Below are 42,913 nucleotides of genomic sequence, written 5' to 3'. Positions count from 1 at the left end.
AGGAGCTCGGCCTCCCCGAGGTCCTCGACCCGCCCGACGAGGAACGCCAGGACCCGGCGTACCGGCGCCGCCGCCCGGCGCCGGGGGCGGCCACGGGGGCGGGGGCGGCCTCGGTCCCCGGGGCGGGGGCGGTCGTGCCGCGGCCCGCCGCCGGGCCGGACGCCGCCGGGCCGGACGCCGACGGGCAGGAGGGGCTGCGGGACGGCTGCCGGGTGCCGATCCCCTGGTGCGGCACCGAGCCCCCGTACGGCTTCGGGCCGGCCGGCACCTGGCTCCCGCAGCCCGCCGGCTGGGGCGGCCTCAGCGTTGCCGCGCAGACCGGCGACCCGCACTCCACCCTGGAGCTCTACCGGGCCGCCCTGGAGCTGCGCCGCGCCCTGCCGGGCCTGGGCGCGCCGGAGGCCGGCCGGTCACGGCCCCCCGCGGACGAGGCCGCCGACGCGTGGGACTCCCCGGCGGCCGGGGACGCCGGGGACGCCGGGGACGCGACCGGCGGCGGCATGCGCTGGCTGCCCGCCCCCGACGGGGTGCTCCTGTTCACCCGGCCCGGCTTCGCCTGCACCCTCAACAGCCGCCCGGAACCCGTCGGACTGCCCGCGCCCGGACGTCCCGTACTCTCCAGCTCGCCCGTGGAGACCGACGGCCGTACCGTGCTGCTCCCGCCGGATTCCTGCACGTGGTGGGCAATCTGAACGTGCGACCGGTACAGTCCAATCCCGTGACCGCACGGCTAGCCGACATCGCAGCCCAGGCGGGGGTCAGCGAAGCCACAGTCAGCCGCGTGCTCAACGGCAAGCCCGGTGTGGCCGCGGGCACCCGTGAGTCCGTGCTGGCCGCGCTCGACGTGCTCGGCTACGAACGGCCCGTGCGGCTGCGCCAGCGCAGCGCCGGCCTCGTCGGGCTGATAACCCCCGAGCTGGACAACCCCATCTTCCCCGCGCTCGCCCAGGTCATCGGCCAGGCGCTGACCCGGCAGGGGTACACCCCGGTGCTGGCCACGCAGACCCCGGGCGGGTCCACCGAGGACGAGCTGACCGAGATGCTCGTCGACCGGGGCGTCTCCGGGATCATCTTCGTCTCCGGCCTGCACGCCGACACCACCGCCGACATGGGCCGCTACGACCAACTGCGCGGACAGGGCGTCCCGTACGTCCTCATCAACGGCTTCTCCGACAAGGTGCAGGCCCCCTTCGTCTCCCCGGACGACCGGGCCGCGATGCAGCTCGCCGTCACGCACCTCGCCGCCCTCGGGCACACCCGGATCGGGCTCGCGGTCGGCCCGAAGCGGTTCGTCCCGGTGCTGCGCAAGATCGAGGGCTTCCGGCTCGGCATGAAGGAGCGGCTCGGGCTCGGTGACGCCGAGGTCGAGGAACTCGTCCAGCACTCCCTGTACACGCTGGAGGGCGGCCAGGCGGCCGCTGCCGCACTGATCTCGCGCGGCTGCACGGCGGTCGTCTGCGCGAGCGACATGATGGCGCTCGGGGCGATCCGGGCCGCCCGGCAGCAGGGGCTGCGGGTGCCGCAGGACGTGTCGGTCGTCGGCTTCGACGACTCGCCGCTCATAGCGTTCACGGACCCGCCGCTGACCACCATCAGGCAGCCCGTGCTGGCCATGGGGCAGGCGGCCGTACGGACCCTGCTGGAGGAGATCGGCGGTACGCCCGCCCCGCACAGCGAGTTCGTCTTCCTGCCCGAGCTCGTGGTGCGCGGCTCCACGGCCGCGGGACCGGGACAGCGCCGCCGCTCCTGAGCGCTCGCACCCCCGGCACCCCCGGGCCGCCCCTCCTCCGCAGGACCTACGGGCTGCGCCGAAGACCGTCCCAAGGGATGATCGGAGGCGAGTACGCATCTGGCAGACTCTCTCCCCATGGGTGAAGCGAGCGTGAAGACACTGGAAACCCGGACGGACCTCTCGTCACCCACCGTGACCGAGAGTGAGCCCCGCCCGGCACGCCCGCGCACCCTCCTGGAACGGCTGCGCGCCCCGCGCCGACCGCGTATCTGGTTCGAGATCGCCCTCATCGCGATCAGCTACTGGACCTACTCGCTCATCCGCAACGCGGTACCCGAGCAGAAGGCCGCCGCCCTCGCGAACGCCGACTGGATCTGGGACGTCGAGCGGTCCCTGGGGATCGCCGTGGAGCAGTCGGTCAACCACGCCGTGAACTCGGTGACCTGGCTGATCGTGGGCATGAACTACTACTACGCCACGCTGCACTTCGTGGTGACCATCGGCGTCCTGGTGTGGATCTACCGTTTCCATCCCGGCCGTTACGCGGCCACCCGGCTCGTCCTGTTCGCCACCACGGGCGTGGCGCTGGTCGGCTACTACCTCTACCCGCTCGCGCCGCCCCGGCTGATGAACGGGCAGGACTTCATCGACACCGTGCTGGTCCACCACACCTGGGGCTCCATGGCCTCCGGGAACCTCAAGCACATGTCCAACCAGTACGCGGCGATGCCCTCGATGCACATAGGGTGGTCGCTCTGGTGCGGGCTGACGATCTTCGCGGTCGCCTCCGCCCCCTGGGCCCGGATCCTGGGCCTGCTCTACCCGACGCTGACCCTCGTCGTGATCGTGGCCACGGCCAACCACTTCTGGCTCGACGCCGTGGGCGGCATGCTCTGCCTGACCTTCGGCTACGCCGTGTCGCGCGGCTGGTACGGGTCCCTGCCGCACCGGCTGCCGCGCCATCCCGAGCACACCGGCCCGCATCCGGCGGCGGCCGTGCTGAACCGCTTCCGCCGCGCCTGAGGCCGGCCGGGGCGCCGGTGCCGGTTCGGCCTACGCCCCGTAGAACAGCTCCTCCACCACCGCCCGCGCCCGCCGTGTGATGCGCCGGTAGTCGTCGAGCATCTCGCCGACCGTGCCCTCCGCGTAGCCGAGGTAGCGGCCCACCGCCCCCAGTTCGCGGGCCTCGGACGGGAAGGTGTCCCCCGCCCGGCCCCGGACCAGCATGACGGCGTTGCGGACCCGGGTGGCCAGGACCCAGGCCTCGTCCAGGATCTGCGCCTCCTCGGTCGGGATCAGCCCGGCCGCGTGCGCGGCGGCCAGGGCCCTCCGGGTCCGGGTGGTGCGCAGGCCCGGCTCGGCCCAGGCGTGCCGCATCTGCATCAGCTGGACCGTCCACTCGACGTCGCTGAGGCCGCCCCGGCCGAGTTTGGTGTGCAGGGTCGGGTCGGCGCCGCGCGGCATCCGCTCCGTCTCCATGCGCGCCTTGAGCCGGCGGATCTCCCGCACGGCGTCCTCGCCGAGGCCTTCGGCCGGGTAGCGCAGCGGGTCGACCAGGTCGATGAACCGGCGGCCCAGGTCCTCGTCGCCGGCCACCGGTTCGGCGCGCAGCAGGGCCTGGCTCTCCCAGGTGAGGGACCAGCGCCGGTAGTACGCCGCATAGGACGGCAGCGTGCGGACCAGCGGGCCGGAACGGCCCTCGGGGCGCAGGTCGGCGTCGATGAGCAGCGGCGGGTCCGTCGAGGGCAGCTGCAGCAGCCTGCGCATCTCGGTGATGACGCTCTGGGCGGCCTTCGCGGCCTCCTGCTCGCCGACGCCCTCGCGCGGCTCGTGCACGAACAGGACGTCGGCGTCGGAGCCGTAGGCGAGCTCGTGCCCGCCGAAGCGGCCCACGCCGATGACGGCGAAACGGGTCGGCAGGGTGTCGCCGTAGCTGCTCTGGACGGCGGCGCGCAGGGCTCCGGCGATGGTCGCGGCGGTCAGGTCGGAGACCGCGCCGCCGACCCGGTCGACGAGGGCCCCGTGGTCCTCCTCGGCGGGATTCTCCTCGGTGCCGTACGAGCCGATGATGTCGGCGGCGGTCGTGCGGAAGAGCTCGCGGCGGCGCACCCCCCGGGCGGCGGCGACGGCGGCCTCCGGGTTCCCGGCGCGCCCGACGGCGGCGAGTACCTCCTGCTCCAGGGCCTCGTGCGTACGGGGCTGGAGGCCTTCGGGATCGCCGAGCAGGGCGACGGCCTCGGGGGCCCGCATCAGCAGGTCGGGGGCGAGGCGGCCGGCGGACAGGACACGGGCGAGGTTCTCGGCGGCGGCGCCCTCGTCGCGCAGCAGCCGCAGGTACCAGGGGGTCTTGCCGAGGGCGTCGGAGACCTTGCGGAAGTTGAGCAGCCCGGCGTCCGGGTCGGCGGAGTCGGCGAACCAGCCGAGGAGCACCGGCAGCAGGGTGCGCTGGATGGCGGCCTTGCGGGTGACGCCGGAGGCGAGGGCTTCGAGGTGGCGCAGGGCCGCGACGGGGTCGGCGTACCCGAGGGCCTCCAGGCGCTGGCCGGCGGCGCGCGGCGAGAGCCGGGTCTCTCCGGGGGTGAGCTGGGCGACGGCGTCGAGCAGCGGCCGGTAGAACAGCTTCTCGTGCAGCCGGCGGACCACGGAGGCGTGCCGGCGCCAGGCCTTGTTGAGCTCGGCGACGGGTTCGGTGCGCAGGCCCATGGAGCGGCCGAGGCGGCGCAGGTCGGCCTCGTCCTCGGGGACGAGGTGCGTGCGGCGCAGCCGGTAGAGCTGGATGCGGTGCTCCATGGCGCGCAGGAAGCGGTACGCGTCGTGCAGCTGGGCGGCGTCGGCGCGGCCGACGTAGCCGCCGGCGGCGAGGGCGTGCAGGGCGTCGAGGGTGGTGCCGGAGTGCAGGGTGGCGTCGCTGCGGCCGTGGACGAGCTGGAGCAGTTGGACGGCGAACTCCACGTCGCGCAGGCCGCCGGGGCCGAGTTTCAGCTCGCGGTCGACCTGGGCGGCGGGGATGTTGTCGACGACGCGGCGCCGCATCTTCTGCACGTCGGGGACGAAGTTGTCGCGTTCGGCGGCCTGCCAGACCAGGGGGCTTATGGCGTCGATGTACTGCGCGCCGAGCTCGGGGTCGCCGGCCACGGCGCGGGCTTTGAGCAGGGCCTGGAACTCCCAGGTCTTGGCCCAGCGCTGGTAGTAGGCGAGGTGTGAGGCGAGGGTGCGGACCAGGGGGCCGTTCCTGCCCTCGGGGCGGAGGTTGGCGTCGACGGGCCAGATGGTGCCCTCGACGGTGGTCTCGGAGCAGATCCGCATCAGGTGGGAGGCGAGGCGGGTGGCGGCCTGGAGCGCCTTGCCCTCGTCGGCGCCGGGGGGCGCGTCGCCGACGAAGATGACGTCGACGTCCGAGACGTAGTTCAGTTCGTTGCCGCCGCACTTGCCCATGGCGATGACGGCGAGGCGGCAGCGGGCGGCGTCCTCGGGGGCGGCGGCGGAGGCGATGCGCAGCGCGGCGCGCAGGGTGGCGGTGGCGAGGTCCGCGAGCTCGGCGGCGGTCTGGGCGACGTCTATCGTGCCGCAGACGTCGCGGGCGGCGATCGAGAGCAGGCAGCGGCGGTAGGCGACGCGCAGGGCCACGGGGTCGTGGGCGTCGGCGAGCCCGCGTTCGAACTCCGGCAGGCCGGGGTGCAGGTCGGCGGCCTCGTAGGTGACGAGGGTCTGCCAGTCGCGGGGGTGGCGGGCGAGGTGGTCGCCCAGGGCCTCGGAGGCGCCGAGCACGCCGAGCAGCCGGTCGCGGAGCGGCTTGGCACTGACCAGGGTGCCGAGGAGCAGCGGCCGCTCCTCGTCCTCCTGCGCCTCGGCGAGCCGGACGAGGCCGAACAGGGCGAGGTCCGGATCGGCGGTGGCGCCGAGCGCGTCGAGGAGCACCGGGTCGGTACGGACGGCGGCCAGCGCCTCGGACTCCAGCAGCCGGGCGGCGGTCGAGGGATCGGTGAAGCCGCTGCGGAGCAGCCTGCTGAACGTGCTGCTCCTGCGTCCCGGGACTGTCATCCCGCCGCCTCCCGCGGTTGTCGCTTCCAGTGCGTGACGTGCCTGGTCCGAGCCTAGCCGGAGCAGGCGTTCGACTCACCGGCGCGGGGCGGTGCGTACCATGAGGGCGCTTGTGTGATCATCAGATTGCTCGGTGAGCCCGTACCGATGACGTGACGCGTGAGGGCATGACGGGGCCGGCCCGCTCCCCGCCCACCGGCCACGAGGAGCCACCCCATGTCCGACGCCCACCCCGGCACCCGCACGCCCGGCCCGGCGGGCGGCCGGCCCCGGATCCCGTACCCGACCGACTCCCCCGGGGGTTGGGCCGAGCACCCGGATGCGGTTGACCCGGCGGGGAGTTGGGCCCCAGCCCCGGACCTGGCCCCGGATGCGGCTGACCCGGCCCGGACGGGGGCGGGCCACGGTACGGGCGGCGCCCGCCGCTCACGGCTCGTCGCGGTCGTCGCCGTCGCCGCCGCCACGGTCGCCGCCGGCATGCTCCTGCTCCGCGGCAACGAGGCCCTCGGCCGGCTCGCCGCCCCGGCCGCCCCCGACAGCGCGGCCGGCGCCCTCGCGGCGCCCGCCGCCGTCCCCGATCCCGGCCGGGTGCTCCAGATCGTGGCGCACCCCGACGACGACCTGTACTTCATGAACCCCGACCTGCGGTACTCCATAGCCGCCGGCCACCCCGTGACCTCGGTCTACCTCACCTCCGGCGAGGCCGACGGCGTGAACGCCGTCGCGGCGAAGGAGGCCGGCACCCGGCCCGACAAACCCGCCTACGCCGAGGCCCGCCAGAACGGCATACGCGCCGCCTACGCGAGGATGGCCACCGGCGACCGCGGCAGCGCCTGGCAGCGCACCGTCGTCCCGACCAGGGGCGGCGGCCGGGCCGAGGTCGACGTACTCGTCGCCAAGCCCCACATCAACCTGGTCTGGCTCCAGCTCCGCGAGGCCGGCAACGTCCACGCCGACGTCCCCGACAGCCTGCGCGGCCTCTGGGACGGCAAGGTCGCGCGCCTGGAGTCGATGCTCGCCTCCGGCAGCCCCGTCACGCAGCGGTTCGCGTACACGAAGGACCAGGTCGTCCAGACCCTGGTGGGCATCCTGGAGCAGTACGCACCCACCACCGTCCGCTCCCAGGACCCGACCCCCGGCCGCCGCCCCGACACCGGGCACTACGCCGACCACCAGGACCACTTCTACGGCGCCCGCTTCGTCCAGGCCGCGACCGCCGCCTACGCGGCGGACGTCGGGGTCGGGAAGCGCCCGCACTTCGCGGTGCAGAACTACCTCGGCTACGCCAACGGCTCCCTCCCCAGCGCCCTGGACCCCGAGGAGGCCAAGGAGAAGCTGGACATCATGGGCACGTACGCCTGGATCGACCAGCAGAACCACTGCGGCAGCGCCGCCGGCTGCGGCGACCTCAAGGTCGCCGACCACCCGGCCGGCAACCGCTGGACGGACTCCATCAACTACGCGCGCGGCACCAGCACCTCCTGGCTCGCCTCCGACCGGCAGCGCGGCCTGTGGGCGTTCAAGGTGCTCGACGGGCAGGTCGCGGTCTGGCACCGGGCGGGCCTGATCGGCCGCTGGAGCGGGCCGAAGCTCCTTCCCGGCACCGGCATGGACCCGGGCGTCGCGACCGTGACCCTGAAGGACGGCCGGATCGCCGCCTTCGGCACCCGCACCACCTTCGGCGCCAAGCCCTCGGACTACCGGCGCGAGGTCGTCCACACCGTCCAGCAGGGCCCCGGGTCGGAGGAGTTCGGCCCCTGGCAGTCGCTGGGCACGCCCGAGACGGCGGACGAGAACTGGACCTCCGACATCAGCGCGCCCGCCGTCTCGGTCGACGGCAGCGGGCAGTTGGCGGCGTACGTCCGCGACGGGGCGTACACCCTGCGCGGCAGGGTCCAGCGGCCGGACGGCGACTGGGGGCCCTGGGAGGCGTACGGCGGCGCCGACCTGCACGGCACGCCGGCGACCGCCACCGACGGCTCCGGGCGGCGCATGGTCTTCGTCACCACCCGGACCACGGTGCTGGGCTGGGCGCAGCCGGAGCCGGGCGCCGCGCTGGGGCCGGCCACCCCCACCGGGCTGCCGGACACCACGCTCCCGCTGACGGCGGACGGCCGCGAGGGCGGTGTGCGGCTGTGGTTCCGCAAGCCGGGATCGGGCAATGTGCGTACCGCCCTGGTGACGGCGGACGGCGGGCTGAGGGTGAACAACCTGACCGACCTCGGCGGGCTCCAGGGCTTCGGCTCCGTGACGGCGAGCGGACACGTCCTGGCCGGCCGGTCGGCGGGCGGGCAGCTGGGCTCCGGCGTCGGGGGGCGGCCGTGGGAGCGGTCGCCGCTGATGTTCGTCGGCGCGCCGTCCTCCGCGATGACCGGCCCGAACATCGTCAGCCTGGCGGTCGTGGGGCTGGACGCGCGGCTGTACGTGACCTCGTCGCAGGACGCCCCGGACGCCCACCTGGCGCCGTGGCAGCCGGTGGGCCCGCGCAACACGGCCCCGTAGGCCCGTACCGCACCGAGGCAGGGCGGCTGCTCGGCGGGAGCGACCGCCTCCGCCTCCACATGGCGCTCACATATCCGGACCAAGCCCTCCACAGGGTGCGCTGCCGTCCGATCCTTTCCGGAAAGTCGCGGTCATCGGCGGAATCGGTGAACCAAGTACCCGCGATGCGCCTCTTTCTGACTGCTCGGGGAATTCTCCCGCCCGGAACGAACCAAGGCGTGACGATGCCACTCACCCGCCGCCGCTTCGCGGCTCTGCTCACCGCGCTGACCGCCGGCACGACCGGCGTGCTCGCCGTGGCCTCCGGCCAGCAGACGGCGGCCGAGGCCACCCAGGAGAAGAACCCGGGCCTCGTCCTGCCCGCGAGCACCACGGCCGGATCCGTCGTCCAGGTCGTGGCCCATCCCGACGACGACCTGTTCTTCATGAACCCCGATCTCAGCCGCTCCCTCCTCGCCGGGACCCCCGTCGCCACCGTCTACCTCACCTCCGGCGAGTCCGACGGCCGCAACCAGGCGCACGGGGCGCGGCTCAAGGACCCCGAGCAGCCCGCCGACCGCGCGCACTACGCGGAGGCGCGGCAGAACGGCATCCGCTCCGCCTACGCCCAGATGGCCACCGGGGACCGGACCGGGGCGTGGCGGCGCACGGTCATACCCACCGCCGGCGGCGGCCGGGCCGAGCTCGACATCCTCATAGCGAAGCCCCAGGTCAGCCTGGTGTGGATGCAGCTGCGCGAGGCCCGCACCACCGGTGAGGAGACCCCGCACAGCCTCCGCGGCCTGTGGAACGGCCGGATACCGGCGCTGGGCTCCCAGCTGACCTCCGGCACCCCCGTCAAGCAGCCGTACACGTACACCAAGGACCAGGCGATACAGGCGATAGCGGGGGTCCTGGAACGGTTCCGGCCGACGACGATACGGATGCAGGACCCGACTCCTGGCCGGTACGAGTCCGGCCGCTTCACCGACCACCAGGACCACATGTACGGCGCGCGCTTCGCGCAGGCCGCGGCGGCCGCGTACGCCGAGCGCGTCACGGACCGGCCGCGGTTCACGGTCCAGAACTACCTCGGCTACCACAACAGCACCCTGCCGCACACGCTGGACCCGCAGACCGCCGAGACCAAGACCGGGTTCCTCCGGACGTACGCCTGGCAGGACCGGCAGGACTACTGCGGCTCCCCCTCCGGCTGCGGGGACCGCAAGGTCGCCGGGAACCCGACGGGGCGCAACTGGGCCCAATCGATGCGCTACACGCGCGCCGACCACAGTTCCTGGCTGACGTGGGGCACGCCCGGCCGGCTCTGGGCCTTCGCCACCCTGGACGGCCGCACCGCGTACTGGACCCGCTCCCCCGGCGGCGAGTGGGCCGGGCCCGTCCTCCTCCCCGGCACGGGCATCGACCCGGGCGCGACCACCGCCCGCTACCCCGACGGCCGTATCGCCGTCCTCGCCACCCGCACCGTGTTCGGCGAGCGTCCCGAGCAGTACCGGCGCGAGGTCGTCTACGCGGTCCAGTCGGCGCCCGACGGCCCGTTCGGTCCCTGGCAGTCGCTCGGCACCCCCGAGCCGGCCGACGAGACGGGGACCTCGGCGATCAGCGCGCCCGCGGCCGCCGTCGACGCGCAGGGCCGGCTCACCGTCCACCTCCGCGACTCCCGCCGCACGCTGCGCGCCGCCGTCCAGCGGCCCGACGGCGGTTTCTCCGCCTGGCAGCGGCTGGGGGGCGAGGACCTCCAGAGCGACCCGGTGACGGCCGTCGACTCCGCCGGGCGGCGCCACGTGTACGCCACCACGACGGACTCCGTCCTGGCCTGGACCCAGGCCGCCCCGGACGCGCCGCTGACCGGTCCCCAGCGGACCGGCCTGCCCGCCACGACGGTCCCCCTCTCGGCCGTCGCGGAGGGCGCGGGCGTCCGCCTGTACTTCCGCCGCCCCGACTCGGGGGTCGTCCGCACGGCCCTGGTGACGGCGGGCCCCGGCCGGCCGCTGGTCTCCAGCGTCGCGGAGGCGGGCGGCCGGGCCGGCTACGGCGCGGTCGGGGCCGCGGGCCGCGTCGTGGCGGGCCGCGCGGACAACGGCACCGCCGCCACCACGACCCTCGGCGGCCCCCCGGCCTGGACCGAGTCCCGCATGCTCTACGCGGGCGCCCCGGCAGCCACCGCCGACCCGGCCACCGGGACCGTCACCACGGCGGTCCTGGGCCTGGACGCGAACCTCCACACCACCACCACCCCCGCACCCCCCACCCGCCCCACCTGGCACAAGGCGGTCCGCTGACTCCCGCGCCCGGAACCACATCTGACATATCGTGAGGTCGACCCCTCCGGTTCACCTATCCTGATCGCGCGTTCATGGACAGCGGAGGGGCCAGTGTTCGATGTCGCGGCGGCAAGGATCGCCGGATCCGTACTCAGCGCCGGTATCGCGCCGGCAGCCAGGACTCTCGTTCCCGGACAGGGAGCGGCCATCACGCACGGGCCGTTCTTCTCCAAACTGAGAATCAAGCAGCCGGTCACGGTGGAAGCCGTCGACATCGAGAGGCTCTCCCGGCACATCGCGAAGCAGCTGAGGGACTTCACGGACCGTGAGTTCGCCTCGCTGCCCGAGAACGAGCGGCTGGCTGCCGCCGCGGTGGCGGCCGAGGCCTTCGAGGGCTCGACTTCCACCATCTGGGACTGCGATCTGGACCCCCAGGCGTACGCCCGGTCCGTGGTGCAGCGCTCCCGGGTCCTCGCCGGCCGCTCGGCGCTCTCGGCCGCCGCCGACGCCTACCTGGAGGTAGTGGTCCATCACCTGAGCCTGCAGGCAATCCAGTTCGTGACGACCTGGCCGAGCTTCGCCGCCCGCGTGGAACTGGAGCAGCTGAAACGCCTGCGCCAGATCGTGTCCACGGTCGAGGGGATCAACGGGAAGCTGGGGCCGCACCTGCTCTCCGCGGACCTGGATTTCGAGCACCGGTACGCGGGACTGGTCGCCGAGACCCTGGACCGTCTCGAAATATTCGGGGTGGACCTGAAAGAGCGGGAGAACCGGGGCTACAGCCTCACCACCGCCTACATCACCCTCAGCGTGTCCGACGGCGACCAGGAGGGCGCCTACCTGCCCCGTCCGCGCGAGATCACGATCGACGAGCCCCTCTCCTTCATCGACGACGAGGACCGGCCGCCGGCCCTCCCCGACGCCCGCCGGTCCGGCGCCGGCATGCGCGCCGAGGCGGCGATCGCACCGCACAAGCGGCTGCTGCTGCGCGGTGACGCCGGTTCGGGGAAGACGACGCTGCTGCACTGGCTCTCGGTCAACTGCGCCCGGCGGAGCCTGACCGGCGAGCTCGCCCACTGGAACACGCTGATCCCCTTCGTGCTCCCGCTGCGCAGGTTCGCCGAGTCCGCGCTGCCCACCCCCAGCACGTTCTTCCCCGAGGTCGGCACGCACCTCGCTGACGAGATGCCCGACAAGTGGGTCAACCGGATGCTGTCCACCGGCAGGGCCCTGGTCCTCGTCGACGGCGTCGACGAGATGCCCGCGGAGCAGCGGGAGTCCGTACGGGCGTGGCTGCGCCAGCTGATCAGGACGTACCCCGACGCCCACTACGTGGTGACCTCCCGCCCTGCCGCGGCCGAGGCCGACTGGCTCGCGAAGGACGGCTTCGCCGTGCTCGACATGCTGCCCATGACGCAGGAGGACGTCACCAGCTTCATCGACCACTGGCACGACGCCGCACGCGAGGCGGTCTCCGACCCGGCCGAGAACCTCGCACTGGTCCGGGGGAAGCAGGAGCTGGTCGCCTCGATCCGGGAGAACCGCCAGCTCCGCAGGCTGGCCGCCAACCCCCTGCTCTGCGCGCTGCTCTGCACCTTGAACCGGGACCGGAACTCGCAGCTCCCCAAGGACCGCATGGAGCTCTACCGGGCGGCGCTCGACATGCTGCTGCTGCGCCGGGACCGGGAGCGGAGGATCAAGTACCCCGAGCCGCCCCAGCTGGGTGACGCGCAGAAGAAGGCCATCCTGGGCGGCTTCGCCTACTGGCTGATGCGCAACGGCCTGACGGACGCCCCCGAAGCCCAAGTGATCAACCAGGTGTCGATCTCGCTGGAGTCGATGTTCGCGGTCGAGGCGACCCCGAAGCAGGTGTACGAGTACCTGCTGGTCCGCAGCGGATGCCTGCGCAAGCCCGTCGAGGACCGGGTGGACTTCGTCCACCGGACGTTCCAGGAGTACCTGGCGGCAGCCCGCATCGTCGAGGTCGACGACCTGCAGAACCTCCTGGACCACGCGCATCTGGACCAGTGGCACGAGGTGGTCGTCATGGCCGTCGGCCATGCCCGGCCGAGGGAGACCTCCTCCATCCTCGCCGGCCTCCTCGACCGCGGGGACAGGGAGCCGGGGTACAGGAACCGGCTCCACCTGCTGGCTGCCGCGTGCCTGGAGACGGCCGGGGAGTGCGACCCGAACGTCTTCCGGCGGGTCCGCGCCGCCACGGCCCGGCTCATCCCGCCGCGCAACCTCACCGAGGCCAAGGAACTCGCCGGCGCGGGTGAGATGGTCATCCCGCTCATCCCGGCCTCCCGCATGGCGGCTCCGACGGCAGCGGCGACGGTCCGTATGGCCTCGCTGGTCGGCGGCAGCGCGGCCCTGTCCCTCATCTCCAAGTTCGGACGGGACAACCGGGTGACGGTACGGCGCGAGGTCGAGCGCGCGTGGGCCTTCTTCGACCCGACCGAGTTCGCCGAGGAGGTGCTGTGGAAGAACCAGGACAACTGGCGGGCCATGCACATCCAGAGCACCCACTACCTGCCGGGCCTGCGAGGCCTGGAGCAGCTGTCCTACCTGGTGGTGGACTGCTTGGCGCCCGACCTGGACTGGCTTCCCGACGCTCCGGGCCTCAGCCACCTCACGGTCACCCGCGAAGTGGCCGCACCGTCCCTCGAACCGCTCCGGCGCTGCCCGAACCTCAAGGCCCTCACACTCTTCGGCTCGGGACTGACCTCCCTCCAGCCGTTGCGCCTCACGCCGAGGCTCCAATCGCTCAGCGTGACCTTCTATGCGGGGCTCGTCGACCTGCCGCCTCTTCCCGAGTTGGACTCGCTGCGGATCGGCAACCGCACGAGCACCATGCGCCTGGCACAGGTCCACGACTCAGCACCGAACCTGACCCACCTGAGCACCAACGGCAGCATCACGGATCCCGCGGAACTGGTCCGCCACCAGCAGCTCAGATCCCTCACCGTCCCGCTGGCCGACCGGGTGCTCCTGCGGACCGCCGCCGGGCTTCCGGAGCTGGAGCACATCCACGTCAGGATCAGCATCGCCGAGCTTGGACATCTAATCGAACTGTCCCGTTCCGGATCACTCACGCGCATCTCGGTCCAGGTCGAAGGAACCATGGACCGACCCGTCCACCTGGACCTCTCCCCCTTCGGGACACGCCCTGGCGTGAAGATCAGCATCTCCTCCGCCCCGGAGGCGGCCGTGTTCTCGGGCCTGGCGAACGAGCGCACGCTGAACGTCGCCTACAGGGACCACTACTCCGCCAACCTCTAACCGGAGCAACCGGGGGCGGGGGGCAGGGGGGGCCGGCGGCCGGCGGGCTGGTCCGCACCCCCTCCGCCCCCGGGGCCGCAGGGGCCACCGGTCGACCGCCCGTCGCCCCCGCTCCGCTAGTCCGACGGGTCGGTGGGAAGCGGGAAGCCCTCGAACCCGCCCTCGGTCTGGAACACGAGGGCGATCCGCTGGGCCGCGAGGAGGTCCCTCACATCGGCCGTCGGCGCACTCGGCAGGAGCACCGCGACGCGAAGCCGTTCCATGTTCTTGATGTGCCGCCGATAGTCCGCCAACTGCCCGATCGCCATCCGCACGTTGTCGCGCGTGGTCTGGCCCTTCGCCTCGTACAGCACGTGGTCGGTCTCGTCGTAGACGTCGGGCGTGAGCACCCCCGGCTCGCCCTCGACCCTGATGTCGAAACTCTTGAACGCGTGACCCGCCTGCTCCAGGTGCGCTTCGAAGGCCTTCACGAGCTGGCCCTCCCTGCGCATCACCCTTCGCGCACCCCCGACCACGTGCGCGGTCGTTTCCAGCGTGCTGTGCTGTTCGGTCTTCCTCTCCTTCGTGCCGCTCTGGGCCGGCACCTTCGGAAGCTGTTCCCTCGGACGCTCGATGACAGCCGTGGCGGACGCCGGTTTCAGCGCGTCTTTATCCAGCAGAAACAGTTCGGCGCCGTCCGCCGGCCGAAGCCTGAAGACGATGATGCGACGCTTCGTGCCGTTGGGCAGCGGGCTCCACCGATCCTCGTAGGGCTTTATGGGATCGACGACCACCCTGCCGACGTACCGCTGCCGGACCCGCTTGGTGCGAGGCACCTTGCTGTCGGCGACGAACAGATGTACCTCCTGCCCGTTCGCCACCGTGTCCAGAAGGGTCTTGTTCCCGCGGACGAACTCCTGATGCCCAGTGCTGCCGGCCCCTGTGTACAGGTACAACGTCCCGAACTCGTCGTCCTCGGCCTGCCCGTCGAAGGTGTATCCGAACTTTTCGCCCACAGACGGGTCGGAGTAGACGAACACCTTGTTCGACCTCTTGGCCGGGACGATCCCACCACTGAATACCGAACCGCCGAAGGCCTTCGCCACCTCTTCGCGCGTCGTGATCAAGCCCGGAACCAGGTCAAGAGTGGTCATGCCGTTGAAGATAGCCGGCCCGGCTGCCTACGGGCAGTCCCCCGGCAACGCCCCTGAACCCCCACCAGTGCTGTGTCGTATGTTACGTGGCAGCGCTGCTGACAGATGGGGGAGCTGTGCCGACGTCAACACTGACCGACCAAGGATCCGTGATCCGGGCGCTCAACGAGTACCGCGACCGAGGGCGAGCCTCCTTCTTGGAGGAGCACGACTTCGGGCCGGCGAAGCAGTACTTTCTGCAGTTCGAAGGAACGCTGTACGACGCCAAGGCCATCGCGAACGTCGCGTACCTCCACCAGCACGGTTCCAGCGCCGAACCCCCGATCAGCGGGGGCCAGTTCCACAGCAACCGGCTGCTTGAACAGCTGGGCTTCGTCATCGTCGACAGCCGCCCCACAACGGTGGACGGGGAGCGGATATGGCGCATGGCGCTCTGGGACCACCTGAGGTCCCATTACGATCTGACGCAGCTGCCCGCCCAGGTCCTTCGAGACTTCGGCGCCTACGGGGGCGGTCAGGGGATCTGGCTCGATGCCGAACGTACGCGTTCCATCCACCGGAGTGGTATCACCGTCGGGGTGCTGCACACGGGCGCCCACTACCCGGATGACCTCGGAGAGCACTCTGTTCTCTACCAGTATCCGAAGACGGATCGGCCGGGTCGGCGGGACGAATCGGAGATCACCGCCACCAAGACAGCGGCGAGCCTGCGGCTGCCGATCTTCGTCATCGCCAAGCCAACACCGCATTCGCGTGTACGGATCGTCCGGCTGGCCTGGGTCGAGGGCTGGGAGGACGAGAGCGAGCAGTTCCTTATCACCTACGCCGAGGATGCTCCTCGGCGAATTCTCCACCGGGACGACTCCGACCAGGAACCGTTCCAGCTCCGGGACACCAGCCGGCGCCGCCGCCAACGCGCGGTGCACGATCGTCCGGGCCAGCCGCGGTTCAAGCTCCAGGTATTCCATCGATATGGCCCTCGCTGCCCCCTCACGGGCATCGCCGTCCCGCAGATGATCGAGGCAGCCCACCTCTGCCCCGTAGCCGAAGGCGGCTCGGACGATCCCAGGAACGGCCTGCCTCTCAGCGCTGGACTCCACCGCGCATTTGATGCCCACTTGTTCACTATTCATCCCGAAACCCTGAACGTGATAACCCGTCCTGGGGGACCCACCGCAGCGGACCTTCACATCACCATCCCTCATCTGCGCGACCTCATCCGGAAACCCCAGCGTGAAGCTCTCGACCATCGCTACCAAACCTCACTGGAGCGCTGGTCCTGACGCCGCACACCATTTCCGGACCGGTCGTCAGCGACCGTTGGTCCGGCGGGGGCCGGGGTGGGGCGGTGCCGGAGGGAGGTCGGTCGTGAGGAGGTCCAGGATCTGGGGCGGGGTCCAGTGGCCGGCGGCGCCGGGGCTGGCGGCCAGGTAGTCCGCGATGTCCTGCTCCTGCCAAGGGCCCGACTCCAGCAGCCCGCCGGCCAGGTAGCGCAGGTACGCGCCGGACGGGGTGCGCGGCTCGACGTCCTGGAGCGTCCAGGGGGCGGTGAACGTCAGCACCGGAACGCCGCCGATCGTCCCCGGGCAGATGAGGGTCTCGTACCGTCCGGCGCCCAGCTCGTCGCGGCCCTCCCGCAGGACCCGCGTCAGGTCGATGTCCGTCCCCGGTTCCCGGTACATCTCCTGGGCGGCGATGTCCGACATCTGGCTCGCGGTGATCAGGTGGGCGCGCCCCCGCATGCGGCCGGCGGCCGTCGGATCGTAGAAGGCCCGGCCGCCCGTCCAGATCGGGGACTCGGTGGCGAAGTACAGGGAGCCGTCGAGTTCGACCGCGACGGACTGCTCCGGCGCCCGGTGGTCCCGGCACCCCGGATACCTGCGCGCCCCGCCGGCCGGCGTCCCGCCCGCGATGTACGCGGCGAGCCGGTCCAGGTGCATGTTCGAACCGTAGGACGCGTACCAGACCCGCTCGGGGGCAGGGAGTTCCCCGTTCAGGGGAGCGGCGGTGTGAACGACCATACGCGCATCCTCCCACCGGGCACCTTCCCCAACCGCCCCCGCCGCGCGCCCCAAAAGGCCGCCCGGCCCTCTGCCGCAGGCGCATCACCGACACCCCGAAACCCCGGCCCGTACCGCGCCGTCCGGCGTGTCCCGGCACCCCACCGCACCGTATGGATGCCGTTTTCTGCAGGAGCGACGGCATCACTCACCGCCCGACCGGGTGCGACGGAAGGGCGGCGGCTGGAGGTCGTCTCGCATCAGCTGCTGCAGGGATTCCAGGTCCGCGAAGAAGGGCCCTATGACGCGCTGGTATTCAGGCGCGTCGACACCCGCCGCGTGCAGGACCAGCAGATCGCGAGCATCACGAAGCTGTTGGTACACCGACGCAGCGGCCCGGTATACGTGGTCAGGCGCGGCCAACGCCAACTCCCTGAGAACGGACTTGGCATCGGAGTACTGCGGGTCGTTGAGGAACGCGTCATGCACCGCATGCTGCCGGGCAGCCCCGTGCTCCTCTTTGAAGGCCATCTGCGTCATGCGGCTGTGCGCCTGTGCCAGCGAGGTCAGGAATCGGCTGTAGACGGTCCGCTTCGTCTCGACCCACAGCTGACCCGTCTCCCGGCGCGCCCGCAGAACGTCCGTGAGCAAGGTCGCTCCGACCCCGAAGACGGCACCGACGGCAGCTACTGCCAGAGTCCCCCACTCCATGCGCACAGCGTACGGGGACCGTCACAGATGGTCTACAGCGTCAAGCGGCACGTGCCGAGCGGCGGCGGGAACGCCGGTCCGGCGGCTGACGGCCCACAGAACGGCCCAGGAGGGGTGGGACGGGGCCGGGCCGGCGGCTGGGTGCCGCCGGCCCGGGGTGCCATGTGACGGGGGTATCGCCGGTGGTCTGCAGTTACAGGACCGGGAGGTTTTTGCGGAGTTCGAAGGCGGTGACCTCCGAACGGTATTCCTCCCACTCCTGCTTCTTGTTGCGGAGGAAGAAGTCGAAGACGTGCTCGCCGAGGGTCTCGGCGACGAGTTCGCTGCGTTCCATCAGGGCGATGGCCTCGCCGAGGTTCTGCGGGAGGGGTTCGATGCCCATCGCGCGGCGTTCGGCGTCGGAGAGGGCCCAGACGTCGTCGTCCGCGCCGGCCGGGAGTTCGTAGCCCTCCTCGATGCCCTTGAGGCCCGCCGCGAGGAGGACCGCGTAGGTGAGGTAGGGGTTGGCCCCGGAGTCGATCGAGCGGACCTCGACCCGGGAGGAGCCCGTCTTGCCCGGCTTGTACATCGGGACGCGGATCAGCGCGGAGCGGTTGTTGTGGCCCCAGCAGATGTACGAGGGGGCCTCGCCGCCGGAGCCGGCGGTGCGGGAGGAGCCGCCCCAGATGCGCTTGTAGGAGTTCACCCACTGGTTGGTCACGGCGGCGGTCTCCGCCGCGTGCCGCAGGAGGCCCGCGATGAAGGAGCGGCCGACCTTGGAGAGCTGGTACTCGGCACCCGACTCGTAGAAGGCGTTGCGGTCGCCCTCGAAGAGGGAGAGGTGGGTGTGCATGCCCGAACCGGGGTACTCCGAGAAGGGCTTCGGCATGAAGGTGGCCTGCACGCCCTGCTCCAGGGCGACCTGCTTCATCACCAGGCGGAAGGTCATGATGTTGTCGGCCGTGGAGAGCGCGTCGGCGTAGCGGAGGTCGATCTCCTGCTGGCCGGGGGCGCCCTCGTGGTGGCTGAACTCGACCGAGATACCCATCGATTCGAGCATGGTGATCGCCTGGCGGCGGAAGTCCATGCCGACGTTCTGCGGGGTGTGGTCGAAGTACCCGGAGTTGTCGGCCGGCACCGGGCGGGTGCCGTCCAGCGGCTTGTCCTTCAGCAGGAAGAACTCGATCTCCGGGTGGGTGTAGAAGGTGAAGCCCAGGTCGGAGGTCTTGGCGAGGATGCGCTTGAGGACGTAGCGCGGGTCCGCGAACGACGGCGAACCGTCCGGCATCAGGATGTCGCAGAACATCCGGGCGGTCCCGGGGGCCTCCGCGCGCCACGGCAGTATCTGGAAGGTGCTCGGGTCCGGCTTGGCGATCATGTCGGACTCGTAGACCCGCGCGAAGCCCTCGATCGCGGAGCCGTCGAAGCCGATGCCCTCGTCGAAGGCCTGCTCCAGCTCGGCGGGGGCGACCGCGACGGACTTGAGGAAGCCCAGTACGTCGGTGAACCACAGGCGCACGAAGCGGATGTCGCGCTCCTCAAGCGTCCGGAGGACGAATTCCTGCTGCTTGTCCATGCTTTCATCCTCGCAGTTCAGACGGCCTGTGCACCACCGCCGCTGGAGGGCTGGGCACAGTCGGGCCGACCCAGTATCGCCAGCCGTGGTTTCCGCCACATTACGCACCCGGGAAAGGTCGCGGCACCCCGCACTGACCTCGGGCCCGTCATGAGCATTACCATCTGCGCCCATGGGGGGCCGGGAGCACACGCGGCGGGGGCGTCAGGGACGTCCCCCGTCCCGGCATGCCGTCCTCCTGCTGGCCCTGGGGGTACTGGCCGGGGCGCTGCTGCTCTGTACGCGCCCGGGCGAGGCCCACCACGGGCCCGCCGGCGCCACCGCCCCCGCCGCCACCGCCCCCACCGCGCCCGCGCCCGCCACCGCCGTGCCGTACGGCGCCCCGCACGCCGTCTGCGCGTCCCCGTACGAGCTGCCCGGCTGCTCGCCGCGGGTGCACGTGCCCCCGGGGGTGCCGCCCGTCCCGCCGCCCGCCGCGACCCCGGCGGCCGGCGAGCCCGTACCGCTCGGGGCGGCGGACGCGGCGGGTTCGGCCGGGTCGCCCCGACCGCTCGCGCGCGCCCCTGACCTGCACGCCCTGCAAGTGCTGCGGACCTGACGGATCCGGTCCGACGCGTTTCACCCCACCCCCCTCAGCAGAAGGAACAGGGCACATGGCCAGCAAGTCCAAGAGGACCGGCAACACCCCCGACCCGCAGTCCCGCCAGGCCCGGATAGCCGACATGCGTCGCGCGGACAAGGCACGCGACCGGCGCAACAAGGCCATCGCGATCACCACCTCGGGCGTCATCGTCGCCGGCCTGGTCGGTTTCGGGGCATGGGTGCTGATCGGCCAGAAGGAGACCGAGCAGCGCGAGAGGGCGGCCGCGGAGACCGCCCGCAAGACCCCGGTCGACGGTGAGCGGACCTGGGAGGCCAAGGACCTCGGCCGCAACCACGTCGAGACCCAGGTGAAGTACGAGATGAACCCGCCGGTCGGCGGGGACCACCACCCCCGCTGGATGAACTGCGACGGCGACGTCTACAAGAACCCCGTCCCCGAGGTGAACGCCGTGCACTCGCTGGAGCACGGCGCCGTCTGGGTGACGTACAACGAGAAGGCCGCCAAGGGGGACGTGGACGCGCTCGCCGAGCGCGTGGGCAAGACCCCGTACACGCTGATGAGCCCCGTCAAGGAGCAGGCCGGCGCGATCATGCTGAGTGCGTGGGGCAAGCAGTTGACGGTCGAGAAGGCGGACGACCCGCGGGTGGCGCAGTTCTTCACCAAGTACGTGCAGGGCCCGCAGACCCCGGAGCCGGGCGCGGCCTGCACCAGCGGGCTGGCCGACAAGTGAGCCGTCCCACCCGTACGTACTGGGCCGCGGGTGCGGCCGTCGTGGCGGCGGCGCTGTTCGCGGGGGCGGCCACGGTCGCCGCGGCGAGCGGGGACGCGGGCGCGCCGGACCGGGTGCCGGGTCTCCGCTCGCCGGACGCGGGCTTCGCCCGGGACATGGCGGTGCACCACCAGCAGGCGGTCGAGATGTCCTTCGTCGTCCGCGACCGCACCCAGGACGAGGCCGTGCGCACCCTCGCGTACGACATCGCGAACACCCAGGCCAACCAGCGGGGCATGATGCTGGGCTGGCTGGACCTGTGGGGGCTGCCGAAGGTGCTGGCCGACGAGCCGCCGATGTCCTGGATGGGCGGCGGGGACGGCGGCGGCGACGGCGGCGACGGTGGTGGCGCGCACGCCGGGCACGGGTCTGGCGGGCACGGGGCCGCGGCGCCGGGGGCGCTGATGCCCGGCATGGCCACCAAGGAGGAGATGGGGCGGCTTGGCGCCGCCTCGGGCCGGGACGCCGAGGTGCTCTACCTCCAGCTGATGACCGACCACCACGTGGGCGGCGTCGCGATGGCCGAGGGCTGCGCGCGGCAGTGCGTCACGCCGGTCGAGCGGGAGCTGGCCCAGGGCATGGTCGACGCCCAGCGCTCGGAGCTCACCCTGATGGCGGACATGCTGAAGCGCCGCGGGGCCGCGCCGCGCGGGTGAGCGGACACGCTCGTACGGTGGGGGGAGGCGTCCTCCCCTCACCCGTACGGGCGTGCGCACGTGCGTGCGGCGCCGTACGGGGGTCGTGACGGGGGGGGGCCGCCGGGGCGGGCGCGTCCGCGTCCGTCCGGGACGGCGTGCTCAGGAGGTTTACGAGATGACGACCGCCGGAGAGATCATGCACCCCGGGGCCCAGTGGATCCCCGCCACCGAGACCCTGGACCGGGCCGCTCAGCTGATGAGCCGCCTGAACGTGGGGGCGCTCCCGATCAGCGACGCCGACGAACGGCTCTGCGGGATCCTGACCGACCGCGACATCGTGGTCGGCTGCGTGGCCAAGGGGCACGACCCGTCGATGATGACGGCCGGTGACATGGCCCGGGGGACGCCGCGCTGGATCGACGCGGGCGCGGACGTCTCCGAGGTCCTGGAGGAGATGCAGAGCCACCAGATCAAGCGGTTGCCGGTGATACGGGACAAGAAGCTCGTCGGCATGATCAGCGAGGCCGACCTGGCGAAGCACCTCTCGGACGAGCAGATCGCCGGGTGGGCGGAACGCGTGTACGCCCGCGGCTGAGCGGAATCCGACCCGGCGTGGTCGGCGCCCGTCGCCCCCGGCGGGGCCGGCGGGCCCGTCGCCCCCGGCGGGATCGGCGGACCCCGCCGCCCCCGGCGGGTCAGCCGGGGGCGGGGGCGGCGGCGGTCAGGACGGCGTGGGCCACCTGGTCCGGGCGGTCCAGCATGACCAGGTGGCCCGCGCGTTCGGCCACCTCCAAGCGGGCGCCGAGCCGGTCGGCGAGTTCGGCCTGGCGGGTGAGCCAGCGCGGGGCGGTGCGGCCGCGGGACGGTCCCGGTCCCGGGGCGAAGGCGCGGCGCAGGGCCGCCGCGCGGTCGCCGGACCCGGCGGGGTCGAGACCGGCGGGCAGGGTGCCGCCGTAGGCCGCCAGGACGGTGGCGGGGGCGGTCAGCGGGCGGGTCCCGCGCAGGGCGAGGACCTCGGCGGCCGCGTCCATGTAGCCGGCGTTCTCCAGCAGGGCCCCGCGCCAGACCCGTCCGGTGCGGTAGCAGCGGCGTACCAGGTCCCGCGGGGCCGGGTCGGCGCCGCCCGTCCTGGACATCCGTACGGTGGCCCGCCGCGCGGCCGGTCCCAGGGCCGCGGGCAGGCCCGCGACGGTCGCCGCCCGGCCGAGGAGGCGGGCGGCGCCGGTACGCAGCGCGGCGGCGGCCGGAGTACGGGCCGGCCACCCGGGCGGGTGCTCCTCGACGCTGCTGTCGAGGAGCACCAGTGCCGCGGTGCGGTGGGGGTGGAGGCGGGCGAAGGCCTCGGCGTGGAAGCCTGCGATCGAGTGCCCCACGACGGTGGCGGGCCGGTCCGCGACCGCGGGCCCCAGCGCGTCCAGCAGGGCGGCGATCCGGTGGGCCTCCCCGGCGGCGGTCGCCGGCGCGCCGGCGGGGCCGCTGAGACCGTGGCCGGGGCGGTCGAAGCGGACCACCGTCCGGCCGGCGGCGGTGAGCCGCGCGGCGACCTCGTCCCAGTCGAACCAGGCCATGGCGAGTCCGGCGCTGAGTACGCACACCGGGCCCCGGTCCCCAGCGCCGCCACCGTCCTCGACGACGACGTGCAGCGGGACCCCGTCCACCCGGACGAACCGGCCGCCCGCCGCGCCGCCGCTCACGTACGGCCCTCCCGGTGGACGGAGTACGCGAGCAGGCCCAGCCACAGCGCCACGAGCAGCACTTGGAGCCGCTGGCCCGCGCCTAGGGCCCAGTTCCCGTGCCCCGCGGTGAACATCGCGATGGCGCACAGCGTCCACACGGTGGCGAGCAGTTGGAGGACGACGAGCACCGGCCCGAAGCGAGCCAGGGGGGTGAACCAGCCGTACCGGCGGGCGGCGACGGTGAGGGCCACGATCCCGACGATGGCGCCGGTCATGGCCAGGCCGCTGCTGACGGCATGGGCCTGGTGGGTGGCCGGGACCAGCCCGGCGGTCTCCCGGGCGGCGCATTCGGGGTCCGCGGTGGGCGTGCAGCTGAGCGGCAGCCAGGCGTCGGCGGCGGTGGCCGCGCCGAAGAGGGTGACCCCGCACCAGCCGACGACCGCCCAGGGGCGGCGGGACTCGGCGCACCGCGCCAGCCGCAGCAGGGCCAGCAGACCGCCCGCGAAGGCGAGCAGGCCGGCGGTGAAGTCGGTGGCCCGGAAGAGCCCGCCGAGCGGCTGGTCCTGGGCGGCGAGTTCGCTGACGTAGGTCTGGACGGGGTCGAGGCCCGTGGAGAGGACGACTTCGAGCACCCACGCGGTGTACGCGAGGGCGCCGAGGCCGATGAGGACCGCGACCGGCCGAGCCGTCCGCGCCGTGAGTCCGTGTGGGGACATAGTGTGACTGATCCTAAGCAGAACGGCCGGGGTCGGTCCTCCGGTTGGATGCCCGCCCCGGGCAGGGCTGCGGCCTTGGCGCGCGGGTACCGGCGAACCGCCCCGAGGGCCCGGCCGCCGTCGCGGGCCGGGCTCCGTCCGGGCACCGTCACCGTGCTCGCCCTGGGCCGTCCGACTGATTCCCACGCCCTGCATGACGTGTCCCCGGCCCACTCCGTTGCCTCGCCCGCCCCGATCGCGCGCAGTGAGCCGCGCCACTCGCCTGGGGGCCCTGGCCAGTCGGCCCCGCCACCAGCCCGGAGCCCGGGCCACTCGGCCGCGCCACCCGCCCGGGGGCCCTGGCCGGTCAGCCGCGCCACTCGCCTGGGGGCCCTGGCCAGTCGGCCCCGCCACCAGCCCGGAGCCCGGGCCAGTCGGCCCCGCCACCCGCCCGGAGCCCGGGCCGGTCAGCCGCGCCACCAGCCCGGAGCCCGGGCCAGTCGGCCCCGCCACCCGCCCGGGGTCCGGGCCGGTCGGCCGCGCCACTCGTCCGGGGCCCGGGTTGGAGTTCAACAACTCCGCAACGATGTGACGGCTTCCGCATCCGCGCCACCGCACCCGCTCCGCGTCCCGGCGGAGCCCCGGGGGGCCCGGCCGCCGCCGGGGGCCGGGCCGGGCGGGACCTCGCGCGCGGCGCCGGCTGCCCGTGATTCCCGCTGCTGGGGGGCGCGTTGCCGGTCGCGCGCCGGGCAGCGGGCGCTCTCGGAATGTCCGGCCCCGGCCGGCCCGCAGTGGCGCGCCCGGCCCCGCTCCCCGGGCGCCGGGGCCGAACGGCCGGTGAAAATCCGGCCGGTGGGGACCGGGGGCGTGGCAGTCTTGCGCTGATCACGACAACCGCGACCGAAGGACGCCAGCGCCGGTATGAGCACCCCGCCGAATCCGCACAGCACTCCGACCGAGCCGGCCGGTACTCCCGTACCCGAGGCGGCGTCCATACCCGCGCCCGCGCAGCCGCCGTCGTTCGACAAGGCCCCGGCCCCCGCCGCACCCCCGGAAGACGCCACTCCGGCCCCGGCTCCGGAAGACGCGGCTCCGGCTCCGGCCGCCCCGCGGGAAGAGGCGGCTCCGGCCCCGGCCGCACCGCGGGAAGACGCGGCGCCGGCTCCGGCCGCCGCCCCGGCGCCCGCGCCCGTTCCGGCTCCCTCGCCGTTCGCGCCGCCCACCCCGGAGAACCCGGCCCCCTCCCCCTTCGCACCGCCCACCCCGGGGCCGTCGGCCCACCAGGCCCCGGCGTACGGCGCGGTCCCCAGCGGCCCCGGCGGCCCCGGCGCCCCCACCGGCCCCATAGGCCCCGGCGGCCCCGGCGTCCCCGGGAATCCGTGGGCCCAGCCCGGTCCCGGCTACGGCGGCCCCGGTTACGGCGGTCCCGGCTACCCCGGATACCCGCCGGTCTCCCAGCCCGGCAACGGCCTCGCCGTCGCCGCCCTGGTCCTCGGCGTCATCGCCATCCTCATCGGCGTCACCCCGTTCTTCTTCTGGGCCGGCGCCCTCCTCGGCCTGACCGGCCTCGGTCTGGGCATCGGCGGCGTCGCGCGCGCCCGCAAGGGGGCCCCGCGCAAGGCGATGGCCGTCGCGGGAATCGTCCTCGGCGCCCTCAGCCTGGGCGCGGCCACCGGCGGCTTCTTCATCACCGCCGCGTTCGTCGCGGAGGTGGACAAGGAGATCGACCGCCAGGTCGACGCCTCCGACATCTACCCGTCGTACACGCCGCCCGGCTCCAAGAGCACCCCCAAGGCCTCCCCGTCGGACATCCCCGGCAAGACCTCCGCGCTGGAGTGGGGCAAGCCGTTCGTCTACGACGACGGCGTAGAGCTCGTCGTGGCGGGCGCCGCGCCGCAGACCATCGGCAAGAACGCGTACCCCACCGAGCGCGTGGGCCGCGGGGTCAAGGTGACGGTGACGATCGCGAACAAGTCCTCCGCCGCGATCGATGTGTCCAGCGCGCTGCCGAACGCCCGTGACGACAAGGGCAACGAGGTCGAGATGGTCTTCGACGGCAACCTGCCGAAGCTCTTCAAGGGCTCGGTCCTGCCCGGCCAGTCGGTCACCGCGTCCTTCCTCTTCGACGTGCCCGAGGACTCCAAGACCCTGCACTTCGAGATCTCGCCCGGCGGGCTCGCCGACTACGACGACGCGATCTGGAACGGCCCGATCGGCTGATCCGACCGCCCTCGCACCGGCACCGTGAGGCGCCCCCGCCCGGGGGCGCCTCACGTGCGTTCCGACCGCGTCACGACCCGTCTCCCGGCCCCGCGTCCCGGCCCGCGTCCCGAGGCCCTTCCGCCCCGTTTCCCGGCCCGTCGGAGTGGCGTTCCCAGGACATCGCGTCAGTAAGACGATTAGACTGGGCCCGTGCCTCAACTACGCCTCGCCCTGAATCAGATCGACTCGCACGTCGGCGACATCGCCGCCAACGCCGACTCGGTCGTCCACTGGACCCGGCACGCCTGCGAGCAGGGCGCGCACCTGGTGGCGTTCCCGGAGATGACGCTGACCGGGTACCCCGTCGAGGACCTCGCCCTGCGCGGGTCCTTCGTCGAGGCCTCCCGCGCGGCGCTGCGCGAGCTCGCCTCCCGGCTGGCGGCCGAGGGCCTCGGCGAGCTGCCGGTCGTCGTCGGCTACCTCGACCGCACCGAGACGGCCGTGCCCCGGCTCGGCCGGCCGGCCGGCTCGCCGGAGAACGCGGCCGCCGTACTGCACCGGGGGCAGGTCGTCCTGCGCTTCGCGAAGCACCACCTCCCCAACTACGGCGTCTTCGACGAGTTCCGGTACTTCGTACCGGGCGACACCCAGCCGGTCATCAGGGTGCACGGCGTCGACGTGGCCCTGGCCATCTGCGAGGACCTCTGGCAGGACGGCGGCCGCGTCCCCGCCACCCGCGCCGCCGGGGCCGGTCTGCTGATCTCCATCAACGCGTCCCCGTACGAGCGCAACAAGGACGACCTGCGCCTGGAGCTCGTCCGCAAGCGGGCCCAGGAGGCCGGCTGCACCCTCGCCTACCTCGCCATGATCGGCGGCCAGGACGACCTGGTCTTCGACGGCGACTCGATCGTGGTCGACGCGGCCGGCGAGGTCGTCGCGCGGGCCCCGCAGTTCTCCGAGGGCTGCGTACTCGTCGACCTCGACCTCCCCGCCGCGCGCCCCGACGCCCCCGAGGGCGTGGTCGCCGACGGTCTGCGCATCGACCGCGTCATCCTCTCCGAGGAGCCCGCGGCCCCGTACGAGGCGGCGGTGGCCGGCGGCTGCGCCGACCGGCTCGACGACGACGAGGAGGTCTACGACGCGCTCGTCGTGGGCCTGCGCGCATACGTCCGGAAGAACGGATTCCGATCGGTTCTGATCGGCCTCTCCGGAGGCATCGACTCCGCCCTCGTCGCGGCGCTGGCCTGCGACGCGATCGGGGCGCAGAACGTCTACGGCGTCTCCATGCCCTCCAAGTACTCCTCGGACCACTCCAAGGGCGACGCGGCCGACCTCGCCGAACGCACCGGCCTGAACTTCCGCACCGTGCCGATCGAGCCGATGTTCGACGCGTACATGGGCTCGCTGCGCCTGTCCGGGCTGGCCGAGGAGAACCTCCAGTCCCGGCTGCGCGGCACGATGCTGATGGCGCTGTCCAACCAGGAGGGGCACATCGTGCTGGCGCCCGGCAACAAGTCGGAGCTGGCCGTCGGCTACTCCACCCTGTACGGCGACTCGGTGGGCGCCTACGGCCCCATCAAGGACGTGTACAAGACCGACGTCTTCCGGCTCGCCGAGTACCGCAACCGCGCCGCCGCCGAGCGCGGCGAGACCCCACCCATCCCCCGGAACTCGATCGTGAAGCCGCCGAGCGCCGAGCTGCGGCCGGGTCAGGTGGACACGGACTCACTGCCCGACTATCCGGTGCTGGACGCGATCCTGGCCCTGTACGTGGACCGCGACCAGGGCCTGGAGACGATCGTCGAAGCCGGTTTCGACCGGGAGCTGGTCGCCAGGACCGTGCGGATGGTGGACGCGGCGGAGTACAAGCGGCGCCAGTACCCGCCGGGTACGAAGATCTCCGCCAAGGGCTTCGGCAAGGACCGCCGGCTGCCCATCACGAACGGCTGGCGCGAGCAGGCGTAGCGCCGCCGCTCGCGGGGGGGCGCGCGGGGCGGTGTACCGCTGTCAGGGCTTGACGGTGATGCGGGCGGCGACCGGCAGGTGGTCGCTGCCGGTGCGCGGGAGCGTCCAGGACGCCTCGGGCCTGATCCCGCGGACCATGATCTGGTCGATGCGGGCCATCGGGAACTGCGCCGGCCAGCTGAAACCGAAGCCGTCGCCCGCCGCGCCCTGCGTGGAGCGCATCTGCGAGGTGACCTCCGACAGGGCCCGGTCGTTCATGGTGCCGTTGAGGTCGCCGAGCAGGACGACCTTCTTGAGGGGCTCTGCGGCGAGGGCAGCGCCCAGCGCGTCGGCGCTGTTGTCGCGCTGGTTGGCGGTGAAGCCCGCCTTGAGCTTGACCCGGACGGAGGGCAGGTGGGCGACGTAGACGCCGACCTGGCCCGAGGGGGTGGTGACGGTGGCGCGCATGGCGCGGGTCCAGCCCATCTTGATGTCCACGGGCTCGCTGGAGGTCAGCGGGTACCGGCTCCACACGCCGACGGTGCCCTCCACCGAGTGGTACTTGTACGTGCCCGCGAGGGCCTTCTCGTACACGGGGACCGCGCTCGCCTTCAGCTCGGTCAGGGCCAGGACGTCGGCCCCCGCCTTCGCGACCGACTCGGCGGTCCCGCGCGGGTCGGCGTTGTCGGCGTCGACATTGTGGGTGGCGACGACCAGGTTCCCGCCGCCGCCCGACTTGTCGAAGACCAGTCCGCCGAAGAGGTTCGCCCAGACCACGGCCGGCAGCAGTACCGCGAGGAGCGCGGTCGCGGAGCGGCGCAGGAGCGCGGCGCCGAACAGCACCGGGACGGCCAGGCCCAGCCAGGGCAGGAACGTCTCGATGAGGCTGCCCAGGTTGCCCACGTCGTTCGGCAGGTCCGCGTGGAAGATCATGACGAGGGAGATCAGTACGGAGATCCCGGCCAGCACCAGGCCGCGCCGCCAGATGCCCCGGTCGCCGCGGAGCTCGGCCAGCCGGCGCCGGAAGCGGGATTCCGCGGGCTCGGGCTCCGAGCCGCCGTTCCCCGTCTCCGTCATGTACGCCTGTGCCATGCCGCTGCCCTCACTGCCGTGCTCGCGCTCCGTCCCCGCCCCTTGACCCTAGGCGATGCACGGAGCCTTACGTGCCGTACGTCACGACCGCCTGTCGCGGTCGCACGTCCGGGAGGACGAACGGCCGTGCGCCATGGGTTCCGCTTGTCACAAAACGCGCACATTGGATCGCGGGGGCCGGGCGCGCCCGCGTCACCACTTCCGCGCGGGGCGGGGCGGATGTCACCATGGGGGGTGAGTCCGGGGACGCCGTGAGGGCGCCTCGAGATGACACAAGGAGCAGTTGCAATGACGCATGCCGTTTCGCCTGCCCGCGAACCCGCTGCGACGGCCACGCCCGCCGCTTCCCCCGCCGCCTCCTCCGCCTCTCCCACCCTGTACGGCGGTACGGGCACCCGGCGCCTGACCGTCCGCGACCTCACCCTCGCCAAGGAGCGGGGCGAGAAGTGGCCCATGCTCACGGCCTACGACGCGATGACCGCGTCCGTCTTCGACGATGCCGGCATCCCGGTGATCCTCGTCGGCGACTCGATGGGCAACTGCCACCTCGGCTACGAGACCACCGTCCCCGTGACGATGGACGAGATGACCCTGCTGTCGGCGGCCGTCGTACGGGGCACGAGCCGGGCCCTGGTCATCGGCGACCTGCCGTTCGGCTCGTACCAGGAGGGCGCCGTACAGGCGCTGCGCAGCGCCACCCGCCTCGTGAAGGAGGCCGGGGTCGGCGCGGTCAAGCTGGAGGGCGGCGAGCGCTCGCTGCACCAGACGGAGCTGATCGTGCAGTCCGGCATCCCGGTCATGTCCCACCTCGGCCTGACCCCGCAGTCCGTGAACGCCATGGGCTACCGGGTGCAGGGCCGCGGCGACGAGGCCGCGCACCAGCTGCTGCGCGACGCGAAGGCGGCGCAGGACGCGGGCGCCTTCGCGGTGGTGCTGGAACTGGTCCCGGCGGAGCTGGCGGCCGAGGTCACCCGCTCCCTGCACATCCCGACGGTCGGCATCGGCGCGGGCTCGGAGTGCGACGCGCAGGTGCTGGTGTGGACCGACATGATGGGTCTGACCGGCGGGAAACTGCCGCGGTTCGTCAAGCAGTACGCGAACCTCCGCCAGACCATGGGCGACGCGGCGAAGGCCTTCGCCCAGGACGTCGTCGGCGGCACGTTCCCGCAGGAGGAGCACGCCTTCCACTGACGGAGCCGGCCGGCACGGTCCGGCGGCCCCCCGGGGCCGCCGGACCGTCGGGCCGCCTTCCGCCGGGCCGTCGGCGCTCGTCGCCGGCGGTCCGTCGGCCGCCCGTCGGCCGCCCGTCCGGTGGCTGTCGGTGGACTGTCGGTCGTTTGTCAGTGGCGGATGGTCCCATGGTGGGCATGACGCGAAACGACAAGAACCCCAACGCCGTAGAAGTACGGGGGCTGGTCAAGCACTACGGCGAGACCAAGGCCCTGGACGGCGTCGACCTGGACGTCCGCGAGGGCACGGTCCTCGGGGTGCTCGGGCCCAACGGCGCCGGCAAGACCACCCTGGTGCGCTGCCTCTCCACCCTGATCGTCCCGGACGCCGGCACCGCCCGCGTCGCGGGATACGACGTGGTCCGCCAGCCCCGCCAGCTGCGCCGGACCATCGGCCTCACCGGTCAGTACGCCTCGGTCGACGAGAAGCTCTCCGGCTGGGAGAACCTCTACATGATCGGCCGGCTGCTCGACCTCTCCCGCAAGGACGCCCGCCGCCGCGCGGACGAGATGCTGGAGCGGTTCTCGCTGACCGAGGCGGCCAAGAAGGCCGCCATGAACTACTCCGGCGGCATGCGCCGGCGGCTCGACCTCGCCGCCTCGCTGATCGGCAACCCGGCCGTCCTCTACCTGGACGAGCCGACCACCGGCCTCGACCCCCGCACCCGCAACGAGGTGTGGGACGAGGTCCAGCGACTGGTCGCCGAGGGCGCCACGGTGCTGCTCACCACCCAGTACATGGAGGAGGCCGAGCAGCTCGCCGGCGAGCTGACGGTCATCGACCGCGGCAAGGTCATCGCCAACGGCAAGGTCGACGAGCTGAAGGCCCGCGTCGGCGGCCGCACCCTGAGGATCCGCCCGGTGGCGGCCTCGGACCTGCCGGGCATGGCCCGCTCGCTGGCCGAGGCCGGCCTGGACGGCGTGGCCGGATCGCAGGCCGTGCCCGACGAGGGCGTGCTGCTGGTCCCCATCCTGAGCGACGAGCAGCTGACCGCCGTCGTCGGCCTGCTGGCCGCCCGCGGGTACGCCATCGCCGATCTCGGCACCTACCTGCCCAGCCTCGACGAGGTGTTCCTGTCCATCACCGGGCAGAAGCCCGCCTCCTCCGAGGACTCCGTCCCCGCCGACCAGACCGAGGAGGTCGCGGCATGAGCACCGTAACCACGACGAAGCCCGCTCCGACCGCCCCCGGCCCCGCCTCGGGCCCGGCCCGTCAGTCCGGCGAGGGCCGGATCGGCCTGCGGGCCAACCTGCGGCACATCGGCGCCCTGGTGCGCCGCAACGCCCTGCAGATCAAGCAGGATCCGGAGTCGATGTTCGACGTCCTGTTCATGCCGATCATCTTCACGCTGCTGTTCGTGTTCGTCTTCGGCGGCGCGATCTCCGGCAAGGGGAACCAGAGCGACTACGTCAACTACGTGGTGCCCGGCCTGATGGCCATGATGGGCATGAACATCGCGATGGCGGTCGGCACCGGGGTCAACGACGACTTCAAGAAGGGCGTCATGGACCGCTTCCGGTCCATGCCGATCGCCCGGTCGTCCGTACTCCTCGCCAAGATCGTCGTGGAGATCGGCCGGATGCTGGTCGCCATCGCGATCCTGCTCACGGTGGGCTTCATCCTCGGCCTGTCGATCAAGACGTCGGTGCTGGACCTGTTCCTCGCCATCGGCCTGTCCGCCGTCTTCGGCGCCTCGCTGATGTGGATCTTCATCCTGCTCGGTCTGACCATGAAGACCGCGCAGGCGGTCCAGGGCATGGCGATGCTCGTCCTGATGCCGCTGCAGTTCGGCAGCTCGATCTTCGCCCCGCCGTCCACGATGCCGGGCTGGCTGCAGTCCTTCACCGACTACAACCCGCTGTCCAACCTGGCCGACGCCGCCCGCGCCCTGATCAACGGCACGCCGATCGGCGACTCGGTGTGGATGACGCTGGTCTGGTCGCTCGTCATCACGGCGGTCACCATGCCGCTCGCGGTCCGCAAGTTCCGTCAGAAGACCTGATCCGCGCCGGGTGTCGGGCGGGTCGTCCGGATCGCGTCCCGGACGGGCCCCCGGCGGGTGCCGGATCAGAGCAGGGCGGTGGCCTCCTCCAGGGTGAGGCCGCCGCCCTCGGCGTACGCCGCCTCGTACCGCGCGTCGCCCAGCGCCGCCCGCGCCAGCCCCTCGGCGAGGGCGGCGTCCGTGCGCTCCGTGCTGACCTGGAAGTGCCCCGGCGGCAGGTGGGCCCGGTAGGCGCCGAGCAGCCGCGCGGCGTCGTACGGGCGGCACTGGCCTCCCGGTGAGGCCAGGGCCACGGCCGCCGTCAGCAGGAACACCGCGGACAGCTGCGGTGCGACGATCACGGCCATCGGGTCCTGGGCCCGGCCGACACCGGCGCGGACCTGCGCCAGGGCCTCCCCGTACCGGCCCTGCTGGTTGTCGAGCCAGGACAGCATCGCGAGCAGGAACACGTCGAAGACGGCGTACGCGCCGAAGGCGAACTCCTCGCGCAGGGCCTTGATCTGGGCCCGGGCCTCGGGGAACCGCCCGGTGCGGCCGAGGATGCCCGCCAGGAACATGCGGGCGGCGGGCACGGCCTCGTTGCCGTACTGCCGTACCTCGCCGAGGATGCCGGTGAGGATCCTCTCGGCCTCCTCGATCTCGCCGTGCTCGACGAGGGTGCCGGCCATCCGCACCCGGAGCACCGTCACCTGCGCCGGTGCGCCGAGGCGTTCGGCATGCTCGATCGCCTCCAGGAAGTCCTCGGCGGCACAGGCGTACTCGCCGCGCTTCTCCCGGGCCTCGGCGCGGGCGGAGAGGGCCTCGGCGCAGCCCCAGTCGTCACCGAGCTCGCGGAACAGCACCAGGCTCTCCTCGGCGTCGCGGGAGGCGTCGCCGGCCCAGTCGGCGCGGTTGGCGAGGACGTTGGCGCGCAACTGGAGGGCGGAGGCCAGCTCCCAGCGGTAGCCCAGCGCGCGGGCGGTGGCGACGGTCTCGTCGACGACGCGCTGGAGCAGCGCGGCGTCGCCGGCGATCATCACCGCGTAGATCCACAGGTTGCCCGGGGTCCGGCAGGTCTGCGGGAGGCCGGGGCGGTAGGCGGAGATCACCCGGTCGATCCGGGCGCGGACCTCGGGGGTGCTCCAGTCGGCGCTGTTCTGGTCGCGCGAGGTCAGTTTGAGCATCTGGATGCCGCGCCAGCCGTCCGTCAGCAGCTCACCGCTGTAGGGGGGCGGGGTGTCGACGATCCGCTCGTGGACCGGCCGGGCGGGGGCGACGGGCGGCGCGAAGGGGTCGGGGCCGAGGGCGGCGGCCGCCTCGGACCAGTGCCGGGACTCGGTGCGCAGGTCGTGCATGTGCCAGTACCAGGCCAGGGCGTGGACGAGGCACATGACCTCGCCGGCCTCGCGGAACGCGACGGCCCGGCGCAGGGCGGTGCGGAGGTTCTCGTACTCGGTGGCGGTCCGGACGGCGGCGGCGCGCTGGTGGTGTCCGCGCATCAGTGGTTCGGTGGTGCGGGCGAGCTCGCGGTAGTGCACGAGGTGGCGGCGCTCGGTGGCCTCGCGGTCGCCGCCCGCCTCGGCGAGGCGCTCGGCGGCGTACTCGCCGACCGTCTCCAGCATGCGGTAGCGCATACCGCTGCCGTCGGGGGACGGTTCGGCGAGGACCAGCGATTTGTCGACGAGTGAGCCGAGGACGGCGGCGACGTCGGGGACACCGAGGCCGGAGGGCTCGCCCCGGGGGTCCGGCGGCTCGCCGCCGCGGCCTGCGTGGGCGTCGTCGGCGTCGTCGGCGTCGGCGTCGGCGTCGGCGGGCGGGATGTCCGCGGGTACGGCGTCCGCAGGCCGGGGCCGGGTGGAGGGGGCATCCGCGCACACCGCCTCGGCGGCGGCGAGGTCGCAGCCGCCGGCGAAGACGGAGAGCCGGCGCAGTACCGTGCGCTCGTTCGCGTCGAGCAGGTCCCAGGACCAGTCCACGACGGCGCGCAGCGTCTGCTGGCGGGGCAGCACCGTGCGGGCCCCGTTCGTCAGCAGTCGGAACCGGTCGTCCAGCCGGTCCGCGATCTGGCGCGGCGTCAGCAACCGCAGCCGGGCCGCCGCCAGTTCGATCGCCAGCGGCAGGCCGTCCAGACGCCGGCAGATCTCGGCGGCCGCCGCCGGGTCCTGGGCCGTACTGAACCCCGGCCGCGCCGCCGCGCCGCGATCCCCGAGCAGCCGCAGCGCCACCGGGTCCGGGAGCGGCTCCACCGGGCGCAGCGACTCCCCGGGCACGCCCAGCGGCTCCCGGCTCGTCGCCAGGATCCGCACTCCCGGGCACCGCGTCAGCAGCCGCTCCGCGAGCTCGGCCGCCGCGCCGACCACGTGCTCGCAGTTGTCGAGCAGCAGCAGGAGCCTGCGCCGGGCGCAGTGCTCGGCCAGGCGGTCCAGGGAGGTGTCCCCGGTCCGGTCGGTCAGGGCGCGCATCTCCTCGGCGGAGGCGCCGCGCAGCTTGGTCTCGCGCGCGCCGAGGGCGGCGAGCGCCGCCTCGGCGACGTCCTCGGGGTCGTCGACGGGGGCGAGCTCGACGAGCCACACGCCGTCGGGCCAGGCGGCGGCGCAGGCCTCGGCGGCCTCCTGCGACAGCCGCGTCTTGCCGGCTCCGCCGGGCCCGAGCAGGGTGACCAGCCGGGCGCGGGCGAGGTCCTCGCCGATGGCGCGAATGTCGTCCTCGCGCCCGACGAAGGTGGTCAGCCGGGCCCGCAGGTTGCCCCGCGCGCCCGTCTCGCCCTGGCCGGGCGGTACGGGTCCGGCGGCGTCCGGCGGCCTGTGCGGCCCGGCCTCCCCGGCGGGCGCGGCGGGCGCTCTGGCGGCGGACGGGGAGAGCAGCTCGGCGTGCAGGGCGCGCAGGGCGGGACCGGGGTCCGCGCCGAGCCGGGAGGCGATGTCGCGGCGGACGGTCTCGTACACGGCCAGCGCCTCCGCCGGGCGGCCCGCGTCGCGCAGCGCCCGGACGCGCAGGGCTTGCAGGGGCTCGTCCAGCGGCAGCCGCGCGCACAGGGCGGCCAGCTCCGGCAGCGACCGTTCCGCCTCGCCCAGGGCGAGGGCGGCGGCGAGCCGGCCCCGGCGCGCGTCCATCCGTACCGCCTCCCAGCGCGCGGCCTCCGCCGCGGGGTCGGGGAGGTCCGCCAGGGCGGGCCCGTGCCACAGGGCGAGGGCGTCGTCGTACAGGGCGTGGGCCTTGGCCGGGTCCCCGTCGGCCAGCGCCTCCCCGCCGGCGCGGGCCAGCCGCTCGAAGCGGTACAGGTCCACGTCCTCGCGCTCGGCGACCAGCAGGTACCCGCCGCCCGCGGCCGAGCGCACGGCCTCGCGTCCCAGCGCCCGCCGCAGCCGTGCGACCAGCGCCTGGAGGGCGGCCGGGGCGTCGGCGGGGGCTTCGTCGTCCCACACGTCGGCGGCCAGCAGTTCCGCGGAGACCGCCCGTCCCGGTCGCAGCGCGAGCGCTGCCAGCAGCGCCCGCAGGCGTGCTCCGCCGACGGCGACAGGGGTTCCGTCGTCGCGGATGGCCTGGGTGGTGCCGAGGATCGTGTAACGCACCGGCCCATTGTCGCTGGCCGGGTCCCCGGACCCGAACCCATTTCCGCCCGCCGCGGGATAGGTTCGCCGCATGGGTCATGAGGGCGGTCGCGGCGAGCGGCGGATCAGTTCGGTTTTCGTGGGGATCGTCGCGGTCATGGCCGTCACGGGCTGGGCGGTGTGGACGGGGTACGCGACGAGCACGGGGCTCGCCGTGTTCCTCTTCGTGACGTCGGCGTGGATCGTGTCCCTGTGCCTGCACGAGTACGCGCACGCCCGCACCGCCCTGCACAGCGGCGACCTGTCGGTCGGCGCCAAGGGCTACCTGACGCTGAACCCCCTGGCGTACACGCACGCCCTGCTGAGCATCGTGCTGCCGGTGCTCTTCGTGATCCTGGGCGGGATCGGCCTGCCCGGCGGCGCGGTGTACATCGAGCGCGACCGGATCCGGGGCCGCTGGAGGCACAGCCTGATCTCGGCGGCGGGCCCGCTGACGAACGTGGCGTTCGCGGTCGTGTGCACCGCCCCGTTCTGGCTGGACGCCCTCGACGGCGTCCCGCGGCCCTTCCGCTACGCGCTCGCCTTCCTGGCCCTGCTCCAGGTCTCCGCGGCGATCCTGAACTTCCTGCCGGTGCCGGGGCTGGACGGCTACGGGGTGATCGAGCCCTGGCTGTCGCACCGGGTGCGGCGCGAGGTGGCGCCGCTGGCGCCGTTCGGCCTGCTCGCCGTGTTCGCGCTGCTGTGGATCCCGGCGGTCAACGGCTTCTTCTTCGACGTGGTGTACGCCGTCCTGTCGGCCCTGGGGGTGGGGGACCTGGAGTCGTACTGCGGCCGCGACCTCTACCGCTTCTGGCAGGACACCGAGGGCCTCTGCGCGACGGACTGACCGCCCGCCCCGCCCGCGTCGCGGCAGGGTCTAGGACGCGGCCGACCCGGCGGCGGCCTTCTCGGCCTTCGCCTTGCGGATGAAGTACCAGGCCATGTTGGACGTGAGGCCGGCCAGCAGCACCCACACGATCCCGAGGAAGCTGCCCTCGACGAAGGCGACGACGGCCGCGGCCACGGCGAGGACGCACACGACAACGGCGAAGACGGCAAGGCGGGGCATGGGGAGAGCTCCTCGAAAAAACTGAACGGGGCCGAGCCCCTCCAGTGTCCCCCATGCCCCGCAGTGCTGCCGTAAGGACGCCGCGCTCCCGCCGGCCGGTCCGTTTTCCCCTTCGCCTGATCGTCCGTGCCGTGCGGCGATACGGTTCGCGCACCACGCGCGTCACCGTGCGCGCGGCAGGACGACGCCCCGGCCTGCTCGACCGCGACGGACGACGCCGGGTGACTGGGGGGAACACATGCAGGAGATCCCGAAGGGCGCGAACGTCAGTCTGACCGCCCTCAGCGACGACGCCGGCTCCGTCGTCGTGAGCCTGGGCTGGACCAGCGCCTCCGGCGCCGGTGACGCGGACGTGTCCGTGCTGCTCCTCGACGCGAGCGGCAGGATCCGCGACGAGAACGACTTCTACTTCTACAACAACCCCGCGGCCGCGGACGGCAGCGTGCAGCTCCTCGGCAAGACCCCGACCGACAGCGGTGACGAGGACCGCATCGGCGTGGACCTGACGGCCGTACCACCGGACGTCGAACGGATCGTGGTGGCGGCCAGCCAGTACGGCGGCGCCCGGTTCGGCGACCTCGACGACCTGCGGATGACCGTCGCGGACCGGTCCGGTGAGCCCCTGGTGGGCTTCTCCATCGACGACGCGGGCGCGGAGACGGCGTTCATCTTCGGCGAGCTGTACCGGCGGGGCGAGGAATGGAAGTTCCGGGCGGTGGGCCAGGGGTACGAGACGGGCTTGGCCGGCCTGGCCACCGACTTCGGCATCACGGTCCTGGAGGAGGTGGACGAGCCCGACGCCCTCGCGGAGCCCGTCCGGGGGTCGGAGGAGGCGGGCGGGCCCGTCGGGGCGCCCGGGGCGCCGGACCTGCCCGCCGGGTCGGAGTCCGGGTCCCCCGCCGGGCTCGTTCCGTCGGTCACCGCCGACGCCTCCGTCGACGCCTCCGTCGACACGGCCTCCGCCACCGCGACGGCGACGGCGACGGCCACCGTCGACACGGTCACCGTCACCGCCGCCGCGACCGCGGCCACGGGTGCCGCCGCCACCACGGTCACAGCCACCGCTGCCGCTGCCGCCGTGCCCGCGCAGACGCGCGGCCGCGGCCCGCGCACGACCAGGAAGAAGGTCACTCTGCCCAAGGTGGCCCCGAAGTCCCTCGCGGAGAACGAGTCCTGGCGTCCGGCCCGGCTCTTCCCCGCCCCGTCCCTCAAGAGCGACGCGGAACGCGAGGTACGGGCCACCTCGGTGCTGCTGTCGGTGATGGAACAGGTCCCCGAGCTGGGTCGGCGGCTCACCGCCGCCTTCGGAGCCCCCGCGGGCCGGATGCAGACCTTCACCGAGGTGTCGCTGCCCCACGGCGACTCCCCCAAGCGTCCGGACGGTGTCATCCGGGTGGAGCGCGCGGGCAAGCTGTGGACGGCCCTCGTGGAGACGAAGACGAACGGGCACCCCCTCAGGGCCGAGCAGGTGCAGCAGTACATGGACATCGCCGCGCGCCGCGGCTACGAGGCGGTGATCACGCTCTCCAACGACGTGGCGCTCGAAGGGGCCTCCATGGTCGACGTCAAGATCGACGGGCGCCGCAAGCACAAGGTCAGCCTCTGGCACCTGTCGTGGGCCGAGGTCGCGCACCAGGCGCAGATGCTGATCCGTCACGAGGGGGTGGGCAACGCGGCCCATGCCTGGCTCCTCCAGGAGCTGCTGGAGTACCTCCAGCACGAGAACTCGGGCTGCCACGGCTTCCAGAACATGGGCCCGGCGTGGGTGCCCGTGCGCAAGGGGGTCGAGGACGAGACGCTCAGCCTCGGTGACGCCCGCGCCGTGGACGTCGTGGAGAGCTGGGAGCGGCTGATCCGCCAGGTCTGCCTGCGGCTCGGCGGAGACCTCGGCCAGAAGGCCCTGCCCGTGCAGCGCGCCCGCCGCGGCACTGACCCGCGGTCCCGGCGGGTCGCCGCGGCGGAACGGCTGTGCGCGGAGGGCACGCTCACGGCGGAGCTCCGCGTCGACGGCACGAGCAGTGTGATCGCGGTCAGCGCCGATCTGCGGACGGGCAAGGTGCGCACCTCCGTCGACGTGGCCGCCCCCGAGGGGGCGTATCCGCTGACGACGGCGAAGCGCCTCGTCCGGCTGCTGACCGAGGCTCCCGCGGATCTGCACGTGCAGAGCCTCGTGGAGACGGGGCACGGACCGCGCGGCACCCTGGAGCGGCTGCGTCCGGAGCCGGGCGACCTGCTGCCCGCGGACGGTTCCCCCCTCACCGGGTTCCGGCTGTCGCTGATCAAGGGGATGGGCAGCAGCCGCGGCAGCACGGAGTCCGGATTCATCCGCAGTGTCGACGACGCTGTGGAGCGCTTCTACCACGGGGTCGTGGCGCAGCTCGCCGTCGGCGGGGGGCGCTCCGGCCGTCGCGGCTGACGGACGCGGGGCCGCCGGGGACCGTACGTGCCGGCCGGGCGGGGCTTGCCCCCCGCCCGGGCGGCGGTCAGAGATCCGTGAGGCGCAGGCCCGCGTGGGCCTTGTAGCGGCGGTTGGTGGAGATGAGGTTGGCGACGAGGGACTCGACCTGGCGGGCGTTGCGCAGGCGGCCGGCGAAGACGCCGCGCATGCCCGGGATGCGGGCGGCGAGGGCCTGGACCACATCGGTGTCCGCGCGGGATTCGCCGAGGACCATGACGTCGGTGTCGATCTCGTCGATCGACGCGTCCTGGAGGAGGACCGCCGAGAGGTGGTGGAAGGCCGCGGTGACCCGGGAGTCCGGGAGCAGGGCCGCGGCCTGCTGCGCCGCGCTGCCCTCCTCGACCTGGAGGGCGTACGCGCCCTGCTTGTCGAAGCCGAGCGGGTTGACGCAGTCCACGACGAGCTTGCCGGCGAGGTCCTCGCGCAGGGCTTCGAGGGTCTTGGCGTGACCCTCCCACGGCACGGCGATGATGACGATGTCGCTGCGGCGCGCGCATGCGGCGTTGTCCTCGCCCTCGACGCCCAGGCCCAGTTCCTCGGCGGCGGTGCGCGCGCGGTCGGCGGCGCGGGAGCCGATGATCACCTTCTGTCCGGCGCGGGCGAGCCGGTAGGCGAGGCCGCGGCCCTGGTCGCCGGTGCCGCCGAGGACGCCGACGACGAGGCCGGAGACGTCCGGGAGGTCCCACGGGTCCTTGGCCGGCGGCTTCTGCGTGCTGTCTGAGGAAGTCATGGGGGCGAGGGTATAGGCGGGGCGCGCGGAGTCGAACGGTCGGCGGGCACCTTCTGCGCCGGGGGTCCGGCGGAGAGGCGGGGAAGGGGACGGCTCGCGCGGCGGCCGCTGGTGTGCGGGCGGGCGGGGGGCTCGCGGCGAACCGGTCCCGTACGTCCCGCCCATGGGGCAGGATGCCCGCATGGATGCCGTGAGGGTCGCCCTGTTGCGCGAGGTGCTCGCCGGTACGCAGTGGCCGGGCGCGGCACGCCGTTTCGCCGGCTCGCTGCGCCGGGCCGTCGTACCGGCCGGCGGGAACCTGCTGCTGGTGGGGACCGAGCGGTACGAGCCCTGGCACCTGGCGGCGCACCTGGTGGACGAGGCCGCCTGGTCGGGGCTGCCGGAGCTGGCGCCCACCCTCGTACGGCACCGCGTACGGGCCGGGGAGCCGCCGCACCTGTCGGTCGGGTTGAGCCGCCTGGAGGCGGCCCGGCGCGGGCACACGGTGCTGGTGGTGGCGCCGCAGGAGCCGGGCGCCCGGTTGCTGGAGCGGGTGCACGACGCCCGGCGCGCGGGGGCGACCGTACTGTCCCTGGACGGCGGGGACGGGGATCTGGGCGCCCTCGCGCACGAGGCCCTGTCGGTGGCGCGGGGCACCGCCGAGCTGGACCTCGACACGGTGCAGCACCTGGTCAGCGCGGCGGCCGGGGAGAACAGCCTGCCGGTGCGCCGCGGGCCGGGCCGCTTCCGCGACCGGCTGGCGCGGCTGGCCGACCAGCTGACCGCGCCGCCACCCAGCCGCTGGTAGGCCGCGGGGGCGGGTCGCGTGGGGTGAGCCGCCGGGGGGGCCGATCCCGCGCGTCAGGACGTCGGAACGCCAGGACCTCGGGGCCTCAGGACCTGTCGCGCAGGGTGTCAGGACCTGTCGCGCAGGGCCTCAGGGCCTGTCCGGCAGGGCCGCAATGCCTCAGGGCGTCGTGCCCTCGTCCCCCTCGCGCGTCTTGTCGCTCCACTGGGGGTCGTTCTGCCATTCGAGGTTGCGTTCCTGGGCCGTCTCCATGGCGCGGCTCGCCTCCTCGGGGCTCCCGTAGGGGCCGAACCGGTCCTTGGCCGGGCACTCCGGGCCTTCCTCGACCTTGTTGTGGACCAGGCAGTAGTACCACTCGCCCGGTTTGCCCACCTGACGCTTCTTGAACAGGGCCATCCTGTCGGGCTCCTCTCGATACCGCTTCTGTCGCCATGCTGCCCCATACCCGCTGGATACACTCGCTTGCATGTCTGGCCAGTCGCTGCTCGTACCAGGCGAGCTTTCTCCCGCCCGTTCCGTTCCCGGAAACATCCGCCGGCCCGAGTACGTGGGCAAACCCGCGCCCACTCCGTACACCGGACCGGAGGTGCAGACGGCCGAGACCATCGAGGCCATGCGCACCGCCGGCCGGATCGCCGCCCAGGCGATGGAAGAGGCCGCCAAGCTGATCGCGCCGGGGGTGACCACCGACGAGCTGGACCGGGTCGCCCACGAGTACATGTGCGACCACGGCGCCTACCCGTCGACGCTCGGATACCGCGGCTACCCCAAGTCCCTGTGCTCCTCCGTCAACGAGGTCATCTGCCACGGCATCCCCGACTCCACCGTCCTGCGGGACGGCGACATCGTGAACCTCGACGTGACCGCGTACATCGGCGGGGTGCACGGGGACAACAACGCCACCTACCTGTGCGGGGAGGTGGACGAGGAGTCGCGGCTGCTGGTGGAGCGGACGCGCGAGGCGCTCAACCGGGCCATCAAGGCCGTCAAGCCGGGCCGGCAGATCAACATCATCGGCCGCGTCATCGAGTCGTACGCCAAGCGCTTCGGCTACGGCGTCGTCCGGGACTTCACCGGCCACGGCATCAACTCGTCCTTCCACTCCGGCCTGATCGTCCCGCACTACGACAGCCCGCACGCCACCACCGTCATCGAGCCCGGGATGACCTTCACCATCGAGCCGATGCTGACCCTGGGCACCCACGAGTACGACATGTGGGAGGACGGCTGGACCGTCGTGACCAAGGACCGCAAGCGCACGGCCCAGTTCGAGCACACCCTGGTCGTGACCGACGCGGGAGCGGACATCCTCACCCTGCCGTGACGCCGTGCCCGGGCCGGGGGGCCGGGCGGCCGTACGCCGCGTGGCCGTCCGGTCGCGCACGGCGCGGATTTTTTACCGACAGGACGTCGGGAACACATTGACTTAGGCATGCCTAAGTAGGAAGATCGGGCATGGCGGTACTGCCGCCGCGCCCGATTCCCCCTTCCTGGAGGTCCGTCTTGGACGCCTTCTCTACGCTCATCCGCGTCGCGTCGCACGAGCAGCACACGGAGGCCGAGACGTCGACCTTCATGAGCGACCTGCTGGGCGGACGACTCGGCGTGGACGCCTACACCCGCTACACCGAGCAGCTGTGGTTCGTGTACCGGGCCCTGGAGGACGCGGCCGAGTCCCTCAGGAACGACCCGGTGGCCGGACCGTTCATCCAGCCCGAGCTGATGCGCGTCGCCGAGATCGAGCGCGACCTCGCCCACCTGCTGGGCCCGGACTGGCGCGAGTCGGTTCTCGCGCTGCCCGCCACCGAGGCGTACGCGGCCCGGGTGGCCCAGTGCGCCGCCGAGTGGCCGGGCGGGTACGTCGCCCACCACTACACCCGCTACCTGGGCGACCTCTCCGGCGGCCAGATCATCCGGGACAAGGCCGAACGCACCTGGGGCTTCGAGCGCAAGGGCGACGGCGTCCGCTTCTACGTCTTCGCGGAGATCTCCAACCCGGCGGCCTTCAAGCGGACCTACCGCGAGCTGCTGGACGCCATCGCGGCGGACGACCTGGAGAAGCAGCGCATCATCGACGAGTGCAAGCGCGCCTTCGACTTCAACGGCGCGGTCTTCCGCGAGCTGGGCGAGCAGTTCCGCCTGAGCGCGTAGCCCGCGCGGGAGTGCCCGCACCGTCTTCCCGGGGGCCGGGGCCCGGGGCGGGCACGCCACCCGCCGCCCCAGACCCC

The 42,913-nt window shown here is 73.2% G+C and carries 32 protein-coding genes and 1 pseudogene; 21 read left to right on the top strand and 12 right to left on the bottom strand.

The genetic code is table 11. The features are described 5' to 3' along the window. The 3 genes and pseudogenes from ACFWUQ_RS20345 to ACFWUQ_RS20335 form a co-directional block, all read left to right on the top strand. Positions 1-692 (top strand): annotated as a pseudogene (locus ACFWUQ_RS20345) (alpha-glucosidase); the annotation flags it as partial. Positions 693-718: 26 nt separating this feature from the next. Continuing rightward, positions 719-1,750 (top strand): LacI family DNA-binding transcriptional regulator, encoded by a 1,032-nt coding sequence (locus ACFWUQ_RS20340; RefSeq protein WP_384539725.1) that lies wholly within the window; start codon positions 719-721, stop codon positions 1,748-1,750. Between the two features lie 117 nt (positions 1,751-1,867). Further along, positions 1,868-2,755, top strand: coding sequence for a phosphatase PAP2 family protein (locus tag ACFWUQ_RS20335; RefSeq protein WP_384539723.1), 888 nt, complete (start codon positions 1,868-1,870; stop codon positions 2,753-2,755). 30 nt (positions 2,756-2,785) lie between these two features. Here ACFWUQ_RS20335 and ACFWUQ_RS20330 read toward each other — a convergent pair whose 3' ends face one another. Continuing rightward, a complete protein-coding gene (locus ACFWUQ_RS20330) occupies positions 2,786-5,773 on the bottom strand; it encodes a bifunctional [glutamine synthetase] adenylyltransferase/[glutamine synthetase]-adenylyl-L-tyrosine phosphorylase (RefSeq protein ID WP_384539720.1) in 2,988 nt (995 codons plus the stop codon). A 216-nt stretch (positions 5,774-5,989) separates the two neighbouring features. On the opposite strand from ACFWUQ_RS20330, the gene ACFWUQ_RS20325 reads away from it, so the two are divergent. The 3 genes from ACFWUQ_RS20325 to ACFWUQ_RS20315 all read left to right on the top strand — a co-directional run bounded on the left by ACFWUQ_RS20325 (position 5,990) and on the right by ACFWUQ_RS20315 (position 13,821). Further along, positions 5,990-8,275: a PIG-L family deacetylase gene (locus tag ACFWUQ_RS20325; protein ID WP_384539717.1), complete on the top strand. Its 2,286-nt coding sequence runs from the start codon at positions 5,990-5,992 to the stop codon at positions 8,273-8,275. Positions 8,276-8,499: 224 nt separating this feature from the next. Beyond that, positions 8,500-10,557 (top strand): PIG-L family deacetylase, encoded by a 2,058-nt coding sequence (locus tag ACFWUQ_RS20320; protein WP_384539728.1) that lies wholly within the window; start codon positions 8,500-8,502, stop codon positions 10,555-10,557. A 93-nt stretch (positions 10,558-10,650) separates the two neighbouring features. Then, positions 10,651-13,821: an NACHT domain-containing protein gene (locus ACFWUQ_RS20315; RefSeq protein WP_384539714.1), complete on the top strand. Its 3,171-nt coding sequence runs from the start codon at positions 10,651-10,653 to the stop codon at positions 13,819-13,821. 116 nt (positions 13,822-13,937) lie between these two features. On the opposite strand, the gene ACFWUQ_RS20310 is transcribed toward ACFWUQ_RS20315, so the two are convergent. Next, complete coding sequence (locus ACFWUQ_RS20310; RefSeq protein ID WP_384539711.1) at positions 13,938-14,954, bottom strand: hypothetical protein; 1,017 nt, start codon at positions 14,952-14,954, stop codon at positions 13,938-13,940. A gap of 86 nt (positions 14,955-15,040) precedes the next feature. On the opposite strand from ACFWUQ_RS20310, the gene ACFWUQ_RS20305 reads away from it, so the two are divergent. Then, positions 15,041-16,237 carry an HNH endonuclease gene (locus ACFWUQ_RS20305; RefSeq protein WP_384539708.1) on the top strand — a complete coding sequence of 399 codons (1,197 nt, stop codon included), beginning with the start codon at positions 15,041-15,043 and terminating at the stop codon, positions 16,235-16,237. A gap of 27 nt (positions 16,238-16,264) precedes the next feature. Here the strand turns inward: ACFWUQ_RS20305 and ACFWUQ_RS20300 are convergent, their stop codons facing one another. The 3 genes from ACFWUQ_RS20300 to ACFWUQ_RS20290 form a co-directional block, all read right to left on the bottom strand. Further along, positions 16,265-16,975: a histone deacetylase gene (locus ACFWUQ_RS20300; protein ID WP_384539705.1), complete on the bottom strand. Its 711-nt coding sequence runs from the start codon at positions 16,973-16,975 to the stop codon at positions 16,265-16,267. A 183-nt stretch (positions 16,976-17,158) separates the two neighbouring features. Next, positions 17,159-17,665 carry a hypothetical protein gene (locus tag ACFWUQ_RS20295; RefSeq protein ID WP_384539703.1) on the bottom strand — a complete coding sequence of 169 codons (507 nt, stop codon included), beginning with the start codon at positions 17,663-17,665 and terminating at the stop codon, positions 17,159-17,161. A gap of 193 nt (positions 17,666-17,858) precedes the next feature. After that, positions 17,859-19,220: a glutamine synthetase family protein gene (locus ACFWUQ_RS20290; RefSeq protein ID WP_365917224.1), complete on the bottom strand. Its 1,362-nt coding sequence runs from the start codon at positions 19,218-19,220 to the stop codon at positions 17,859-17,861. 172 nt (positions 19,221-19,392) lie between these two features. On the opposite strand from ACFWUQ_RS20290, the gene ACFWUQ_RS20285 reads away from it, so the two are divergent. From ACFWUQ_RS20285 to ACFWUQ_RS20270, 4 genes are all read left to right on the top strand, one after another. Next, positions 19,393-19,818: a hypothetical protein gene (locus ACFWUQ_RS20285; protein WP_384539701.1), complete on the top strand. Its 426-nt coding sequence runs from the start codon at positions 19,393-19,395 to the stop codon at positions 19,816-19,818. 55 nt (positions 19,819-19,873) lie between these two features. Then, the gene (locus ACFWUQ_RS20280) at positions 19,874-20,554 is read left to right on the top strand and encodes a DUF3105 domain-containing protein (RefSeq protein WP_384539698.1); all 681 of its coding nucleotides are present in this window, start codon (positions 19,874-19,876) and stop codon (positions 20,552-20,554) included. Next, on the top strand, positions 20,551-21,249 hold the full coding sequence (locus ACFWUQ_RS20275; RefSeq protein ID WP_384539695.1) for a DUF305 domain-containing protein: 699 nt from the start codon (positions 20,551-20,553) through the stop codon (positions 21,247-21,249). The genes ACFWUQ_RS20280 and ACFWUQ_RS20275 overlap by 4 nt, the downstream gene beginning before the upstream one ends. A gap of 157 nt (positions 21,250-21,406) precedes the next feature. After that, positions 21,407-21,826: a CBS domain-containing protein gene (locus ACFWUQ_RS20270; protein ID WP_384539692.1), complete on the top strand. Its 420-nt coding sequence runs from the start codon at positions 21,407-21,409 to the stop codon at positions 21,824-21,826. A 100-nt stretch (positions 21,827-21,926) separates the two neighbouring features. Here ACFWUQ_RS20270 and ACFWUQ_RS20265 read toward each other — a convergent pair whose 3' ends face one another. Both ACFWUQ_RS20265 and ACFWUQ_RS20260 read right to left on the bottom strand, forming a co-directional pair. Continuing rightward, positions 21,927-22,925 carry an alpha/beta fold hydrolase gene (locus ACFWUQ_RS20265; protein WP_384539690.1) on the bottom strand — a complete coding sequence of 333 codons (999 nt, stop codon included), beginning with the start codon at positions 22,923-22,925 and terminating at the stop codon, positions 21,927-21,929. Then, positions 22,922-23,623, bottom strand: coding sequence for a DUF998 domain-containing protein (locus ACFWUQ_RS20260; RefSeq protein WP_384539687.1), 702 nt, complete (start codon positions 23,621-23,623; stop codon positions 22,922-22,924). The genes ACFWUQ_RS20265 and ACFWUQ_RS20260 overlap by 4 nt, the downstream gene beginning before the upstream one ends. Positions 23,624-24,523: 900 nt before the next feature. Between ACFWUQ_RS20260 and ACFWUQ_RS20255 the strand changes: the two genes are divergently transcribed. Both ACFWUQ_RS20255 and ACFWUQ_RS20250 read left to right on the top strand, forming a co-directional pair. Beyond that, positions 24,524-25,822 (top strand): DUF4352 domain-containing protein, encoded by a 1,299-nt coding sequence (locus ACFWUQ_RS20255; protein ID WP_384539684.1) that lies wholly within the window; start codon positions 24,524-24,526, stop codon positions 25,820-25,822. Between the two features lie 192 nt (positions 25,823-26,014). Then, a complete protein-coding gene (locus tag ACFWUQ_RS20250; RefSeq protein WP_384539682.1) occupies positions 26,015-27,769 on the top strand; it encodes an NAD+ synthase in 1,755 nt (584 codons plus the stop codon). Positions 27,770-27,811: 42 nt separating this feature from the next. Here ACFWUQ_RS20250 and ACFWUQ_RS20245 read toward each other — a convergent pair whose 3' ends face one another. Then, positions 27,812-28,840 carry an endonuclease/exonuclease/phosphatase family protein gene (locus ACFWUQ_RS20245; RefSeq protein WP_384539679.1) on the bottom strand — a complete coding sequence of 343 codons (1,029 nt, stop codon included), beginning with the start codon at positions 28,838-28,840 and terminating at the stop codon, positions 27,812-27,814. 288 nt (positions 28,841-29,128) lie between these two features. Between ACFWUQ_RS20245 and panB the strand changes: the two genes are divergently transcribed. The 3 genes from panB (at position 29,129) to ACFWUQ_RS20230 (ending at position 32,072) form a co-directional block, all read left to right on the top strand. Next, complete coding sequence (gene panB, locus ACFWUQ_RS20240) at positions 29,129-30,031, top strand: 3-methyl-2-oxobutanoate hydroxymethyltransferase (RefSeq protein ID WP_384539676.1); 903 nt, start codon at positions 29,129-29,131, stop codon at positions 30,029-30,031. Positions 30,032-30,198: 167 nt separating this feature from the next. After that, complete coding sequence (locus tag ACFWUQ_RS20235; protein ID WP_384539673.1) at positions 30,199-31,221, top strand: ATP-binding cassette domain-containing protein; 1,023 nt, start codon at positions 30,199-30,201, stop codon at positions 31,219-31,221. After that, positions 31,218-32,072 (top strand): ABC transporter permease, encoded by an 855-nt coding sequence (locus ACFWUQ_RS20230; RefSeq protein WP_384539670.1) that lies wholly within the window; start codon positions 31,218-31,220, stop codon positions 32,070-32,072. The genes ACFWUQ_RS20235 and ACFWUQ_RS20230 overlap by 4 nt, the downstream gene beginning before the upstream one ends. 65 nt (positions 32,073-32,137) lie before the next feature. On the opposite strand, the gene ACFWUQ_RS20225 is transcribed toward ACFWUQ_RS20230, so the two are convergent. After that, the gene (locus tag ACFWUQ_RS20225) at positions 32,138-35,623 is read right to left on the bottom strand and encodes a BTAD domain-containing putative transcriptional regulator (RefSeq protein WP_384539667.1); all 3,486 of its coding nucleotides are present in this window, start codon (positions 35,621-35,623) and stop codon (positions 32,138-32,140) included. 70 nt (positions 35,624-35,693) lie between these two features. On the opposite strand from ACFWUQ_RS20225, the gene ACFWUQ_RS20220 reads away from it, so the two are divergent. Then, entirely contained in the window at positions 35,694-36,488 is a 795-nt protein-coding gene (locus tag ACFWUQ_RS20220) for a site-2 protease family protein (RefSeq protein ID WP_384539664.1), read from the top strand. A 30-nt stretch (positions 36,489-36,518) separates the two neighbouring features. On the opposite strand, the gene ACFWUQ_RS20215 is transcribed toward ACFWUQ_RS20220, so the two are convergent. Then, entirely contained in the window at positions 36,519-36,710 is a 192-nt protein-coding gene (locus ACFWUQ_RS20215) for a hypothetical protein (protein WP_384539662.1), read from the bottom strand. A 238-nt stretch (positions 36,711-36,948) separates the two neighbouring features. Between ACFWUQ_RS20215 and ACFWUQ_RS20210 the strand changes: the two genes are divergently transcribed. After that, positions 36,949-39,126 (top strand): TerD family protein, encoded by a 2,178-nt coding sequence (locus ACFWUQ_RS20210; protein WP_384539659.1) that lies wholly within the window; start codon positions 36,949-36,951, stop codon positions 39,124-39,126. A gap of 67 nt (positions 39,127-39,193) precedes the next feature. On the opposite strand, the gene npdG is transcribed toward ACFWUQ_RS20210, so the two are convergent. Continuing rightward, on the bottom strand, positions 39,194-39,898 hold the full coding sequence (npdG, locus tag ACFWUQ_RS20205) for an NADPH-dependent F420 reductase (protein ID WP_384539656.1): 705 nt from the start codon (positions 39,896-39,898) through the stop codon (positions 39,194-39,196). A gap of 181 nt (positions 39,899-40,079) precedes the next feature. Between npdG and ACFWUQ_RS20200 the strand changes: the two genes are divergently transcribed. Beyond that, positions 40,080-40,685 carry a hypothetical protein gene (locus tag ACFWUQ_RS20200; RefSeq protein WP_384539653.1) on the top strand — a complete coding sequence of 202 codons (606 nt, stop codon included), beginning with the start codon at positions 40,080-40,082 and terminating at the stop codon, positions 40,683-40,685. Positions 40,686-40,844: 159 nt separating this feature from the next. Here the strand turns inward: ACFWUQ_RS20200 and ACFWUQ_RS20195 are convergent, their stop codons facing one another. Further along, entirely contained in the window at positions 40,845-41,081 is a 237-nt protein-coding gene (locus tag ACFWUQ_RS20195; protein ID WP_384539650.1) for a hypothetical protein, read from the bottom strand. Positions 41,082-41,151: 70 nt separating this feature from the next. Between ACFWUQ_RS20195 and map the strand changes: the two genes are divergently transcribed. Both map and ACFWUQ_RS20185 read left to right on the top strand, forming a co-directional pair. After that, positions 41,152-42,009 carry a type I methionyl aminopeptidase gene (gene map, locus ACFWUQ_RS20190; protein ID WP_384539648.1) on the top strand — a complete coding sequence of 286 codons (858 nt, stop codon included), beginning with the start codon at positions 41,152-41,154 and terminating at the stop codon, positions 42,007-42,009. A gap of 179 nt (positions 42,010-42,188) precedes the next feature. Further along, complete coding sequence (locus tag ACFWUQ_RS20185; RefSeq protein WP_384539646.1) at positions 42,189-42,836, top strand: heme oxygenase (biliverdin-producing); 648 nt, start codon at positions 42,189-42,191, stop codon at positions 42,834-42,836. The last annotated feature ends 77 nt before the right edge of the window (positions 42,837-42,913 follow it).

It is taken from the genome of Streptomyces sp. NPDC058662 (genome assembly GCF_042716255.1).
GTDB lineage: Bacteria > Actinomycetota > Actinomycetes > Streptomycetales > Streptomycetaceae > Streptomyces.
This window is presented reverse-complemented; position numbering and strand designations above follow the sequence as displayed.

Excerpts from the sequence above, each read along its gene's own strand:
- ACFWUQ_RS20335 (WP_384539723.1), top strand. The coding sequence starts at position 1,868 with ATGGGTGAAGCGAGCGTGAAGACACTGGAAACCCGGACGGACCTCTCG.
- ACFWUQ_RS20330 (WP_384539720.1), bottom strand. The coding sequence starts at position 5,773 with ATGACAGTCCCGGGACGCAGGAGCAGCACGTTCAGCAGGCTGCTCCGC.
- ACFWUQ_RS20325 (WP_384539717.1), top strand. The coding sequence starts at position 5,990 with ATGTCCGACGCCCACCCCGGCACCCGCACGCCCGGCCCGGCGGGCGGC.
- ACFWUQ_RS20320 (WP_384539728.1), top strand. The coding sequence starts at position 8,500 with ATGCCACTCACCCGCCGCCGCTTCGCGGCTCTGCTCACCGCGCTGACC.
- ACFWUQ_RS20310 (WP_384539711.1), bottom strand. The coding sequence starts at position 14,954 with ATGACCACTCTTGACCTGGTTCCGGGCTTGATCACGACGCGCGAAGAG.
- ACFWUQ_RS20300 (WP_384539705.1), bottom strand. The coding sequence starts at position 16,975 with ATGGTCGTTCACACCGCCGCTCCCCTGAACGGGGAACTCCCTGCCCCC.
- ACFWUQ_RS20295 (WP_384539703.1), bottom strand. The coding sequence starts at position 17,665 with ATGGAGTGGGGGACTCTGGCAGTAGCTGCCGTCGGTGCCGTCTTCGGG.
- ACFWUQ_RS20290 (WP_365917224.1), bottom strand. The coding sequence starts at position 19,220 with ATGGACAAGCAGCAGGAATTCGTCCTCCGGACGCTTGAGGAGCGCGAC.
- ACFWUQ_RS20285 (WP_384539701.1), top strand. The coding sequence starts at position 19,393 with ATGGGGGGCCGGGAGCACACGCGGCGGGGGCGTCAGGGACGTCCCCCG.
- ACFWUQ_RS20280 (WP_384539698.1), top strand. The coding sequence starts at position 19,874 with ATGGCCAGCAAGTCCAAGAGGACCGGCAACACCCCCGACCCGCAGTCC.
- ACFWUQ_RS20270 (WP_384539692.1), top strand. The coding sequence starts at position 21,407 with ATGACGACCGCCGGAGAGATCATGCACCCCGGGGCCCAGTGGATCCCC.
- ACFWUQ_RS20260 (WP_384539687.1), bottom strand. The coding sequence starts at position 23,623 with ATGTCCCCACACGGACTCACGGCGCGGACGGCTCGGCCGGTCGCGGTC.
- ACFWUQ_RS20255 (WP_384539684.1), top strand. The coding sequence starts at position 24,524 with ATGAGCACCCCGCCGAATCCGCACAGCACTCCGACCGAGCCGGCCGGT.
- ACFWUQ_RS20245 (WP_384539679.1), bottom strand. The coding sequence starts at position 28,840 with ATGGCACAGGCGTACATGACGGAGACGGGGAACGGCGGCTCGGAGCCC.
- panB (WP_384539676.1), top strand. The coding sequence starts at position 29,129 with ATGACGCATGCCGTTTCGCCTGCCCGCGAACCCGCTGCGACGGCCACG.
- ACFWUQ_RS20235 (WP_384539673.1), top strand. The coding sequence starts at position 30,199 with ATGGTGGGCATGACGCGAAACGACAAGAACCCCAACGCCGTAGAAGTA.
- ACFWUQ_RS20230 (WP_384539670.1), top strand. The coding sequence starts at position 31,218 with ATGAGCACCGTAACCACGACGAAGCCCGCTCCGACCGCCCCCGGCCCC.
- ACFWUQ_RS20220 (WP_384539664.1), top strand. The coding sequence starts at position 35,694 with ATGGGTCATGAGGGCGGTCGCGGCGAGCGGCGGATCAGTTCGGTTTTC.
- ACFWUQ_RS20215 (WP_384539662.1), bottom strand. The coding sequence starts at position 36,710 with ATGCCCCGCCTTGCCGTCTTCGCCGTTGTCGTGTGCGTCCTCGCCGTG.
- ACFWUQ_RS20210 (WP_384539659.1), top strand. The coding sequence starts at position 36,949 with ATGCAGGAGATCCCGAAGGGCGCGAACGTCAGTCTGACCGCCCTCAGC.
- npdG (WP_384539656.1), bottom strand. The coding sequence starts at position 39,898 with ATGACTTCCTCAGACAGCACGCAGAAGCCGCCGGCCAAGGACCCGTGG.
- ACFWUQ_RS20200 (WP_384539653.1), top strand. The coding sequence starts at position 40,080 with ATGGATGCCGTGAGGGTCGCCCTGTTGCGCGAGGTGCTCGCCGGTACG.
- ACFWUQ_RS20195 (WP_384539650.1), bottom strand. The coding sequence starts at position 41,081 with ATGGCCCTGTTCAAGAAGCGTCAGGTGGGCAAACCGGGCGAGTGGTAC.
- map (WP_384539648.1), top strand. The coding sequence starts at position 41,152 with ATGTCTGGCCAGTCGCTGCTCGTACCAGGCGAGCTTTCTCCCGCCCGT.